The sequence below is a fragment of the Parvularcula maris genome, assembly GCF_024505085.1.
Classification (GTDB): Bacteria; Pseudomonadota; Alphaproteobacteria; order Caulobacterales; family Parvularculaceae; genus Parvularcula; species Parvularcula maris.
Window position 1 is genome coordinate 21,275 of record NZ_JANIBC010000004.1, and the last position, 56,337, is coordinate 77,611.

Annotated in this window: 51 protein-coding genes, 1 tRNA gene and 1 pseudogene (1 of these 53 running past the window's edge); 34 read left to right on the forward strand and 19 right to left on the reverse strand. The window is 65.2% G+C overall.

From position 1 onward, the window contains the following. Positions 1 to 100 precede the first annotated feature (100 nt). The gene (gene trkA / locus NOG11_RS07120) at positions 101 to 1,474 is read left to right on the forward strand and encodes a Trk system potassium transporter TrkA (protein WP_256619029.1); all 1,374 of its coding nucleotides are present in this window, start codon (positions 101 to 103) and stop codon (positions 1,472 to 1,474) included. Between the two features lie 175 nt (positions 1,475 to 1,649). On the opposite strand, the gene NOG11_RS07125 is transcribed toward trkA, so the two are convergent. Continuing rightward, entirely contained in the window at positions 1,650 to 2,903 is a 1,254-nt protein-coding gene (locus tag NOG11_RS07125) for a M24 family metallopeptidase (protein WP_256619030.1), read from the reverse strand. Between the two features lie 223 nt (positions 2,904 to 3,126). On the opposite strand from NOG11_RS07125, the gene NOG11_RS07130 reads away from it, so the two are divergent. After that, positions 3,127 to 3,573: a hypothetical protein gene (locus NOG11_RS07130; RefSeq protein ID WP_256619031.1), complete on the forward strand. Its 447-nt coding sequence runs from the start codon at positions 3,127 to 3,129 to the stop codon at positions 3,571 to 3,573. Between the two features lie 116 nt (positions 3,574 to 3,689). On the opposite strand, the gene NOG11_RS07135 is transcribed toward NOG11_RS07130, so the two are convergent. The 3 genes from NOG11_RS07135 to NOG11_RS07145 all read right to left on the reverse strand — a co-directional run bounded on the left by NOG11_RS07135 (position 3,690) and on the right by NOG11_RS07145 (position 5,757). Next, positions 3,690 to 4,364, reverse strand: coding sequence for a hypothetical protein (locus NOG11_RS07135; RefSeq protein WP_256619032.1), 675 nt, complete (start codon positions 4,362 to 4,364; stop codon positions 3,690 to 3,692). Positions 4,365 to 4,391: 27 nt separating this feature from the next. Beyond that, a complete protein-coding gene (locus tag NOG11_RS07140) occupies positions 4,392 to 4,604 on the reverse strand; it encodes a hypothetical protein (RefSeq protein ID WP_256619033.1) in 213 nt (70 codons plus the stop codon). A gap of 199 nt (positions 4,605 to 4,803) precedes the next feature. Beyond that, positions 4,804 to 5,757 (reverse strand): IS1595 family transposase, encoded by a 954-nt coding sequence (locus tag NOG11_RS07145; protein WP_256619034.1) that lies wholly within the window; start codon positions 5,755 to 5,757, stop codon positions 4,804 to 4,806. Positions 5,758 to 5,885: 128 nt separating this feature from the next. Between NOG11_RS07145 and NOG11_RS07150 the strand changes: the two genes are divergently transcribed. Together NOG11_RS07150 and NOG11_RS07155 are read left to right on the forward strand one after the other, a co-directional pair. Next, positions 5,886 to 6,110 (forward strand): DUF6471 domain-containing protein, encoded by a 225-nt coding sequence (locus NOG11_RS07150; RefSeq protein ID WP_256619035.1) that lies wholly within the window; start codon positions 5,886 to 5,888, stop codon positions 6,108 to 6,110. Next, positions 6,065 to 7,129, forward strand: a complete 1,065-nt coding sequence (locus NOG11_RS07155; protein ID WP_256619036.1) for a hypothetical protein — start codon at positions 6,065 to 6,067, stop codon at positions 7,127 to 7,129. Before NOG11_RS07150 ends, NOG11_RS07155 begins: the two co-directional genes overlap by 46 nt. A gap of 216 nt (positions 7,130 to 7,345) precedes the next feature. Here NOG11_RS07155 and NOG11_RS07160 read toward each other — a convergent pair whose 3' ends face one another. Beyond that, complete coding sequence (locus tag NOG11_RS07160; RefSeq protein ID WP_256619037.1) at positions 7,346 to 9,523, reverse strand: sensor histidine kinase; 2,178 nt, start codon at positions 9,521 to 9,523, stop codon at positions 7,346 to 7,348. A 219-nt stretch (positions 9,524 to 9,742) separates the two neighbouring features. Between NOG11_RS07160 and NOG11_RS07165 the strand changes: the two genes are divergently transcribed. From NOG11_RS07165 to hflX, 3 genes are all read left to right on the forward strand, one after another. Beyond that, on the forward strand, positions 9,743 to 11,155 hold the full coding sequence (locus NOG11_RS07165; protein WP_256619038.1) for a potassium transporter TrkG: 1,413 nt from the start codon (positions 9,743 to 9,745) through the stop codon (positions 11,153 to 11,155). Positions 11,156 to 11,292: 137 nt separating this feature from the next. After that, on the forward strand, positions 11,293 to 11,529 hold the full coding sequence (hfq, locus tag NOG11_RS07170) for an RNA chaperone Hfq (protein WP_256619039.1): 237 nt from the start codon (positions 11,293 to 11,295) through the stop codon (positions 11,527 to 11,529). 52 nt (positions 11,530 to 11,581) lie between these two features. Further along, positions 11,582 to 12,859: a GTPase HflX gene (hflX, locus tag NOG11_RS07175; protein ID WP_256619263.1), complete on the forward strand. Its 1,278-nt coding sequence runs from the start codon at positions 11,582 to 11,584 to the stop codon at positions 12,857 to 12,859. A 242-nt stretch (positions 12,860 to 13,101) separates the two neighbouring features. Here the strand turns inward: hflX and NOG11_RS07180 are convergent, their stop codons facing one another. The 4 genes from NOG11_RS07180 to tpiA all read right to left on the reverse strand — a co-directional run bounded on the left by NOG11_RS07180 (position 13,102) and on the right by tpiA (position 17,737). Further along, positions 13,102 to 15,171, reverse strand: coding sequence for a TonB-dependent receptor (locus NOG11_RS07180; protein WP_256619040.1), 2,070 nt, complete (start codon positions 15,169 to 15,171; stop codon positions 13,102 to 13,104). Between the two features lie 347 nt (positions 15,172 to 15,518). Continuing rightward, positions 15,519 to 15,944 carry a preprotein translocase subunit SecG gene (gene secG / locus NOG11_RS07185; RefSeq protein WP_256619041.1) on the reverse strand — a complete coding sequence of 142 codons (426 nt, stop codon included), beginning with the start codon at positions 15,942 to 15,944 and terminating at the stop codon, positions 15,519 to 15,521. Beyond that, positions 15,941 to 16,999 carry an alpha/beta fold hydrolase gene (locus tag NOG11_RS07190; protein ID WP_256619042.1) on the reverse strand — a complete coding sequence of 353 codons (1,059 nt, stop codon included), beginning with the start codon at positions 16,997 to 16,999 and terminating at the stop codon, positions 15,941 to 15,943. The genes secG and NOG11_RS07190 overlap by 4 nt, the downstream gene beginning before the upstream one ends. A gap of 39 nt (positions 17,000 to 17,038) precedes the next feature. After that, a complete protein-coding gene (tpiA, locus tag NOG11_RS07195) occupies positions 17,039 to 17,737 on the reverse strand; it encodes a triose-phosphate isomerase (protein WP_256619043.1) in 699 nt (232 codons plus the stop codon). Between the two features lie 133 nt (positions 17,738 to 17,870). Between tpiA and NOG11_RS07200 the strand changes: the two genes are divergently transcribed. Next, positions 17,871 to 19,727, forward strand: coding sequence for a SurA N-terminal domain-containing protein (locus NOG11_RS07200; protein WP_256619044.1), 1,857 nt, complete (start codon positions 17,871 to 17,873; stop codon positions 19,725 to 19,727). After that, a complete protein-coding gene (gene trpE, locus NOG11_RS07205; protein ID WP_256619045.1) occupies positions 19,724 to 21,226 on the forward strand; it encodes an anthranilate synthase component I in 1,503 nt (500 codons plus the stop codon). The genes NOG11_RS07200 and trpE overlap by 4 nt, the downstream gene beginning before the upstream one ends. A gap of 12 nt (positions 21,227 to 21,238) precedes the next feature. Here trpE and egtD read toward each other — a convergent pair whose 3' ends face one another. Together egtD and NOG11_RS07215 are read right to left on the reverse strand one after the other, a co-directional pair. Beyond that, a complete protein-coding gene (gene egtD, locus NOG11_RS07210; protein WP_256619046.1) occupies positions 21,239 to 22,162 on the reverse strand; it encodes an L-histidine N(alpha)-methyltransferase in 924 nt (307 codons plus the stop codon). A gap of 81 nt (positions 22,163 to 22,243) precedes the next feature. After that, positions 22,244 to 23,215 (reverse strand): NAD-dependent epimerase/dehydratase family protein, encoded by a 972-nt coding sequence (locus tag NOG11_RS07215; RefSeq protein ID WP_256619047.1) that lies wholly within the window; start codon positions 23,213 to 23,215, stop codon positions 22,244 to 22,246. Positions 23,216 to 23,251: 36 nt separating this feature from the next. Here NOG11_RS07215 and NOG11_RS07220 point away from each other — a divergent pair, with 36 nt between their 5' ends. The 14 genes from NOG11_RS07220 to NOG11_RS07285 all read left to right on the forward strand — a co-directional run bounded on the left by NOG11_RS07220 (position 23,252) and on the right by NOG11_RS07285 (position 40,395). Next, positions 23,252 to 23,854, forward strand: coding sequence for a nicotinate-nucleotide adenylyltransferase (locus tag NOG11_RS07220; RefSeq protein WP_256619048.1), 603 nt, complete (start codon positions 23,252 to 23,254; stop codon positions 23,852 to 23,854). A gap of 139 nt (positions 23,855 to 23,993) precedes the next feature. Then, positions 23,994 to 24,344: a ribosome silencing factor gene (gene rsfS / locus NOG11_RS07225; RefSeq protein WP_256619049.1), complete on the forward strand. Its 351-nt coding sequence runs from the start codon at positions 23,994 to 23,996 to the stop codon at positions 24,342 to 24,344. 7 nt (positions 24,345 to 24,351) lie between these two features. Next, a complete protein-coding gene (locus NOG11_RS07230; RefSeq protein ID WP_256619050.1) occupies positions 24,352 to 24,834 on the forward strand; it encodes a 23S rRNA (pseudouridine(1915)-N(3))-methyltransferase RlmH in 483 nt (160 codons plus the stop codon). Further along, a complete protein-coding gene (locus NOG11_RS07235) occupies positions 24,831 to 25,961 on the forward strand; it encodes a murein hydrolase activator EnvC family protein (RefSeq protein WP_256619051.1) in 1,131 nt (376 codons plus the stop codon). The genes NOG11_RS07230 and NOG11_RS07235 overlap by 4 nt, the downstream gene beginning before the upstream one ends. 422 nt (positions 25,962 to 26,383) lie before the next feature. Then, complete coding sequence (locus NOG11_RS07240; RefSeq protein ID WP_256619052.1) at positions 26,384 to 27,814, forward strand: S41 family peptidase; 1,431 nt, start codon at positions 26,384 to 26,386, stop codon at positions 27,812 to 27,814. 22 nt (positions 27,815 to 27,836) lie between these two features. Continuing rightward, on the forward strand, positions 27,837 to 28,985 hold the full coding sequence (locus tag NOG11_RS07245) for an anthranilate synthase component I family protein (protein WP_256619053.1): 1,149 nt from the start codon (positions 27,837 to 27,839) through the stop codon (positions 28,983 to 28,985). Further along, positions 28,982 to 29,542 (forward strand): anthranilate synthase component II, encoded by a 561-nt coding sequence (locus tag NOG11_RS07250; protein WP_256619054.1) that lies wholly within the window; start codon positions 28,982 to 28,984, stop codon positions 29,540 to 29,542. Before NOG11_RS07245 ends, NOG11_RS07250 begins: the two co-directional genes overlap by 4 nt. Next, the gene (locus NOG11_RS07255) at positions 29,539 to 30,294 is read left to right on the forward strand and encodes an aminotransferase class IV (protein WP_256619055.1); all 756 of its coding nucleotides are present in this window, start codon (positions 29,539 to 29,541) and stop codon (positions 30,292 to 30,294) included. Before NOG11_RS07250 ends, NOG11_RS07255 begins: the two co-directional genes overlap by 4 nt. Further along, positions 30,291 to 31,445, forward strand: a complete 1,155-nt coding sequence (locus tag NOG11_RS07260) for a class I adenylate-forming enzyme family protein (protein ID WP_256619056.1) — start codon at positions 30,291 to 30,293, stop codon at positions 31,443 to 31,445. Before NOG11_RS07255 ends, NOG11_RS07260 begins: the two co-directional genes overlap by 4 nt. A gap of 1,153 nt (positions 31,446 to 32,598) precedes the next feature. Beyond that, complete coding sequence (locus NOG11_RS07265; RefSeq protein WP_256619057.1) at positions 32,599 to 33,129, forward strand: hypothetical protein; 531 nt, start codon at positions 32,599 to 32,601, stop codon at positions 33,127 to 33,129. A 61-nt stretch (positions 33,130 to 33,190) separates the two neighbouring features. After that, entirely contained in the window at positions 33,191 to 34,540 is a 1,350-nt protein-coding gene (locus NOG11_RS07270; RefSeq protein ID WP_256619058.1) for a leucyl aminopeptidase family protein, read from the forward strand. A 164-nt stretch (positions 34,541 to 34,704) separates the two neighbouring features. Next, complete coding sequence (locus NOG11_RS07275) at positions 34,705 to 37,272, forward strand: sensor histidine kinase (RefSeq protein WP_256619059.1); 2,568 nt, start codon at positions 34,705 to 34,707, stop codon at positions 37,270 to 37,272. Between the two features lie 112 nt (positions 37,273 to 37,384). Further along, positions 37,385 to 38,236, forward strand: a complete 852-nt coding sequence (locus NOG11_RS07280; RefSeq protein ID WP_256619060.1) for a choice-of-anchor L domain-containing protein — start codon at positions 37,385 to 37,387, stop codon at positions 38,234 to 38,236. Positions 38,237 to 38,316: 80 nt separating this feature from the next. Beyond that, positions 38,317 to 40,395 carry a penicillin acylase family protein gene (locus NOG11_RS07285; protein ID WP_256619061.1) on the forward strand — a complete coding sequence of 693 codons (2,079 nt, stop codon included), beginning with the start codon at positions 38,317 to 38,319 and terminating at the stop codon, positions 40,393 to 40,395. Between the two features lie 132 nt (positions 40,396 to 40,527). Here NOG11_RS07285 and NOG11_RS07290 read toward each other — a convergent pair whose 3' ends face one another. Then, complete coding sequence (locus NOG11_RS07290; protein WP_256619062.1) at positions 40,528 to 41,025, reverse strand: GcrA family cell cycle regulator; 498 nt, start codon at positions 41,023 to 41,025, stop codon at positions 40,528 to 40,530. Between the two features lie 228 nt (positions 41,026 to 41,253). On the opposite strand from NOG11_RS07290, the gene NOG11_RS07295 reads away from it, so the two are divergent. Beyond that, positions 41,254 to 42,114 carry an ABC transporter permease gene (locus tag NOG11_RS07295; RefSeq protein WP_256619063.1) on the forward strand — a complete coding sequence of 287 codons (861 nt, stop codon included), beginning with the start codon at positions 41,254 to 41,256 and terminating at the stop codon, positions 42,112 to 42,114. Positions 42,115 to 42,117: 3 nt separating this feature from the next. Beyond that, complete coding sequence (locus NOG11_RS07300) at positions 42,118 to 43,077, forward strand: Hsp33 family molecular chaperone (protein WP_256619064.1); 960 nt, start codon at positions 42,118 to 42,120, stop codon at positions 43,075 to 43,077. Positions 43,078 to 43,127: 50 nt separating this feature from the next. On the opposite strand, the gene NOG11_RS07305 is transcribed toward NOG11_RS07300, so the two are convergent. The 6 genes from NOG11_RS07305 to rpe form a co-directional block, all read right to left on the reverse strand. Next, positions 43,128 to 43,691, reverse strand: coding sequence for a VPLPA-CTERM sorting domain-containing protein (locus tag NOG11_RS07305; protein WP_256619066.1), 564 nt, complete (start codon positions 43,689 to 43,691; stop codon positions 43,128 to 43,130). 140 nt (positions 43,692 to 43,831) lie between these two features. Next, positions 43,832 to 44,749, reverse strand: coding sequence for an AEC family transporter (locus NOG11_RS07310; RefSeq protein ID WP_256619067.1), 918 nt, complete (start codon positions 44,747 to 44,749; stop codon positions 43,832 to 43,834). Positions 44,750 to 44,848: 99 nt separating this feature from the next. Further along, complete coding sequence (locus NOG11_RS07315; protein ID WP_256619068.1) at positions 44,849 to 46,273, reverse strand: Glu/Leu/Phe/Val family dehydrogenase; 1,425 nt, start codon at positions 46,271 to 46,273, stop codon at positions 44,849 to 44,851. A 40-nt stretch (positions 46,274 to 46,313) separates the two neighbouring features. Next, complete coding sequence (gene purH, locus NOG11_RS07320; protein ID WP_256619069.1) at positions 46,314 to 47,879, reverse strand: bifunctional phosphoribosylaminoimidazolecarboxamide formyltransferase/IMP cyclohydrolase; 1,566 nt, start codon at positions 47,877 to 47,879, stop codon at positions 46,314 to 46,316. A 167-nt stretch (positions 47,880 to 48,046) separates the two neighbouring features. Next, positions 48,047 to 49,282 (reverse strand): UDP-N-acetylglucosamine 4,6-dehydratase family protein, encoded by a 1,236-nt coding sequence (locus tag NOG11_RS07325; protein WP_256619070.1) that lies wholly within the window; start codon positions 49,280 to 49,282, stop codon positions 48,047 to 48,049. 113 nt (positions 49,283 to 49,395) lie between these two features. Then, positions 49,396 to 50,061: a ribulose-phosphate 3-epimerase gene (gene rpe, locus NOG11_RS07330; RefSeq protein WP_256619071.1), complete on the reverse strand. Its 666-nt coding sequence runs from the start codon at positions 50,059 to 50,061 to the stop codon at positions 49,396 to 49,398. A gap of 94 nt (positions 50,062 to 50,155) precedes the next feature. On the opposite strand from rpe, the pseudogene NOG11_RS15145 reads away from it, so the two are divergent. The 7 genes and pseudogenes from NOG11_RS15145 to NOG11_RS07365 form a co-directional block, all read left to right on the forward strand. Beyond that, positions 50,156 to 50,497 (forward strand): annotated as a pseudogene (locus NOG11_RS15145) (arsenate reductase family protein); the annotation flags it as partial. A 37-nt stretch (positions 50,498 to 50,534) separates the two neighbouring features. Beyond that, positions 50,535 to 51,041, forward strand: coding sequence for a DsrE family protein (locus tag NOG11_RS07340; protein WP_256619073.1), 507 nt, complete (start codon positions 50,535 to 50,537; stop codon positions 51,039 to 51,041). An 81-nt stretch (positions 51,042 to 51,122) separates the two neighbouring features. Beyond that, positions 51,123 to 51,199, forward strand: a tRNA-Arg gene (locus NOG11_RS07345). A 250-nt stretch (positions 51,200 to 51,449) separates the two neighbouring features. Beyond that, entirely contained in the window at positions 51,450 to 52,088 is a 639-nt protein-coding gene (locus tag NOG11_RS15150) for a winged helix-turn-helix domain-containing protein (protein ID WP_256619074.1), read from the forward strand. Continuing rightward, positions 52,034 to 52,384, forward strand: a complete 351-nt coding sequence (locus NOG11_RS07355) for a restriction endonuclease (RefSeq protein WP_256619075.1) — start codon at positions 52,034 to 52,036, stop codon at positions 52,382 to 52,384. Before NOG11_RS15150 ends, NOG11_RS07355 begins: the two co-directional genes overlap by 55 nt. A 116-nt stretch (positions 52,385 to 52,500) precedes the next feature. Beyond that, positions 52,501 to 52,773: a DUF2312 domain-containing protein gene (locus tag NOG11_RS07360; protein ID WP_256619076.1), complete on the forward strand. Its 273-nt coding sequence runs from the start codon at positions 52,501 to 52,503 to the stop codon at positions 52,771 to 52,773. A 301-nt stretch (positions 52,774 to 53,074) separates the two neighbouring features. Next, positions 53,075 to 53,539: a hypothetical protein gene (locus tag NOG11_RS07365; RefSeq protein ID WP_256619077.1), complete on the forward strand. Its 465-nt coding sequence runs from the start codon at positions 53,075 to 53,077 to the stop codon at positions 53,537 to 53,539. 7 nt (positions 53,540 to 53,546) lie between these two features. Here the strand turns inward: NOG11_RS07365 and NOG11_RS07370 are convergent, their stop codons facing one another. Continuing rightward, positions 53,547 to 54,815: a D-alanyl-D-alanine carboxypeptidase gene (locus NOG11_RS07370; RefSeq protein ID WP_256619078.1), complete on the reverse strand. Its 1,269-nt coding sequence runs from the start codon at positions 54,813 to 54,815 to the stop codon at positions 53,547 to 53,549. A gap of 367 nt (positions 54,816 to 55,182) precedes the next feature. On the opposite strand from NOG11_RS07370, the gene NOG11_RS07375 reads away from it, so the two are divergent. Together NOG11_RS07375 and NOG11_RS07380 are read left to right on the forward strand one after the other, a co-directional pair. Next, entirely contained in the window at positions 55,183 to 55,641 is a 459-nt protein-coding gene (locus NOG11_RS07375; protein WP_256619079.1) for a phasin family protein, read from the forward strand. Between the two features lie 453 nt (positions 55,642 to 56,094). Then, positions 56,095 to 56,337 carry the start of a S9 family peptidase gene (locus NOG11_RS07380; RefSeq protein ID WP_256619080.1) on the forward strand. 1,653 nt of this gene lie beyond the right edge of the window, so only the first 243 of its 1,896 coding nucleotides appear in the window; it begins with the start codon at positions 56,095 to 56,097; the stop codon falls past the right edge of the window.

The following is a 56,337-nucleotide window of genomic DNA, read 5'->3' on the forward strand; positions in this document are numbered from 1 at the left end:
CGCCGCCTCCTCGGCGAGGCGCTATGGCCTCTCACCGCAGGTCCCCCTCACCCTCGGTCCCTCTCCCCCGTGGGGAGAGGGAGGCGGAAGGCGCTAAGCCATGCGCGTGATCGTCTGCGGCGCTGGCCGTGTCGGCATCGGGATCGCTCAGCGGCTCGCCTATGAGGACGCCGCCGTCACCGTCATCGACCGCTCCCCCGAGCTGATCCGGGGCATCACGGAGCGTCTCGACGTGCGCGGCGTGGTGGGCTCCGGCTCCTATCCCAACATCCTAGCCGAGGCGGGTGCGCGGGAGGCTGATATGCTCATCGCCGTAACCCATTCGGACGAGGTCAACATCGTCTCCTGCCAGATCGCCCACTCGATCTTCAACATCCCCACCAAGATCGCAAGGATCAGGGCACGGAGCTATCTCGAGACCCGCTACGCCGACGTCTTCAGCCGGGACAACATCCCCATCGACGTCATCATCTCGCCGGAGCGCGAGGTGGCCGATGCGGTGATGCAGCGCCTCATCACGCCTGCCGCCTTCGACGTGAAGAGCTTCGCCGACGACAAGGTCTGGGCGGTGGGGGTGCGCTTGCGCGAGGACACGCCGATCCTGGCGACGCCGCTTCGTCAGATCAGGGAGCTGTTCCCCGACCTCAAAGTGACCTTCATGGGGGTGAACCGGAACGGCGGCTTCTTCCGTGCAGGTCCCGACGACCAGCTCGAAGAGGGGGACGAGGTCTTCTTCGTTGCCGCCCGCCCCCATGTGGAGCGCGCCATCGCCATCATGGGCGACGTGCAGCACCAGGCGACCCGTGTGGTCATCGTCGGCGGCGGCAATATCGGCCTCGACGTGGCGCGGGAGCTGGAGCAGCGCGGGCGGATGAAGATCCGCCTCATTGAGGCCAACGCCCAGCGGGCCGCCCTCATCGCCGAGCGCCTTCGCCGCACCATCGTGCTGCACGGCTCGGGGCTCGACCGCAACGTTCTCGCCGAGGCGGGCATCCACCAAGCGGAGACGCTGGTGGCGCTGACCGACAGCGACCAGACGAACCTCCTCGCCGGCGTCATCGGGAAGCGCATGGGTGCCCGCCGCGCGCTGATCCTCACCAATGAGGCGGAGTACGGAACGCTTTCCCAGACGGTGGACATCGACCGCTTCATCGACCCGCGAGGCACGACGATCTCGACCATCCTCCAGCATGTGCGCCGGGGGCGGATCAAATCGGTCTACTCGATCCTGGAAGGCCAGGCGGAGCTCATTGACGCGGTCGCGCTAGAGACTTCGAGCCTGGTCGGCACACCGCTCGCCAAGGCGAGCATCCCCAGCGGCGTGGTCATTGGCGCCATCGTGCGCGGGGCGGAGGTGCTGCTGCCCGACCCCGAGACGATCGTGCGCGCCGGGGACCGCGTGGTGCTGTTGGCGGTCAGGGACAGCGTCAAGGACGTCGAGAAGATGTTCAGGGTGGGAATGAGCTACTTCTAGGAAGATCACGGCAAAACGGCGGCACCGGCGAACTTTACAAAGCCGGTGCCGGGCGCGCCCCCCAGCGCGCCGTACCGCGTTTGCCGATCCCCCCTCAATACGGAGTGCTACCGAGAAACGGTAACCTGCCGTTAACAAAATCGTGATCGTCACGCAAGCCCGTGACGCGACTTTTTCACGCAAGCGCCGTGAGTGATGCCTGAAGGCCACTAAACAGCTTCGGGCCGTCCTCGGTGACGGTGAAGCAGTCCTCCAGCCGCACCCCGAACTCGCCAAAAGTGTAGAGACCAGGCTCGTTCGAGAAGCACATGCCGGGGGCGAGCTTGGTGGTCTCGCTCTCCACGAGGTTGATGGGCTCGTGCCCCTCCATGCCGATGCCGTGGCCGAGACGGTGGGAGAGACCCGGCGTCCTGTAGGCTGGCCCCCAGCCGAGGCTCTCATAGTAGCGGCGCACGGCCCGGTCGACGGCACCCGCCTCCACACCCACCTGCGCCTCCTCCAGCGCGATCTCCTGACCGCGCTTCACGGTGGCGAAGACCTCGCGCTGCTTCTTCGTGGGCTCGCCCAGGACGAAGGTGCGCGAGACGTCGCTTTCGTAGTCGTGCACCGCGCAGCCGCAGTCCATCAGGACGATGCCGCCCTCGCGCACCTCCTGGGGGGCTGAGGTGCCGTGCGGGTAGGCGCTGGCCTCGTTGAGAAGCACCATGGAGAACTGCACATCCCCGCCGTAAGCCCTGGTGCGCTCGCTCATTAGCGCGCTCACCTCGCCGGACGTCATGCCGGGGGCGATAGCGGCGAAGACGTCGCGATAGGCGGCCATCGTCACATCGGTGGCGTGCTGCATGAGGGCGAGCTCGGCGGGCGTCTTGATCATGCGGCAGGCCCTGACCATCGGTGCGCCGGGCACGGTCTCGGCGCCTGGCAGCGCCTTGGCGATGCCGTCGGCGACGAAGAAGCGAGCGGTCTCCTCGATGCCGATCTTGCCGCCCGCCGCCTTCCAGTCCTTCGCGAAGGAGGCGGCGACGGCGAACGGGTCCTCGTTCTCGTGCCAGGTGCGCACCTCGGCGGGTACGCCCACGGTCTCCTGGATGGAAGGCTCCTCGAAATAGGGGGTGACGATGCCGGGCCGCCCCTCGGCCGGGACGAGGAGCAGGGTGGGCCTCTCCGACCGCCACCAGCGAAGGCCCGAGAAGTAGACCATGGATGCGCCGGGCTCGATCACCATCATGCCCACGCCGCGGGCCTTCATTTCGGCCTGCAGTTTGGCGAGACGGGCAAGGCGTTCCTCCCGGCTGATGGGCGGGGGAGGGGTGCCGGGACCTGTGGGTCGGGAGGCCTTCTGGTTCAGTGCGAACGACGATCCTGGGGCGGCGAGGCTCAGAGCGGCGAGACCGCCCGTACCGGCAAGGACGTTGCGTCGGCTGAACATGAGGCGGTCTCCTTCGTCGCTTGGTCGAAGGCTAGACGGAAGCGGCATAGAAAGCGAACAGGGCGCGGCTACAGGGTAGATTTTTCTGCTATCTTGATGGCGTTTGCATCGTTCACAGACGTGGGTTGCCCCCTCCGCCCTTCGGGCACCTCCCCGCCCTTATGTAGCAAAAGCACCATAGACGATGATGGTTGCCTCCGTCAAGCGTGCTTATGTGTAGGGCATGGCACATACCTACCTTATCAGCGGCTTGCTTGAGCACCGTTCCCAGATCGCAGGCGAAGTAGACTACTACCGGCACAAGGCCCGTGAGGCTTCGGACCTTCTCGCCTCTATCGACCGCACCTTGAACTCGCTCGGCTACGAAGCCGACGAAGGCAGCAAGAAGCCTGTCAGGACAGCAGGGCTGTTCAGACGGGGTGAGCTGCGCAGGCTGTTGCTAGGCGCGCTACGTGAAGCCCCTGAAGGTCTGACGGTGGAAGAGATGGCGGCCATGGTCTGCCGAGAACGCGGCTGGGAGACCGATGACGCTAGATGGATGGCTGCCCTTCGCTCCAAGATCGGCAAGTCGCTCGATAAGGCGAAGGGGGCGGGGCTAGTGAGCTGTATGGAGCGTGAGGGCTGCTGGTACTGGTTTGTTGCCGGTCAGGCGTCGCTGTTGCAGCCGTAGCGCTCCAGAAAGCGCTCAGCGAGGTGGTTGGTGATGAGGCGGGGGCGGTTCATGCAAGATTGCTAGCCCGGAGGTCGAGCATCGGGAAGGCGTCGGATTGGGCTATCTGGCGAGCGCTATTGGTCACGGACGGCTTCGCTGGAGATTTCGACCTGCCCCTCGTTCGCTGATTTGGTAGGGCCGACCTCGATTACGCCGAAAAAGTCTAGCGCGAGCGTCGCGAAGGCGATGGCGAACCCCGCCACGCTTCCCCATCGCACCAATTTAGCTTTGGTCGCGAACTCTTTCATTATTGGCTCGCATGTCCGCACCCTACCGAAACCAGCCACCAATTGCGGGAGATCGGCATTCTCAATGGATTCGTAAATGGCTTGCCGATTGGCTCGGTCGCGACGAGAGCGGGCAATCTTCTCCTGCGTGTCTCTCAGCGATGAGAAGAATTCTGGAAATTCCGGGTAGGCCTTCAAAACCGCCTCATACCCAAGCTTATTAATCATGATCTCTAAATCAGCTGCCATTTTGCCAACGGCGGCATCTACTGCATCATGACGAGCGCAATGACAGTTGAAGCGAGCGTCCTCGAGAAGGGCTGTGATTGCAGCCTCATCGCCTGTGCCGTAGGCTTCGTTGAGCGCGTCAACGAGCCGTCGACCCGCATAACGAAGCTCTTTGATAGCCGGAGTAACGATTTTGCCGCATGTCTGTTCGGCTAATTTCACATCCGCTTCAGCATAATCCCACTGAACGCGAATATCGGTGAAGATGGCTTCCGCCCTGGTACTATCGAGCACGCTGCCCCCTGTTACGCCGGGAGTAGATTATTCGGCGTGCGAAATGTGACGGTTTAGACGCTTAATAGCTTTGTCGCCATGACGGCACAAACGATCAAAAGCCTCATCGTCCATAATGAAGCCGTTCTGCGTCGAGATGTTGCCGCGAGCCAGCCTGCCGGCAATGCGCACAGATGCTTCGTCCTTGGATCGCTCATAGCGGCCAAGAATAAGTTCCTGTATGTTTGCCCAGAGTTTCATCTGACTCCAATTCCAGTCGCGCTGATCTATCGACAAATTTTGACGAGTCAACGCCTGCCCACCCCAAAAGTTCGAGGGGAACAGTGCTGCGCGCCGTAGGTGTCAGTCAATCCTACATTACGACCGATTAAAGCGGTCTTTGCAGCGACATACTAGATATAGTGGCGAATGCAATTTTTTCAACCGCATTTGGGCTGTGCTACCGCTGCCAGTACCCCTTCCACTGGCGGCTAACCGGGGCGGCAAGGCCAAGGTCTAGCACCGTGCGAGCCTGCGTGCCGTTGTCGTCGCGGCGGTGATCTTCGAGCCATGCGGCGTGCGCGGCGTACTGGTGCAGGTAGCCAGGGCTGACGTGGTGGTGCTGGCCTTGGACCATGCGGCGAAGGCGCGAGAAGAACGATTCGGCTTGGTTCGTGCAGGCACCGGCGATGCTGTAGCCTTCTTGGTGGTTGATCCTGGCCATGGGGAAGAGTGCTTCCAACTCATCCCAGTGGTTTGCTTCGTCGGCATGAAGTTCGCTCCCCCGCTGCAGGCGGTCAATTGCAAAGGTAACGCCGTGACGTTCGGCGGGGACAACTTTCGTGATGGTGCGCCCGCCCTTCTCGCGCATGGCGACCACAACGCGGCGTTTGCCGGTCTGGTTCTCTCGCAGGCGGCGGTCACGGCGGTTCGCTTTGAGGTTCGACGGGCGGATATGGCCGCCGTGGTACTGACCGTCAATCTCGACCGCGCCTTTCAGGATTAAGCCGCGCGTCTCGCTGGTCATGGCTTCGCGGAGCTTATGAGCGAGGACGAAGGCCGTCTTGTACTGCACGTCCAGATCGCGGCTGAGCTGCACGGCGGAGATGCCCTTAGCAGCGTTGGCGATCAGCAGGATCGCCGCGAGAAGGTCGGTGAAGTCCAGCTTGCGGGCGTGGAAGATCGTACCGCTCGTGACGCTGAACTGGTGGTGGCAGCTCTTGCACTTGAACTTGCGGCGGGTGGTGATGCTGTAGGCTTCGTCGTGACCGCAACGCGGGCAGACTGCTTCGCCGTTCGTCTCAGGCCAGCGGACACGGCGGAACGTCTCATACGCCTTGTCTTCGCCGCCTTTGTAGATCGCCTTGAGCGAGAGGGTGCGGGAAGCTGCGGAGAGAAGATGATGTTGCGTCATGTTTGCCACTATATCTAATGCCTATGCATCGTATATAGTGGCATGACGCACGGTAGGCAAGGGCTAATGTCATCGTTTGAGCAACATTCGCACTTGCGGACGGTGCCGAAGCGTCCTAGCTCCTACCCATGGAACAGTCTGACTGGGAAGCGAAGGTCAAGAACCTTCTGAAAGCCGAGCTGAAGCGGAAGGGGATCACCTACGCTCAGCTTGCCGAGAAGCTGGCTGACGTTGGGGTCTCGGAATCAGAACCGAACATCCGTAACAAGCTCGCTCGGGGTAAGTTTACGGCGGTATTCCTAGTTCAATGTCTGGAAGCGATCGGGACGAACAAGATCAGCCTGAGCGACTGAACGCAGACCCAACGGTTTGGATTTTCGGTGCGTTCATCTTGGCGGTCCTATGCGCCGTATTTAGCGGTTATTACTATACTGAGCAGCGCGGCCGCCAAGCCAACCGCCCCGATGAAGCCGCAAACCCCTCCTACGAAGAAGTCATCGCTACGTGCGAGGATGATCCTGCCGGTCTCTCGGTCGAATGCCTTCGGGAAGCGCAGGACGCCTATCGTGAAGAGTATCGCGCTTATGCCGATCTCCAGGCCCAGCAGGACGTAGCGCTCTGGGCGTTTGTGGCGGTCTGCTTTGGTGGCGTAGGCTTGGCTTTGACCGGCGTCGGTGTCTGGTTCATTCGCGATACCTTGGTAGCTACTCGCGAGACACTGAGCCAGGCGCGCAACACCAACGAGGCGGCTTGGAATGCCGTAGATGCTACAAAGGACGTGGGACAGAAACAAATCGCAATTGCGCTCCGCACTGCTGAAGACCAAAGGAAGACTGCTGAAATATCTCAAGCTGCAATTGTAATACCGGTCGAACTTAGAACATATCGACCCAGAGACGGTTTGTTTCTGTATGATCAGTTTAAGCTGAGATACGAAAATATTGGCCCTACAGCAGCTCTTAATGTTCGAGTTTGCATTACTGCCTTTCCTTTCGGTGAAAAAGTTCCATATAGATTCAACATCCCGGATCCTCCTAAACTGGGCCAACGGTGCAGCACAGTTCTCCCTACCGGAAGAAGTCATGTATTCGCTACAAATGAATTTGATAGCGCTCGCTCTACCTGGGATCAAATCGCTTACGCCAGGGGATTTCGCGGCTTGATCATTTGGGATGACATCTTCAGCAATACGAGAGGGTATGAATTTGTCTTCGCCCAGAAATCGGAGCCCTTCGGACCGCAAACCCCACCCTTCATCTTGGCTCGGGGATCGGGATTGATTGATGACAGGAGGGTCGCAGAATACTGCAGCGAAGAGTACAAACCCCAACGCCCCCACACCCAGAACCACCTACTCACTGACACCCCCTAGATATGGTGTCCGTTGAGCGATGGCTTTCGCCATCATACGTGGTGCGTTTGCTACATAAGACCGCACCTCCCCCATGTGTCATGGGGGAGGAAATCAGAACGAACGCCGCCCCCTGTTTCGCTCCCCCTCTGGAGGGGGAGCTGCCGGAAGGCTGAGGGGGAGTAGCCAGCCAAGCTCACTGTCTTCGTACGTTTGCAAACGAGGCAGAAGTCAGAGCTAAGCGGAATGCGCGGAGCGAAGCGGAAACGTCATTCGCCAGGTCGTGCCCGACGGACCGCTCTTCACCTTCAGCGAGCCGCCGATCTGCTTGGCGAGGTCGCGGACGAGGGTGAGCCCGACGGCGTTGGAGAGGTCGACACGATCGGGGTCGAAGCCTGAGCCGTCATCGCTCACCTCGACCAGGCCCCATCCCCGGTCGAGACCTTCCGCCCTGTCGGTGAGAACGACCTTCACGCCCGCCTCGGCATTGTGCTTCAGGCTGTTGGAGACGATCTCGGTCATGATGAGACCCAGGGGCGTGGCGAGGTTGGTGTCGATGACGAAGCTGTCAATGCCCGACACTTCCAGCCGCTCGCCAGCGTGGTAGGTCTTGCCGAGGATCGCCATCAGGTTCGTGAAGTAGTCGTCGGTGCGAATGGCCGCGGCTTCTTCCGGGGCCAGGGTCTGCACCTGCTCGTGCAGCATGGCCATGGCCGCTGCCTGGTCGCGGATGCCGCGCAGCTCCGCGGCTTCGAGGCCTTCCTGACGTCGGCGCCGCTCGGTCATGGACAGCAGGCTGAAGATGATCTGAAGGTTGTTCTTCGCCCGGTGATGGGTATCCCGGACATAGAGCGCGCGGGTATGGGCGAGCGCCCGCTCCGTCCGGTAGAACCTGTAGACGAACAGGGCCGCAAGCCCCGTGATGACCGCAAGGGCCAGGGTGAGGCCGTAGCTCATCCGTGCCCGGCGCAGCGCGGTCTCCTTGGACTGGTTCTCCAAGGATAGAGAGGCCACCTGGCGCTGCCCCTCCCTGATCTCCAAGAGCGTTGCGGCGTTGGAGATCGCCGAGAGGTTCTCCTCCTCGGTCAGGCGTTCGGCGAGCTCTGCCGTCAGGCTCGCATAGGCGAGGGCGTCCTCTAGCCGCCCGACCTCAGGCAGGACCGACGCCATGTTCCGCGCGTACTGAAAGACCAGCCTGCGCTCGTCCTTCATCTCGACGAGGTCGTCCATGCCCCTGTCGCTGGTGAGCATCACCGCTTCGGCGATGCCGGCGGCTTCCTCGGCTTGCTCCGTATGCCCCTGGTCGATGTGCAGCCGTGCCAGCCAGCTCATCACCTCCGCCTTAACGTAGGCGGACTGCTGCTGGTTCTCGATCCCTGATGCTTCGGTGGCAAGCTCGATGGCGCGCTCCGGATCGCCGAGGGCATAGGCGGTCTTCGCCTGCCTGGTCAGGATGCGCTGGGTGTAGACGCTCAGCCTCTGTCCGAAGGGCGTCCCCGCATTGCGCTCGACGACCTTCATCGCCTCGGTGAGCGCCGCGTCGGCCTCTTCGTAGTTTCCGAGGGAGTAGTGCGTGTCGCCGATCTCGTAGAGGGCGTTGATGAGGAAGTTGTCGTTGCCCTCCCCGTCGGGGTCCTTCAGCAGCTCCATGGCCGTTTCGAGATAGGCGAGGGCTTGCTCGTAGCCGCCGAGCAGCGTGAAGACCCGCGCGATGTTGATGTTCGCAGCAATGCCGCGAAGAGGATCCGTGGTCTGAGCAAGATCGAGAATGTCCGAGTAGTAGTTCACCGCATCGACGAACTCGCCGTTGTCGAGCGCGACATTGCCCAGGCCGTTGAGGTAGATGTATTCGAGACCGTGGCTGAAGCCGTTCTCCCTGATGATGGCGAGGCCCGAGCTGAGATACTCCTCCATGAGGTCGAGACGGTTGTCGCTGTTCGCCTGCTGAATGGTGGCGCTGTAGTAGAGGGAGGAGAGCGCGACGGGGTCGTCTGCCTCTTCAGCCTCCCGGATGAACCGCTGCAGGTCTTCGGCGGTCAGGCCCAGCTCGGGATTGGCGTACTCCTTCGCCCGGTAGGCATTGGCGCGGACGAGCGTGGCCTGGTTCATCTCGGGCAGAAGGGGGTCGAGGTCCTTGGCCTTGACGTAGCGCGCCCGGTTGTCGTTCTCGTTGACCAGGAACGAGCCGATGACCCTGAACTGCTCCTCGGGCGCGGCCGTGGCGATGTAGTCGATGCATATCTCCTGAACGCGGGGCAGCTCCTCTTTCGGCACCCGCTCCATGGCGACGGCGCCGGGGCAGCTTGATGGCGCCTGAGCCAGCGCGGCCACCGGCAGCGGGATAAGGAAGCCAGCCAGAACGCAGCAGTATCTTCGGGCATCGCGAGCGGTACGAAACAGGGTGGAGAAAGTCATGGCGCTTTTCCGACGACGTACCGCCAGCCTCTATTTGTTTCCAATACTGCGCAGCGCGACGTTGTGTTCTTTCATCACTACTGTCGGAGCTGTAGACCTATGAGCATGCTTTCTGCCCAGAAAAGCAAAACGCGAACAAGGCGTTAGTAATGAGTTTGCGAATTCTAAGGGGCCAGGCCCCCCGCGACAAGGACAAAGAACGCCGCTAGGGCCGCCGTCATGTCTTACGTCCCCCTCCTGCGCTTCTTCGGCTTTGCGCTTCTGGCGATTGCCGCCGCCTCGGCGGCGCCGATCCTGGCTGCGTGGATCACGGGCGAGGATCCGAGCGCCTATATCGCCTCGCTCTGCCTGTCGGGGTTCATCTCGGCGCTCCTCTTCGTGCTCTCCCAGGGCCTCAAGCAGGGCAAGTCCGTTCGCTCTGGCTTTCGCGAGCTGATCCTGGCGCTGAGCGTTTTCTGGCTGATCGGCCCGTTCGCCGCCTGTGTGCCCTTTGTGGGGCAGAGCCTCTCCCTGCCGAGCGCCTGGTTCGAGGCGGTCTCGGCGCTGACCACGACGGGGGCTTGGCTCTCCGAACCTCTCGCGAGAGCCACGGCCAGCGGCATGATCTACAGGGCATCGCTCGAGTGGCTCGGCGGCATCGCCAGCCTCGCCACCGCGGCGGCGGTCTTCGTGCGTCCCGAGTTCATCGGCATCGCCCCGCCCGTGCCGCCCTTCGCCCGCGGGCAGGGGGACACCTATCTGAGGGCCTTCACGGCGGCCTTCGAGACCTTCGCTCCCGTCTACGCGGCGCTGACCGGGGTGAGCTTCTTCGGCTTCATCTTCACCGGGGTCCCGGTCGAGCAGGCGATCACCCTGGCGCTCTCCCTCATCGCCTCGGGCGGCTTCGCGCCGACGCCGGGGGGCATCGCCAGCTACGGCATCCCGGCCATGGTGGTGGCCTACAGCACGCTGGTGGTCAGTGCGGTGAACTTCATCGTCATCGCGAGGCTCGCCCTTCGCGGAGGAGGGCGGCTGGAGACCGGGCCGGACGCCGAGACCAGGGCCTTCCTTCTCCTGATCATCCCGGTGGCGCTTCTCTTCTGGTTCAGCCTCGAGGGTTGGAACCCGCGCCAGTTGCCGCCGCAGATCGGCAACGCCATCTCGCTCCTCTCCACCAACGGGACGATCATCGGCAGCACGCCGCAGCTCACCCCGCTTCTGGTCACCGCCACCATCGGCGGCGCGGCGGTCTCGACGGCCGGAGGCATCAAGCTGCTTCGCTGGCTCATCACCTTCCAGCGGGCGGGCCAGGAGCTCTGGCAGCTCACCCATCCGGCGGGGGTTCTCTACCGCAAGAGACCGGCGCTTCACGAGTTCGGCGTGTGGATCCACACCATCGCCTTCACCATCGTGCTGGCGGCCCTGACCCTGACCGTGGGGTTCTTCGGCTACGATCTGGAGCTGGCCGTGGCCACGGCGGTGGCGGTGGTCACCAATGCAGGTCCGCTGATCGCCGCGGCCCCCTCGAGCACGTCGGACTTCATCCAGTTCACCGAGCCGCTGCGCATTCTTCTGGCGTTAGGAATGATCGCAGGCCGGTTAGAACTAATCGTGCTCTTGCTTCTGGTCGCCCCCACCTTCTGGAGAGCGTGAGTTCAAGCCGTTCTCGGCGATAGGATGGGCCGATCATGCTCCATTCGTCGCAGGTTTCGCCCGGACCGAACCTTGCGCCGGCTTCACAACCTATCTTATCTTGCTGCAGCGCAATACGGCAGCCGAGCGAGAAGCCCATGGATAAGCCACGCCCCCTTCAGGACATCTTCCTCAACGAGATCCGTCGTCAGAAAACCCCGGTGACCATCTTCCTCGTCAACGGCGTGAAGCTTCAGGGCATCGTGACCTGGTTCGACAGCTTCTGCGTCCTGCTGCGCCGTGACGATCAGACCCAACTGGTCTACAAGCACGCGATCAGCACCGTCATGCCGCAGGGGCCGCTGGACCTGCACGAGGAACAGACCGACGCCTAAATCGCCACGTCAGCCCGAAGACACCGCCCGCCCCGCCGACAAGGCCCTCGTCATCCACTGCGAGCTGTCCGGCACCGGACGGTCCCTGCGCACCGCAGAGGGGGCGCTGGAAGAGGCGATGAGCCTCACCCGCGCCATCGGCATCGTCGCCGTGCGCGGCGAGGTGGTGAATTTGCACGAGGCTCGGCCCGCCACGTTCTTGGGGCAGGGCAAGGTGGCCGAGTTCGGTCAGTGGCTGGAAGCGGAAGACGACGTCAAACTCGTCATCGTCAACACTCAGCTTTCTCCCGTCCAGCACAGGAACCTTGAGCGGGCCTGGAAGGCGAAGGTGCTCGATCGTACCCAGCTCATCCTCGAGATTTTCGGCGAGCGCGCCTCCACCAAGGAAGGCACGCTGCAGGTGGCGCTCGCCCACCTGACCTTCCAGCGCTCGCGGCTCGTGCGCTCCTGGACCCACCTCGAACGCCAGCGCGGCGGCGCGGGCTTTCTCGGCGGCCCCGGCGAACGGCAGATCGAAAGCGACCGGCGCATCCTGGCCGAGAAGATCGACCGGCTGAAAAAAGAGCTCGAAGAGGTCCGCCGCACACGGACGCTGCAGCGGCGCAAGAGAAAGCGCGCGCCGAGCCCCGTCATCGCGCTGGTCGGCTACACCAACGCCGGCAAGTCCACACTGTTCAAACGGCTCACGGGCGAAGAGACGTTTGCGGAGGACCTGCTCTTCGCCACCTTGGACCCCCTCATGCGGCAGATCGAGCTGCCCTCGGGGGCGGACGCCATTCTGTCTGACACGGTCGGCTTCATCTCGGACCTGCCCACCACCCTCGTCGCTGCCTTCCGCGCCACGTTGGAGGAGGTACTGGAGGCGGACATTGTCGTCCATGTCCGCGACATCAGCCACCCTGAGACCGATGCGCAGCGTAAGGACGTTCTCGACGTGCTGGCGGAGCTCGGGCTGACCGAGGAGAGCGACGCGGTCTTCATCGAGGCCTGGAACAAGATCGACGCGGTGGAAGGGTCTACGGACCTTCGTGCTTCGGCCAAGGCTAGGGCCGAGATCGCCGAGGGCACGCCGAAGGACCCGCTGCCCGTCGCCATCAGCGCCGTCTCTGGGGAAGGCGTCGAGGAGCTCGCCCAGCTCATCGACCAGGAGCTCACGGCGCTACGCGAAGAACACACCTTCACCCTCCGCCCCGAAGCGGGCGAGGCCGCCGCCTGGCTCTACCGCCACGGCGACGTCATCGCCGACGAAAGCGGGGAGGGCGGCGCCAGGACCATCCGCGTACGCCTCGAAGCGCGTGACGTAGGACGCTTCGAGAAGGAGTTCGCTTAAGCGCTTCTTCCTCCCCCTTCCGGGGGAAGGTCGTGTCTCATCCGCTTCGGTCGTCATCCCGGCCGTAGCGAAGCGGAGGTTGAGCCGTGAAGCGGATCGACGGACCCATGGACCGCACGGTCGAGTTCATGACAGCGGTTCGGTCCATGGGTCCCAGATAAGCCTTTCGGCTTTCCCGGATGACGGAAAGAGCTGGTCTTCTACTCTCCAAAGCCTCCCCCCCAAGGGGGAGAAACTCGCTTCTAGAACCGCGTCCTTAGCGTCAGCCGCGCGTTGAGCGGCTCGCCGGTGGTGATGTTGTTGTCGTTATGGGCGGCGGGGAAGTACTCTTCGTCGAGAAGGTTCTCGACATTGAGCTGAAGCCGCAGGCGGTCCGTCACGTCATAGGTCGCCGCCGCATCGACGCGGGTATAGCTCGGCAGCTCGACATTGCCGCTCAGGCTTGCAAACTGCGCCGCCTGATAGGAGGCGCCGATGCCGAGGCTGAAGCGCTCGGTGACATCGAAGCGGTTCCACAGGCTGAGCATGTGCTCGGGCACCTGGGCGAGGGGGCGGTTGGCGCCGAGGCCGTCCACCACCCGGCCGTCTTCCTCCGCATCGAGATAGCTGTAGCCGCCATTGATCGCCCAGAAGGGGGTGAGGCTGCCGGTGAGCTGGATCTCCGCGCCGCGGGTGATGGCGGAGAAGAGAATGGTGCGCTCGGGATCGTTCGGATCGACGGTGGTGCCGCTCTCCCTCTCGATACGGAAGATTGCGCCGGTAAGCGCAAGGCGTTCCGAGACGTCCCATTTGAAGCCCACCTCGATGTTCTCGAACTCCTCGGGGTCGAGGGCTTCGGTGGTGGGGGAGAGGGTCAGGAACTGATCGCCTGAGCGGGGCAGGAAGGATTTGGCATAGCTCGCATAAAGGGAGGCTTGAGGCAGGGGCTTGTAGATGAGCCCCGCGCGCGGCGAGACCATATCGTCCGTACGCTCGAGCGCTCCGTCGCCGCCACCTGCTGCCGCGATCCGGTCCTCCACCTCGATCTCGAAACGGTCGTAGCGGAGCCCGCCGATCAGCTTGAACCCGGCGCCGAGGTCGATCTCGTCCTGAACGAAGGCCGAGGCCACGCGGACTTCGGATGCACGGGAGCGGGTGAACTCGGGGAAGCTAAAGGTGGGGACACTCAAGGGATCGGTGAAGGGCGTCTCGATCTGATCGTCGTCGCTGTCGGCGAAGAGGATGTCGCGGCGCGCATTGTCCGTGTCTTGAGCGATCAGCTCGCCGCCGAAGAGGACGGTGTGCTCGATGCCGCCGGTGGCGAACTCGGCCACCAGGTTCGACTGCAGGATGAAGTTCTCGCGCTTGGTGCTGTCGCGGTAGCCGTCGAGGCCGACGGTGCCCGCTTCGAGGTCGATACCGGTGGGATAGACGTTCTGGTAGAGCTTGTCGTAGTTCGCGTACTGAAGGGTGACATCGCCGCGAAGATTGTTCGAGAACCGATGATCCACCTTTCCGCGAACGATATGGGCGCGCAGATCGGTGAAGTTGCCTTCGGCCGAGCCGAAGAACGTGTCCGAAAATCCCCTCAGCGGCTCGCCGTCCAGGGACGGAACGCCCCGGTCGACCACGCGGTCGTCCTGGACGTACTCGTAGGACAGGAGCAGGTCCGTAGCAGGAGAGACGTCGAACAGCAGCGTCGGGTTGATGGCGAACCGGTCGCCATCGAAGACGTCGCGGTGGTTCTCGAGGTGCTCGGCGAAGGCGTTGAGGCGGAAGCCTACATTGTCAGTGACCGCCGCATTGCTGTCGATGGCTGCCAGCGCCGAGCCGAAAGTGTCGCCGCTGAGATCGACTTCGGTGAAGCTTTCGTCCAGCGCCGGGGCCTTGGTCACGCGGTTGATGACCCCGCCGCCACCGCCGCGCCCGAAGAGGAGGGCGTTCGGACCCTTCAGCACTTCCACGCGCTCGAGATTGTAGAGCGGGCGGAAGTACTGAACGTCGTCGCGCAGCCCGTCGATGAAGAAGTCGGCGGTGGTGTTCTGTCCGCGGATGGTAAGCTGGTCACGGTGCCCCTCGCCTTGTCCGATGGAGGCGCCGGGCACGAAGCGCAGCACGTCGTCGACGCTGGTGAAGGCCTGGTCCTTGATCTGCTCTTCGGTCAGCACAAAGATCGACTGCGGCGTATCGACGAGGGGCATGCCCGTCTTCGTCCCGGCGGCAGCCTGGATCGGCTGGTAGTTGCCGCGCACGACGAGGACGTCCGCAGGGGCGGCGGGCTCGGCTGCGGCAGTCGCGGCGAGACTGGCGGTGAGAAGGAGGAGGCTGTTCATCGGCGGACTTCCATTGAGAACGATTATCAACTGGAGCCGCGCTACGATGAATGAAAATCAATCGCAACAAGAATCTGCGACTAATTCGCAGAAACATGGTTGGTGCGATTTGCTTTGGATGTCTCAGCAAGCATCGACGAACACACGAAGTTGCGACCGCCATTCAAAACCCGCCGTCATCTCGGCTGCAGCGAAGCGGAAAGCCGGGATCCATGGCCTTTAGTCGGCAAATGAAGGCTACGGTTCGGTCCATGGGTCCCGGATAAGCCTTCGGCTTTCCGGGATGACGGGGAAGGGCGGCCTCGCCCATTCGTTTCTCTCTCTGCCGAAGAGGAGAAAAGCAGCTACTAGCGCTGCGGCTCGCCCTCGTCGGTCTCCTCCGCCGGTGCTTCCTCGTCGGAGGCGCCCAGGTCGTCAGGCAGCTCGAAGGCGTCGGGCGCGGCTTCTTCCCCTTCGTCCTCGCTCGGCAGGATGAAGTCGGAGAAGTCGTCCTCGGTGGGCTCGCCGCGCTCGTTCACCGGCAGGAAGGCGCCGGTGTCGTCGGACTGGTCGACCACCAGCGAGAAGATGAGCGAGTTGGCGAAGAACAGCCCCGCCAGCACCGTGGTGGTGCGGGTGAGGGCCGTGGCCGCGCCTCGGCTCGACATGAGGCCGCCGCCTCCGCCGCCCCCGCCCATGCCGAGGCCGCCCGCGCCGTCCGAGCGCTGCAGCAGCACGACGCCGATCAGCGCCAGCACGATCATGGCTTGGATGGTGAGGATGATGGCGGTCATGTCGGGTCCTGCTCGGCGTTCTGTTTCGGCGCGATGCGCTGCGGGAAGACCGCGGTGATCGCTTTGAAGGCGCTCTCTAGAGGCGAGCGCGCCTCTATTTCAAGCCGTGCATCGACCCTAGCCACGGCGTCCAGACATCTTTCCGGGTGGGAGTGGTGGAGGGCATGGCCCCCGCCCTCCACGGCATCGAGGTTCCCCTTGGGCAGATCCTCGGCCAGCTTCCTCCCGTGGATCGGCAGCAGGACCGTCAGATCGTGGGTCCCGGCGACCACTTCGGCGGGCACGTTCAACTGGGAATAGCGGGCGGCGAGGGGCACGAGCTGCTCGTAGAGGCGGCAGATGTCTTGGGCATTATAGAGGAACTCGCCCGCCCTGAAGCCCAGCGCCGTGCGGGTGCGCTCGAAATAGGTAGGCGCCGCGCGGCAGCCCCTCAGTGCGCGCGCCACCCCGCGCCGAAGGCCGTAGCGGGCGTAGAGGGCGATGAAGGTGCGCCTGAAGAGCCAGCCATAGCGCGGGTTGTTGGCGACCCTCACATACCACCTGACCCCGTAGGGCCAAGGGTGGCTGACCGGCGCGACCAGGACGATCCCCGCCACGTCCTCCGGGTAGGCCATGGCCCAGACGAGCGAGGTCGCAGCGCCGTAGCTCTGACCCATCACCACGTAACGCTCGGCACCTGTCGTCCGAACCGCTTCGCGAAGGGCGGCCACCTGAACGTCCATCCTGAAGCCGTCCTCAGGCCGGTCGGAGAAGCCGTGGCCTGGCCGGTCGGGGATGATGACCTTCCTGTCCGCCGCCAGGGCAGGGCCGAGGTCGAGGTCCATGTCGAGCCCGTTGGCGAAGCTGCCGTGGAGGAGCACGATGGGCAGCTTCTGTGCCTTGGGGTCGGTCTCGCGTGCCTCGCGGGTGATGAGGTGGATGCGCCCCTCCCGCGTCGGCACGAACCGGCCCGCGGGCGGCGCGGCCCTCCGCACCCGGCTGTCCTGCCAGTAGGACAGCGCGATCACGGCCAGCACCAAAAGGGCGGTCGTGGTGACGAAGAACTGAGGGGTCATAGCCTGTCGGTTCCGCCCTAGCTGCGCCTTTGTTCCCGCCTAGCTTGCGTGGGCGATACCAAGAAAGTCTTCCGCCTTGAGGCTCGCTCCGCCGACCAGGGCGCCGTCTACATGGGGAAGGCTCAGGATCTCCGCCGCGTTGGCCGGTTTGACCGAGCCGCCATAAAGGAGCTCCGTGCCGTCGCCCAAGACAGCGTGCATGGCCTCGTGCATGGCGGCGATGTCGTCCGCGGAAGGGGTCTTGCCCGTGCCGATGGCCCAGATGGGCTCATAGGCGACGATGGCGCGCCCCGCCTCGCCCTCCACCACCTCGAGCTGACGCTTCACATGGTCGATCGCGCCGCCCGCCTCGCGGGTCTCGAGGCTCTCACCGACGCAGAAGACGGGCTTCAGCCCGGCCCGCAGGACGGCGGCTAGCTTCTCGCCCAAGAGCCCATCGGTGTCGCCGCACTCATCGCGGCACTCCGAATGGCCGATGATGCAATAGGTGGCGCCCGCATCCTTCAGCATCTCCGCCGAGACCCGGCCCGTATGGGCGCCGGATGCGCTCATATGGCAGTCCTGTGCGCCGACCTCGACGCCTGTCCCGTCCAGCGCCTCGGCCATGGCCATGAGGAGGGTGGAGGGTGGGCAGATCACCAGGCGGTCGCCCTCGCGCTTGCCCTCGGCAACCTTTCCCGCCTCATCGAGGCCGCTGCGCAGCCCGTTCATCTTCCAGTTGCCGATAATTAGCGCCATGTTCTGCGATCTCCCGATAGTCCCGGCGCCTTTGCGCCAACCCGGTAAGGCTTGCCAACCCTCAAGGCCCTGCTAGGCATCTCCGCTAGACGAGAGATACACGCCCCATGGGGCAGAAGAAGGGCAGAACGAGATGCTGAAGAGTTTCCGCGGTGTGATGGCAGGGGGCGGGCGCTACGTCCTGGCGGTGGTCATCATCCTGGCCTTCGGCCTCGTCGGTGTACCGGCGCTGGAGAATTTCGGCGGAAGCTCGGCCATCCAGGTGGGCTCGCAGAGCGTCTCCTCCCGTGATCTGGAGCTCGAACTGCGCAGCCAGATCGCCCGCGTGCAGCAGGAGAACCCCAACGTCACCCGCGAGCAGGCTTTGGCAGGCGGCATCGGCCAGAACGCCATCCAGACCCTGGTGGTTCGTGCCCTGATCGAGGATGAGGCGGAGCGGCTTGGCCTCACCGCCCCCCCTTCGGTGCTGCAGGACTATATCCGCCAGCTCGACGCGCTGAAGGACCCCGAGACCGGCGAGTTCGACGAGCGCAGGCTTGGCCTCGTGCTGCAATCGCAGGGTCTTTCGGTCCAAGGCTTCCGCGACCTTCTGCAGGCGGAGCTCCTGCGCCAGCAGATCGTCGAGGCGCTGACCGGTACGCCTCCTTCCTCGGAAGACCTCACCCGCTACCTCCTGCTGCGCCAGATCGAGGAGCGCGATGTCGCCTACGCCCTCATCCCCGCCGAGGCCGCCTCCCGCGAGCCCACGGAGGAAGAGATCGAAGCCGCCTATCAGGAGAACATTGACCGCTATCAGAGCCCTGAGTACCGCACGCTGACGGTTCTCGAGATCACCGAAGAAGACGCCAATGAGGGCATCGAGCTCTCCGAGGACGAGCTGCAGCAGCTCTACAATGCCCGCCAGGGACAGCTCTCCGCCGCCGAGACCCGCACCGTGCGCCAGGTGGTCGTGCCGCGCGCACGGGTGGATCGGCTCGAAGGGGTAGCCGAGGATGCGAGCCTCGAAGAGATCGCCGAGGCGGCGGGCGTGGAAGTGAGCCGCCTGGCCGACCAGACCCGCGGCGACTTCATCAACTCGGATGTCGCCGAAGCGATATTCAGTGCCGAGACTGACACGAGGATCGGCCCCGTCGAGAACGGTTTCGGCGTTACATACGCAGAGGTCACTGCCATCAACACCCGGGAAGCGCCGAGCTTCGAGGATTTGCGCGAGGAGCTCGAAGCCGACCTCCGCTCCGAGATCGCCGAAGAGCGCCTGATCGAGCTGGTCGAGGCGGTGGAGTCGGCTCGCGACGAGGGCGCCGCCCTTGCCGAAGCCGCCGAAGCGGTCGGTCTCGAGGCGCGCACCGTAGGACCGCTCGACCGCCAGCTCTTCACCCAGTTCGGCGCCATTGCCGACGTGCCCTCCGCCCTCGGACAGACGGCTTTCACCCTCGAGGAAGGCGAGGAGAGTTCCTCCGTCCGCCTGGAGAACGGCTACGGCTTCGTCACCGTGGAGGCGGTGACCCCGCCCGCGCCGCTGCCCCTCACCGAGGTGCGAGACCAGGTCGTCTCCGGCGTCAAGGCCGACGCGGCGAGCGGAGCCGCGGCGGAGATCAAGGCCCAGCTCCAGGCAGCGCTCGGCAGCGGTGAGGATTTTGCCGCGGCTGTTACGGGGCTCGGCGGCGAGGTGACCACCGCGACCCTCACACCGGCCGCCGCCGACGCCGCGCCGCGCGAGGTGGCGCAGTCCGGCTTCTCCCTCAATATCGGCGAGGTCGAGACGGTGACCCCTCAGTCGGCGGACGGCATCTACGCCCTGACGGTTTCCTCCGTGCGCTTCCCAGGTAGCCAGGCGATCCAGCAGGCCGCCCCCGTGGTGGCCCAGCAGTTCGGCCAGCAGGTCGGCGGCGAGCTCAACGAGGCCTTCCTCCAGGCCCTGGAAGAGCAGACCCAGATCAAGCAGAACCCGCGCCAGATCAGCCGCGCTTTGGGCCAGGACGAGGGGTGAGCCGCCAGGGCTACGACCGCCTCGCGCCTTCCCTGGGCGATCTGACCGAGGGCTATGAGGCAGGCCGTCCCCAGCTCGTCTACCGGCGGGTGCTCGGCGATCTGGAGACGCCTCTCTCGGCCTATCTCAAGCTGACCGGGGACGAGGAGGGGTCCTTCCTGCTCGAATCCGTCGAGGGCGGCGAGCAGCTCGGGCGCTACTCCACCATCGGCCTCGCGCCCGACCTTATCTGGTCGTGCAAGGACGGTGAGGCGGTCACCTGCGACGGGTCGGGCAAAGTTCTGCGCACGGAAGGCGACGCACCCGCTGCCCTGCGCAGGCTGATTGCGGAGAACGAGGCCGACCGCCCTGAGGAGGGCGAGCTTCCGCCCATGGCGTCGGGCCTCTTCGGTTTCTTCTCCTACGACTTCGTTCGCTATGCGGAGCACCTGCCGAACAAGCCGGAAGACCTGCTGGGACTGCCCGACGCCTATCTCATCCGCCCTGCGGTGGTGGCGACCTTCGACAGCGTGCGGCGGGAGCTGGTGCTGGTCGCCACCTTACGCCCCGACGGAGGAAAGCCCCTCGCCGATGCCTATGCCGAGGCGGACATACGCCTGAACGATCTGCTGGAAAAGCTCCGCGCACCGCTCGATCTGGCCGAGCCTTCACCGGAAGAGGATGTATCCTTCCGCGCCATGACGAAGCCTGAGGACTACCTATCCGTCGTCGAGAGGGGCAAGGAGTACATCGTCGCCGGCGATGTCTTCCAGGTGGTGCTGAGCCAGCGGTATGAAGCCGAGTTCTCCGGCAGGCCGCTGGACGCCTACCGCCAGCTTCGGCGCATCAACCCCTCGCCCTTTCTCTTCTATCTCAATTTCGGTCCCGCGACCTTACTCGGCGCGAGCCCGGAGATCCTCGTCCGTGTGCGGGAGGGGGAGGTGACCATCCGCCCCATTGCCGGGACCAGGCCTCGCGGCAAGACCCCGGCGGAGGATAAAGCACTTGAGGCGGAACTTCTCGCCGACGAGAAGGAGAGGGCGGAGCACCTCATGCTGCTCGACCTTGGCCGCAACGATGTGGGACGCTCCTCCAAGCTCGGCACGGTGAAGCCGACCGAAACCTTCGTCATCGAGCGCTTCAGCCATGTCATGCACATCACCTCCAACGTCACAGGCGAGCTGAGGGACGACCTGACCCCGCTCGACGCGATGATGAACGGCTTTCCAGCCGGCACCCTCACCGGCGCGCCGAAAATTCGCGCCATGGAGATTATCGACGAGCTCGAACCCTCCGCCCGCGGACCTTACGCAGGCGCGATCGGCTATTTCGGCGCCGACGGCGAGTTCGATAGCTGCATCGGCCTGCGCATGGCGGTGGTGAAGGACAGCCGCGTCTATGTCCAGGCGGGCGCAGGCATCGTCCACGACAGCGATCCGCAGGCGGAACTCGCTGAGTGCGAGGCGAAGAGCGCCGCGATCAAGGAGGCGTTCGTGCTGGCCGGGAAGGGGCTGGGGTAGGGGGCTGCCCTTCTACCCGGCCCGGAGCAGAAACACCCCGAACCAGTCCTTCTCGTCCGTCCACAGCCTATCGAGCTTCCAACCAGCTTTCTCTGCCAGCTTCTCGAAGGAGGAGGGCGTGTATTTATGCGAGTTCTCCGTGTGGATGGTCTCGCCAGCCTCGAGAGCAAATCGCCGTCCGTCAACGGTGATCACCGTATCCCGCAACGCCGCTACGCCCAGCTCCATCCGGGCGTCCTGCGGGTTCCAGAGGGAAAGAGCGTCGAAGTCCGCAATATCGAGCTCCGCCCCGATCTCGCGCTTCATCCGTTCCAGGAGGTTCAGGGTGAACTGCCGCGTGACACCCTCGCTGTCGTCATAGGCGTCGAGCAGCACAGCTTCGTCCTTGACGAGGTCCGCGCCGATTAGGAACCGGCTTCCGGGGCCGAAGCTCTCCCGGCTGCGCTCCAAGAAGCGCTGCGCCCCGCCGCTCTCGAAATTGCCGATGGTGGAGCCCGGAAAGAAGCCCATCCGGTGCTCCGCCGTCTGAAAGCTCGCCGGAAGCTCGACCGAGCCGGAGAAATCGCCGACGACCCCTTGAACGTCCACATGAGGAAAGCGCTCGCACAGCACGTCTTCGGAGCGGCGCAGGAACTCTTCGGCCACGTCGATCATCACGTAGGCGGAGGGGTTGAGGGCCTCGATCAGGCGCTGCGACTTGATGCCCGCGCCGCTGCCGAACTCCGCCACCGCCGGTCTTCCGCCCAAGGCCTCGGGAAGCTCCTGATACACCTCTTCCATGACCGCCGCTTCGGTCCTGGTGAGGTAGTAGTCCTCGGTCCTGGTGATGGCTTCGAAAAGCTCTGAGCCGCGCTCGTCATAGAGCCATTTGGCGGAGAGGCTCTTCTGAGGCTTCGCGAGCCCTTCGAGGACTTCGCTGAGGAACTGCTGGTTCACGTCGTGGGCTACCCGGTCGCTGCGCCTTCTCCGGCGCCCTACCGCCTAACGGGAGCCCGCTACCTAGATCAACCTCGCATCTCAGCACCAAGCCGTCTTGCGGTACTCCTTGTACCACGCGGCAAAGGCGGCCAGCCCCTCGCGCAGGCCGGTCTTGGGGGCGTAGCCGAGCTCCTCGCGGGCACGGTCGATGGAGGCCCAGGTTCGCCGGACGTCGCCCTGCTGCATCGGCAGGTGCTGCCGCTCGGCCTTGCGTCCTAGAACCTCCTCCAGCAGCTCGATCAGCTCACTGAGCTCTTCGGGGCGGTCATTGCCGAGATTGTAGACCCGGTGGGGCGGGGCGCCCTTGGGAGGATGGTCGAGGGCGGCGATCACCCCCTCGGCGATGTCGTCGATATAGGTGAAGTCACGCGCCATCTGCCCCTCGCCGAACACTTTGATGGGCTCCCCCGCCATCATCGCGTCGGCGAACAGCATATAGGCCATGTCGGGGCGGCCCATCGGTCCGTAGACGGTAAAGAACCTGAGCCCCGTTAGCGGAATGGAGTAGAGCGAGGCGTAGCTCTCACTCATCAGCTCGTTGGCTTTCTTGGTGGCGCCGTAGAAGCTCACCGGCGTGTCCGTCACCTGGTCCTCGCGGAAGGGCTGGTCCGTATTGCGGCCGTAGACCGAGGAGGAGGAAGCGTAGACCATGTGCTTCACGCCGAAGCGCCTGGCCATCTCCAGCATCTCGGTATGGCCGGTGAGGTTGCTGGCGGCATAGGCCCTAGGCGCCTCGATCGAGTACCTGACCCCCGCTTGCGCGGCGAGGTGGATGATACGGTCGATGCCGAGCTCGCTGACCCTCTCCGCAAGGCCAGGGTCGGCAATATCGGCGCGGAGGAATGTGAAGCCAGCTTCACCCTTCAACCTGTCCAGCCGGGCTTGCTTGAGGCCGGGGTCGTAGTAATCGTTGAGATTGTCGACACCGACCACCGTCTCACCCCTGGCCAGCAGCAGCGCCGCCGTCCTGGCGCCGATGAAGCCCGCCGCACCGGTGAGAAGGATGGTCATAAAGGTCGCTGCCTTCGCGTGGGAGAGAACAAAGCCATGAAGAAAGCCGCCATAGGGGTCCTGGGAGGCTCGTTCAATCCGCCTCATCAGGGCCACCGCGCCCTGGTCCGTCACGCGGCAAGGCGCCTCGACCTGCAAGGTATGCGGGTGCTGGTGACGCCCCAGAACCCGCTCAAGGAGGCGGGTGACTACGCGCCGCTCGACAAGCGCATCGAGGCCACGAAGAAGATGATGCGCGGCCTGCCCAACGTGCAGGTGGCGCCGGAGGCCGAGCTCGGTCCCGTCTACGCGGTCGATTCGATCAAGCGCCTCATCATGCGCGAGCGGGGCACGCCCTTCGTCTACATCCTCGGCGCGGACAGCTTTGCAAATCTTCACAAATGGCACCGCTGGCGCGAGCTGATGCACATGCTGCCCATCGCCGTCGTCTCCCGGCCCGGCTACAAGGGGGAGGCGCTGCACTCGGCGGCGGGCCGGGCGTTCAGCCGCTGCCAGCTTCCCGAGCGGCATGCCACGGCGCTGGCCCACCAGAAGGCCCCCGCCTGGTGCTATATCGGCGGGCTTTCCCAGCCCGAGAGCTCCTCCATGATCCGCGAGGAAGCCGACCCCTCCAAAAGCTACTTCGAAAGTGCTACATGAGGCGGGCTCTCGCAGTGGAAGAGCGCCGTAAGGAGAACAGAGGCTGATACCTCATCATGACCAGGGGACGTCCGCGTCCCACGCTAGAAACGCTTCGGCCCCGCAGGGCAGCAGGGAAGAAGCGCTCACCGCCGCCTCGATGACCGAGGCGGTCCTCCATCGCCTCGACGAGGAGAAGGCGGAGGAGATCGTCACCATCGACCTCAAGGGCAAGTCTGATGTCGCCGACACGCTCGTCATCGCCTCGGGCCGGTCCCAGCGCCATGTGGGCGCCCTGGCCGACAAGCTTCAGCGCGAGCTGAAGGATGCCGGCGTCCAGGGCATCAAGACCGAGGGGCTTCCCGCCTGCGACTGGGTCCTGATCGATGCGGGCGACGTGATCGTCCACCTCTTCAGGCCCGAGGTCCGGGGCTTCTACAATCTGGAGCGGATCTGGGCGCCTGAGCGGTTCCCGCCTGCTTCCCCGGACACCCCTTCGGCAGAAGCCTAGCTTCCCTGTGCGTCTGGTGCTGGCCGCCATCGCGCGGGAGGCGAAGCGCGAGCCGCTGGCCGAGGCCGCCTCGGACTACCTCAAGCGGGCAGGGGGCATCGCCCCCCAGCTCGGCCTCAAGGGTCCGGAAAGCCGCTTCATCCAGCCCGGCAAGGGCAGCGACCCCGCGCGCGAGGCCGAAGCCCTTCGCGTCAGCCTCAAAGGCAAGGCGGTGCTTCTCGACGAGCGCGGCGAAGCGATGAGCTCGCCCGAGATCGCGGCGCTGATCGAGCGGGAGCGCGACCAAGGCACGCCGGAGCTCGCCTTCTGCATCGGCGGGGCGGACGGCTTCGACAAAGCGTTCCGCGCGGAGGTCCAGGCCAGCGGCGGCAGGCTGCTCTCCTTCGGACGCGCCGTCTGGCCCCACGCCCTCTGCCGCACCATGCTGGCCGAGCAGCTCTACAGAAGCCTCGCCATCTTAACCAACCACCCTTATCACCGAGGCGGATGACCAGCCTACTCGCCCTCCTTACCGCTTTGAGCCTCGCCCAGCAGCCTCCCACCGAGGCGGAGCGCCTGCGCGAACTCGAGCGGCAGATCGAGGAGCAGGAGCGCTCCGCCGCCGAGATCAGGAGCCGCACGCAGGAGCTGGAGGGGGTCCTCGAGACCCTTCAGGACCAGCTCGTCTCCACCGCCTCGGCCCTCCAGGCCGCCGAGGCGCGGGCGACGGAGCTGGAGCAGGACCTCCAGGACATCGAGGCGCGGGAGGCCGTGGCGCTCGAAGACCTCGACAAGAAGGCGCTTGAGCTCTCCTCCGTCCTCGCCGCGCTGCAGAACCTCGAACGCTCACGCCCGCCCGCGCTGGTGGTTTCGCCGGGAGACGCGCAGTCGGCGGCGCTGGCGGCCATCAGCCTGTCCTCGCTGACCCCCCGCCTCGCCGACATCGTCGAGGCCAGGAAGGCGGAGATCGAGGAGCTGGCCCGCCTGCGCGAGCGCAAGAGAGGCGCCCGTGCCCAGCTCGAAGAGACCAACGAGGCCCTTGGTGAGCGCAGGCGTCTGCTCGAGGACCTCATGAAGCAGCGTCGCGACGCGTTCGAAGAGGACCAGGCCGCCCTTCGGCGGGCAGAGCGGGAGACGAGACGCCTCGCCGCCGAAGCCTCCTCCCTGCGCGAGCTTCTCAACCGTCTGGCCGAGCTGCCCTCCACCGAGGAGATCATCGAACGCTACCGCCAGAGCCGCCGTGACCGCGATCTTCCCGCACGCTTCGCGGATGCGAAGGGACGTCTCGATCCCCCCGTGGCAGGCACCCCCGCCCGCACCTTCGCAAGGGACGGGGAGCGGGACGCCGTGGAGCTAGTGACGAGGCCGGGAGCCGTCGTCACCGCCCCCTTCGGCGGGGTGGTGCAGTGGGCCTCCCAGTTCGGCTCGCTCGGCAACGTGCTGATCGTCGATGTGGGCGGCGGCTTCACCCATATCTATGTCGGCCTCGACCAGTTCATCGTGAGCAAGGGCCAGCGTGTCGGCGCGGGCGAGCCGGTCGGCGTCATGTCGCCCCAGGCGCAGAACCCTAGGCTGAGGTTTCAGGTCCGCGACCAGGGCCGCCCGGTGGATCCCACGCCTTGGTTCAGCGAGGGGTGAGAGCGCCTACGCTACTGCCTCAGCCTCCGGCATCGCAGGGCTATCGCATGTAGAACATTCCGTCGTCATTCCGGGGCGCTCGCAGAGCGAGCCCGGAATCAAGAATCGGCCAGGGTCGACGTTTTCGATGCCCAGCCAACAATAAGGCCGCTTCGATTCTGGATCTCGGGCTCCGCTACGCGGCCCCGAGATGACGATGCTACATCGTATGCGATCGCCTTACTACCAGGGGGAGCTGCCGGCAGGCTGAGGGGGAGAAGCCAACCGCACCCACCATGGAACCTTGAGACTTTGTCCACATTGTTAGAGCATCAAATCTTGGCCTTGGACATCGGCGCAACAAAATGACAGGCTCGGGCGAAGAACTAGCAGGCAGCGGCGATCACCATCCTCGGCGCACCCAAAGGAAGAGAACGGCATCTATGACGAAGAAGGCGACCGACATCCGCCGCAAGGCTCACCGCGCGTCCTCCCTGGCCCTCGGAGCCGTTCTCGGCGGCGCGGTCACGGCGGGCTTTCTCACCACCGGCTTCGCCAAATCAGGTTTCGGCGCAGAGACCTTCCGCCAGCTCGACCTTTTCGGCGAGGCCTTCGAGACGGTGCACCGCAACTATGTCGAGGAGCCTGACGACAGGAACCTGATGGAGGGCGCGATCGAGGGGATGCTCGGCTCGCTCGACCCCCACTCCGACTACCTCCCCCCCGCCGACCTCCAGACCATGCAGGAGACTACCCGCGGCGAGTTCGGCGGGCTGGGCATCCAGGTCACCCAGGAGCGCGAGGGGCTGGGCCGCGGCCTCGTCAAGGTGATCTCACCCATCGACGGCACCCCCGCCGCGAAAGCCGGTCTTGAGCCCAACGACCTCATCTTCGAGATCGACGGCGAGAGCGTCTTCGGCAAGTCGCTGACCGAATCCATCGACCTGATGAAGGGCGAGCCCGGCACCAGCATCACCCTCCGCGTGGCCCGTGAAGGCGTCAACGAGCCCCTCGATTTCGAGCTCACCCGCGACATCATCGAGGTCAGCCCCGTCACCGCGCGTCTCGAACAGGACCGCTTCGCCTTCGTCCGCATCGCGAGCTTCACGGCCAAGACCGAAGACAAGATGCTCGAGGCCATCCGCGACCTGAAGAAGGAAGCAGGCGGCAGGCTCGACGGCCTCGTCCTCGATCTACGCTCCAACCCCGGCGGTCTCCTCGACCAGGCGGTGGCCGTCTCCGACGCCTTCCTCGACGGGGGCGAGATCGTCTCCACCCGCGGGCGCCGTCCCAAGGACTCCATGCGTGAGCTCGGCAAGCGCGGCGACGTGCTGGACGGTCTGCCGATCATCGTGCTGGTCAATGGCGGCTCGGCCTCGGCCTCCGAGATCGTCGCCGGTGCGCTTCAGGATAGAAACCGCGGGCTTCTCCTCGGTACCAAGACCTTCGGCAAGGGATCGGTTCAGACCATCCTGCCGCTGGGTCAGGGCCAGTCCGGCGCGCTGCGTCTGACCACGGCGCGCTACTACACCCCCTCGGGCCGCTCCATCCAGGCCATGGGCATCGTCCCCGACATCGTCATGCCGATCACCCGTCCGGGTCAGGAAGGCCCCGCCGAGCGCCGCTCCGAAGCCGACCTCGAAGGCGCTCTCGACGTCAGCGAGGAGACGAGTTCGGTCCAGGAAATCCTGATGGAAGGTCAGGAAGCCGTGGCCGAGCAGGAGCGCGAGAAGGAGAACGCCACCGCCCTCTTCATCGAGCCGGTGGAGTGCGAGCTGGAGAAGGACTGCCAGCTCGAACGCGCGCTGGAGATCCTCGCCGATCAGAGCCGCTTCGGCCAGCTTCTCGCCGATGCCGGCGCGGTGCAGCGCTAGCTCCTTCCACAGGAGTGAGGCAGTGAGCGAACGAAATGTGCCGCGGGCCCATCTCGCGGCAGGTTTCCTGGGAAGGCCGGTCCGACTGACCGGCCTTTCGTCGTCATGGCAGGCGTCCACGGAGGAGCTGGCTGGGTCGGACCCCTTCGGCCAGCTTGCCGAGATGAGCTTGAAGCTCCGTCCGGGCGAGGTGGTCGCCGGTTATCTCAGCTACGAGTGCGGCTTGGCGGCTGGGCATGACCTCGACATGCCTCCGCCGCCGCTCGATGCTCCGGCGGCGTGGATCGGCAGGTTCGAGGGGGCCGAAACCCTCCCTGCGGACGAAGGGTCTGCATCGGCCGTTCCTCTACGTACGGTTAGCGAGCCAGGCAGGCAGGCGTTCGAGGAGAAGGTGGAGAAGGTCCGGCGGAGCATTGCGAGGGGCGACTACTTCCAGGCCAATATCTCCCGCCGCGACAGCGCATGGTTCGAACACTACTCCGGGCTGCCGCGACAAGCCGTCAGCTTCGCTCTCCAGCAGCGATTCGGTGCCCATATCGAGGTGCCCGGTTTCTCCGTGCTCAGCGCTTCCCCCGAGCTCTTTCTTTCGCTTGAAGAAGGCACGCTCCGGGCCGAGCCGATCAAGGGGACGAGGCCCAGGGGAGCGACGCCCGAAGAGGACCAGGCCCTTCTCGAAGCGCTTCAGGCCGATCCGAAAGACCGTGCCGAGAACATCATGATCGCCGACCTCATGCGAAATGACCTGGCCAAGGTCTGCGAGGACGGCACGATGGACGAGCCTGTGATCTGCGGCGTGCGAACCCTGCCCCACGTCCACCACCTGTACTCCCGCATCGAAGGGCGCCTACGCGTGGGCCTCCCCTTTGCCGAAGCCCTGCGCGCGGCCTTCCCCTGCGGCTCGGTCACCGGCGCACCCAAGCTCGCCGCCATGCGCGCCATCGCTGAACTCGAAGGCGAGGGGAGGGGGCCCTACTGCGGAACTGTCTTCGCCGTGACGAAGGAGAGGGCCGTCGCCAGCGTCGCCATCCGCACTGCCGTGGCCGACCACCGCCGGGGGAGGATCGACGCCCGCTCCGGCGGCGGCATCACCTGGCGCTCGGAACCCGCTGCCGAGTATGCCGAGACCGAGGCCAAGGCGTACCTCTTCCGCCTGCTGACAGGTGCGCGATGATCCTCGTCATCGACAACCAGGACAGCTTCGTCGAGACCCTGGCCCGCTATGTCCGCGAGGCGGGATATGAGACGAGGGTTGTCCGCTACGATGCGTTGTCTACAGACGAAGCGGCGGGTTTGCACCCCAGCGGCGTCATCCTTTCCCCCGGCCCCTACACCCCTGCCGAGACCCCGCTGTCGGTAGAGCTTCCCCTCGCACTCCCCGATACCCCCATGCTGGGCGTCTGCCTCGGCCACCTCGCCATCGCCGAGAGCTATGGCGGCAAGACGATTGCCGCCAAAACGCCCGTCCACGGAGAAGCGTCAGCGATCCGCTACGAGGACGACCTCCTCTTCCAAGGCCTGCCTGACCCTTTTTCCGCCGGACGCTATCACGCCCTGGTCTCGCAGATCAGAGGAACACCCCTCATCCCCACCGCCTGGTCCGAGGACGGAGAGCTGATGGCGTTCCGTCACGAGAGCCTCCCCCACCGCGGCGTCCAGTTCCACCCGGAATCGGTTCTGACCCCCGAAGGACGGGACCTGCTGGGCAACTTCCTGGAGACGACCCGGTGATCGCCGAGGACGACAGAGGCTTTCTCCTCGCCGACGGCGTCTTCGACACGCTGCGCGTGGAAGATGGTCGCCCCCTGCTTCTCGAACGCCACCGGCAGCGGCTCAGGCGTGCACTGACCTTCTTCGGCATGGAAGAAGCGTGCGAGCCCGCTTCTGCCGCCATGGAGAAAGCTCTCTCGGAACTAGAAGGCCAGACCGGTTCGTTGCGTACTACGATCAGCCGGGGTTCGGGGCCAAGGGGGCTCAGGCCGCCAAGCCCGTGCGCCCCTGTCGTCCTGACACGGTTCGCACCGTCAGGACCGAGGCCGACCACGCCTGCTACCGCAGCGCTCTCCAACTGGCGGCGGAGCACCGACGCGCCCAGCTCACGCTACAAAACCCTCGCCTATACGGACAATGTCCTGGCGCTGGCGAAAGCACCGGAGGCGGACGATGTCGTCATGCTCAACAGCGAGGGCAGGCCCGCATGCACCGCCATGGCCAATTTCTACGCCCTGACGGGAGAAGGCTGGATTACGCCTCCCACCTCTGAGGGCTGCCTCGACGGCATCGTCCGCGAGGTGCTGCTGGAGAGAGGCGCCGTCCGTGAGGCGCCCATTGAGCCGGACGACCTCCGCCGCTACCCCCTCGCGCGCAGCAACAGCCTCGTCGGCGTCCAGCGCCTTCGTCTCGAGGGCGGCGCCGAGCCCGACCTTGCTGCAGCCGCGCGCTTGACGGCTATCCTCGAAGAGGCCGAAACCGAAGGAACATGAAAAGCTTCACCTTCGAGCAGGGGACCATCGTCCGCATCCTCGCCGCCCTCATCGCGGATGAGCTCGCACGTCGGCACAAGCGCTACACGGAGAGCCTCGTCCATTCCGGCTGGGGCGCGGAGACCTCCTTGGGCGTGAGCGGCCTCGCTCTCACCCCCGAGCAGGTGAAGGACTGCTCGGCACGGGCGGCGGAGTTCTTCGGCCACGGCGAGGTGGACCTGCCCACCGACGGCTCCTGCACCATCGGCGATTGGGCGGGCCTCGTGGCGGAGAAGGCGCTGGAGAAGCTCACCGAGTTCAGCTTCTACCCCACTACCCAGACCGGCGAGGCGGCGACCACCCACCCCGCCGACGACATGTTCCAGGACGGCGCCGCCGTCGCCTCGCTCCTGTCCGGGCGCAAGCGGACGATCGCCATGGTGCCGCCGCACTCGCTTCTGGGCCTCAACAGCTCGGTCATCGCGCCGAACCTGCAGCGGATCGAGGTGCTGGACGCCCGCCGCTTCACCCCTGACGAGCTCTCCGAGACCCTGCGCTTCGGCGATCTGGTGGTGGCGACGCCGACCCTCTGGCGCTACCTCGCTGCGACCCTGCCGGAGATACCCGGCAATGTGGTCGGCCTCTCCTTCGGCGAGGCGCTGACCATGGACGTGGCCCAGAAGCTTCGCCAGCGCGGCATCGGCGCCATCCGCGAGCTCTACGGCTCCACCGAAACCGGCGTGGTGGGCTGGCGCGACAGCCAGTCCGAGCCCTTCGTCCTCCTCGATCACTGGAGCCGCGACGGTGAGGCCATCGTCCGCCACCGGGCCAACGGCCGCACGGCGCGCCTCATCCCCATGGACGAGATCGAGTGGGAGAGCGATCGCAGCTTCCGCCTCGGCCCTAGGCGCGACGGCGCCGTGCAGATCGGCGCGGTCAATGTCTTCCCCCAGCAGATCAGCGAGATCATCGCTGGCGGGCCGGGGGTCGTCTCCTGCGAGGTGCGCCTCTCCCGAAGGCCCGGCACCCTTGACCGTCTCATCGCCGACGTCACCCTCTCGCCGGGCCTCGAGATCGACCAGGACCTCGCCTGGGAGATCGACGAGTGGTGCCGAGAGAGGCTGCGTCCTGCGGAGCGGCCGCGCATCTACCATTTCTACTCGGCGCAATAGGGCGGATTGCGGGAAGCGTGCCGCCGCTCGGCGCTCTCCCCCTTCTCTCCAAGACCCACGGCTCCTCTTTACGCCTTCCCATGGTCGCGCAGCGATCCATGGGACCCACCACCGGGCGGACCAAGCCGTACGCAGGCGGCAGGAGCTGGGTCCCACGGTCTTCCGCTTCGCTACGCCGTGGGAAAGCGGATGGAGAGGCGGAGCCCGTAGGGCGGCTCGCGCAGCGTGCCGCCTTGCAGCGGTAGCATCTGGGAACGGCGGCACGCTTCGCGAGCCGCCCTACGCCCCAGCACCCAACTTATCCCCGCCCTCGCCGCACCTTGTATGTTCCCCCCATCGCAGCAGACGTCGGGGCGGGGGGCGCCATCCTACCTGGTCTGCTGCCTTGGTGAGGCTTCGGGGCGGGTGGTCCTGGGGGCGGTGTGTCCGCTTACCGTCTGCCCGCAAGCTGGACCCGAGCAGGGCGAGCTAAGGATTGGCCCCTGTTCAGAGCCTTACCAAGCTGGCGCGCGGCGTAGGGGAATGGGCTCCCCTCATGCCAAAGCACCTTTCACAGTTTCACACCCAAGCTGCGGCAGCGCCGCGCGCCGGGTCCCCGTTCGTCTCTTATGTCCGCGCTAAGCGGATGATCGTGCTGCGTGCCCCTCCGCCCGCCGTCATCCCGGACTTGATCCGGGACCCATGGACCGAGTGCTTCTCACGAGTGAACCGGATCGAACGGTGAATACCGTCAGGCCATGGGTCCCGGATCAGCTTCGCTGTCCGGGATGACAGGGGAAGGAGTTATGCGTTGTACCCAAGAAAGGTGGCTGCCTGCCGGCGTCCACCCTACGGGCCATCGGCCCCGCCCGCGAAGCGGAACCCCTACTGCCAGACAAAAGCGCAGCATTCACACCAACCCGGCAACCCATCCCTAACCCTTCTTCTTCGCGCTTCCTCAACCCCCTTCGGTGAGACTTTATCGCGCCGTTTGAGGGAGGAAGGGATGCGCAAACAAGCTGCGCCGAGCCAGCACTGGCTCTCCGCTGCCGACTGGGCTCTGATGGGCGTGCTGGTCATGGTGGCCGCCTCTGTGCTGGCCTTTCAGGGTTAACCGGTCCTTGGCGCTTTTTAGGTAAGGCTCTCCTGGCTTTGAAGAGCGGAGACCTTGCCGATGCGCCGACGTCTGACCATCCTGTTCGTCGATGCCATGGTTTTTTCGATGATCGCCGCCGCCGCGCTCTGGCTGTTCGGCTTCGAGAGCCCCGTCTCCGAGGCCGCCGAGCCCTTTGCCGGGCCTGAGCTCACCGCCTCCGCCGCGGCCCTCGCCGCCGAGATCCCCGACGGCCTCGTGCCCGTGGGCGCAAGGGTGATCCCTGAGCGCTCGCCCCATCTCATCATGCCCGGCGACAAGGTCGATCTCTCCCGCGGTGCTGGCGAGACGCCGCTCCTGCGCGGGGTGCAGATCGTCTCCATCGCCCCGCCCCTGATGGAGGGCGACGACCGCGTCCACGTGACCTTCGCGCTGGAGCCCTACGAGGCCTCCCGCCTCAAGGACCTTCGCGACAGCAACCTTCTGAGCATGCGCCTTGCCGGTATCGGCCCCACGGCGGCAACGGAGGGTTTCCCCTCCGCAGGCCCTGCCGAGATCATCACATTGCGCTTCGAAGAGGCAAGCTGGGAACGCCGGATCACGGCAGAGTAGGTTGAGCTGCGTCGCGAGCGCAGCCTAAGGGTCTTCTCCGCGCCTGGCGAAGGAAGACCCGATGACCAAAGCCCCCATCTCAGCAGACCGCTCCCTTCTGGAAGGCAGCACGCCGCTCCACTTCCTCTCGCCCTCCTGTGCGCTACCGGAGGGAAGCGAGGCTGCCGCCAGGCTGCAGGGTTTCACCGGGGAGCGGGAGCAGATCGCCTTTACGGAAAAATCGGTCCTGGTGGGCGTGGGCGGCGAGGGCCGTGACCCCCTGGCCGCTGGGGCGGCATCGCTGAAGCTGCCTTCCGGGACCTACAGCGTCGCCGCGCATCCGCAGAGCCTGCCTCTCGAAGACATCGCCCGCGGCTTCGCCCTCGGCGCCTACCGTTTCCACCGCTACGCAGGAGACGGCGAGGGGCCGCGGCTCGTTATCCCCCAGGAAGAGATCGCTGGTAAGATCGCCCGCGAGGCCGCCTCCATCTTCTTCGGCCGCGACCTCATCAACACCCCCGCCGAGGACATGGGCCCCGACGCCCTGGAGGATGCGGCCCGCCGCCTCGCAGGCAGCTTTGGTGCCGACATCAAGGTCTATCAGGGTGATGGCTTTGCCGAAGCCTTCCCCCTCATCCACGCGGTGGGCCGGGCGGCGGGGCCGGGCAAGGAGCCGCGCCTCATCGAGCTCAACTGGGCGGGCGGCGGCGACAAGCGCCTGGCGCTGATCGGCAAGGGCGTCTGCTTCGACAGCGGCGGCCTCAACATCAAGGGCGGCAAGTCCATGGGCCTGATGAAGAAGGATATGGGCGGCGCCGCCACGTCCTTGGCGCTGGCCAGGCGCCTCATGGAGGAGGGGGCGGAGATCAACCTCAGGCTCCTCATCCCCGCCGTGGAGAACGCCGTCTCCGGCAACAGCTTCCGGCCCGGCGACGTGTTCCGCAGCCGTTTGGGCAAGTCCGTGGAGATCTCCAACACCGATGCGGAGGGCCGGCTGATCCTCGCCGACGCCATGGCGCTCGCGCTCGAGGGCTCACCGGATCGGATGATCACCCTCGCCACCCTCACCGGCGCGGCCAGGGTGGCCCTCGGCCCGGACCTGCCGCCGATCTACTCCACCGAGCCGCAGTTCCAGGAGAAGGTGCTGAAGGCCGGAAGGCGCCTGGGCGACCCCATGTGGCCCATGCCCTTTTGGGAGCGCTATGAGAGCTTCCTCGCCTCGGACATCGCCGACATCAACCACGCTGCCTCGACGCCCTTCGCTGGCTCGATCACCGCGGCGCTGTTCCTCAAGGGCTTCGCCGGTCAGGTGCCCTACACCCATATCGACACCTTCGCCTGGGTGCCGAGCCCGCTGCCCGGCAGGCCGAAGGGGGGCGAGGTTCTCTGTCTGCGCGCACTCACCGCCGTGCTGATGGGGGAGGAGGGGTAGCCTCCTCCGAACGAGCGATCGTCAACACAACCTGAAAGGGTCTTCTGGTTCCCTCCGGGACGCTCTAAGACTCTCTTCACGAAGTTTAACGCCCTGTTAGTGATTCCAGGCTGTTCTGGGGAGCAGCCCGAGAAGCGGGCCATGTCGTCAGGGGACAAGCGCGCATGAACGCCGCCATCAAAGGAAGCGCCGTAGCCGTCATCGCGGCGCTGCTGGTCAGTCTTTCCGTGTTCTTCATGCAGGACGACCATGCCGGTCTCCTGGGCAGTTTCGAGCTGGGGCTGGAGCCGACCCTGGCGGTGACGCTTGGCGCGGTGGCTTTCGCCCTGGCCGTGCTTTTCTGGGCGATGCGCGTGGCGTCCGCGTCGAACAACATCACTTCGGACTGGTCCAAGAACCTCGCCCGGATGGAAGCGCAGCTCGAGAAGTCCGAGTCGATCCTCGCCAGCCATCCCGGCCTGGTGCTGGTCTGGGAGGAGAGCGACGACGAGGTCTCCGACGGCTGGGGCGCTCCCCGCGTCCTCGGCGGCCCGGCGGCGCTGGCGAGCCTCATCACCTTCGCGTCCAAAGACCCCGAAGCCTTCCTTCGCCCCGCCGAGAGCCTTCTCGATGCGTTCGCGGACCTTCCGCTGACGGAGGACCGCCGCGGCGACAAACCTTCCAACCTGCGCGAGAAGGTGCATCTTCTGCGCTCGGAGGGCCTCTCCTTCTCCGGCACGCTGGTCACCGAAGAGGGCCGCTCCATCGAGTGCGACGGCCGCGTGGCTGGCGACCAGGTCACCCTATGGCTCACCGACCCTGCCGTTCGCCTCGCCGAGGAAGCCGGTGTGGTAGGCCAAGCGAGGGACCGCGCCTCAGACCTTCACGGCGCCTTCAACCATCTCGACCGTGCGCCGATCGCTGCATGGCGCCGCTCCCCCGACCTCAAGCTCGAATGGGTCAACAAGACCTATGTGGAGATGGTCGAGGCCATCAACATGGAAGAAGTGATCGGCGAGCAGCGCGAGATCGACCCCACTTGCGTGCGCGTGGCCGAGAAAGCCAAGCAGGAGCACCAGCGCTCGGGCCGCAAGGCCGCCGACGACCTCATCCGCGTCAACATCAAAGGTCAGCGGCGTGTGCTGAGAATCATCGAGCAGCCCATGCATGGCTCGGGCGGCAATGTGGCGCTCGCCGGGCTCGCCATCGACGTCACCCGCCAGGACAAAGCGCAAGAAGAGCTGCGTCGCCACCAGGAGGCGCACCGCCAGACGATCGACCAGCTCGGCACCGCCGTGGCCGTCTTCGGCGCCAATCAGGGGCTCGAATACTACAACCAGAGCTTCGTCGAGCTTTGGGGCATGGAGGAGGCGGAGCTGCTTCATAAGCCTAGCCACGCCGAGGTGCTGGACCGGTTGCGCCATCTCGACAAGCTGCCTGCCCAGTCCGATTTCGGGCGCTGGAAGCAGGAACAGCTCTCCGTCTACGGAGAGGATGACAGCCAGATCCCCGACGAGACCTGGCACCTGCCTTCGGGCCGTACGCTGAGGGTCGCCAAGGGCCGACATGCGCTTGGCGGTGTCGCGGTGGTGTTCGAGGACATCACCCAGACGGTCGAGCTCCAGACCCTCTACCAGACCCAGATCAAGGTCCAGGCCGCTACCCTCAACAACTTGACCGAGGGGGTTGCCGTCTTCGGCGCCGATGGCCGCCTGGCGCTCTTCAACCAGAGCTTCGAGGAGATGTGGACGCTCACCGGCGATCAGCTTGCGGACGCTCCCCATTTCGACGCGCTGCAGGCCGAGTTTACCGGCATGGCGCCGAGTGCGGAGGAGGACTTCGCCTCGATGAAGCGCCGTATCGTGAGCTTCTCGCCCCAGGACCGCCAGACCCAGGCGGGGGGTCCGTTCAAGCTCACCGATGGCCGCTGGATGGCCTACGCCACCTCGCCTCTGCCGGACGGTGCGACCCTGGTCAGCTTCATCGACGTGACCGACAGCCAGGAGCGCCAGAAGGAGCTCGAGGTTCGCAACCAGATCCTCGAGGATGCCGACCGCATCAAGACGCGCTTCACCAACCACATCTCCTACCAGCTCCGTGACCCCCTCAACGTAATCAAGGGCTTTGCCGAGGTGCTGGAGAACGAGTTCGCAGGTCCGCTGTCCGACCGGCAGAAGGACTATACCGCCGCCATCGTGGCAAGCTCCCTCAAGCTTCTCGATCTCGTCAACGACATCATCGACCTCGCCGCTGTCGATGCGGGCCAGCTCAACCTCGAGCTCGACTGGGTGGACGTCCGTAAGCTGATGGAGAACGCCAAGACCTACGCCGCGCTCAAGGCCGAGGACAGCCAGATTCGCCTGACCATCGACTGCGACAGCCATATCGGCCAGATTCGCGGCGACGAGCGACGCCTCAAGCAGGTCATCTTCAACCTGCTGCAAAACGCCTTCCAGTTCACCGAGCCGGGCGGCGAGGTCACCTTGGGCGCCGAGCGCGAAGGCGAGATGGTCAAGCTCTGGGTTGCCGATACGGGCCGCGGCGTCACCCCCGCGGACCAGGCCAAGGTCTTCGAGCGCTACGAGGCGGCAGGCCCCGGCGCAGGCGCGGGCGTCGGCCTCGCCCTCGTGGACAGCTTCGTCAGCCTGCATGGCGGCTTCGTCAAGCTGGCCAGCCGCGAGGACGAGGGCACCATGGTGACCTGCCACCTCCCGGCGGACGGGCTGGCCAACCCGGCACTCGCTGCAGAGTAGTGTCACCGTTCCTTCGCGGTACTCACAAGCAAGTGAGTACTACATAAACAGCTAGATGAATCTGGCTGCCTCAGCTTTGAAGCACTCATCGTTCACATGAGAAGGGGAAACGATGAGAAATCTGCTCGCCACCATTGCGAGCGGGGCGGTGTTGTGTTTTGCTTCTGCTCAAGCCATTACTGTAACTCAGACAGACGACGCTACTGCACTGGTCAATGCTATCCTAGGTGAGGGGATCACCTTGGTCGGCACGCCTACCCTCACCGGTGCATCTATCCAGTTCGGCACCTTCACCGACGGCACCGACACCGTTGGTTTCGCAACGGGAATCGTGCTCTCCACTGGGGATGTCAGCGACATCGGCGATGGTCCGTCCTCGACTTTTCTGGGAGGAACACTCGGCGGTGCGGGGACTGATCTGATCGAAGACAGCAACGACGCGGCCACCTTGACGTTCTCGTTCTCCTTCGACGACCCGAGCGCAGGTTCGGACATCGCCTTCAACTACGTCTTCGCATCGGAAGAGTATCCGGAGTTCGTCGACAGCGAGTTCATCGACGCCTTCCGGCTGATCGTCGGTGAAGAGGACCTGGCGCTCGTGAGCGGCGATGTGGTCAACATCAACAACGTCAATATCGAAGACAACAGCGAGTTCTTCGTGCCTAACGGGGAAGTCGACGACGAGATAGGAGAGATCGATGGCCCGATCGCCTTCGTCTTCGACGGCTTCACCGTGCCTTTGGTCGCCCAGACCTCCGATCTCGGTACCGGTGTCTTCACGGCCACCATCGTTATTGCCGATGTCGGCGACGAAGACTTCGATTCTGCAGTCTTCATCCAGGGCGGCACCTTCGACAGCGGCGTCGACGACCCGACGGGGCCGGTGGTGCCGATCCCCGCCGGCCTTCCGCTGATGCTCGGAGGCCTCGCGGCGCTTCGCGCGGTCCGCGGCAGACGCGGCTGATGTAAGAGCCTTCTTGGCCAAGGGTCCGGGTGTGCTAGTTAAAGGCAAGCCCGGATCACTTGGGCGGGGAGGCACCAAGAATGGCAAGACTGGCCGCTGGCCTGGCGACGTTCGTCGCCGTGCTGCTTTTACTCATCATCGGCAAGAACCTGCTGGTCTGGCAGCGTATCAAGGGGGAGCTGGCGGAAGCCTCTCCGCCTGCACCTTATCTCATCGAGCGGGACGAGTACGGTGTGCCCTCCGTCTACGGCAAGACCGATCCGGCGGTGGCCTTCGGTCTGGCCTACGCCCATGCCGAGGACGATTTCGCCACCATCCAGCAGCGCATCGCGCCTATTAAGGGTCAGTCGGCGGCCATCAACGGCCCTGACGGCGCCATCGTCGACGTGGTCGGGCGCATGGTCCAGGCGCAGCGCGTTACCGCGCGGAACATAGGCCTCCTCACCCCGAGAGCCCGCGCCATGGCCGATGGCTACGCGGCGGGCATCAACGCCTACGCCTCGGATCATCTGGATGAGATCCTCCGCAAGGAGCTCTTCCCGGTGACCGGCGAGGACGTGATCGCCGGTTTCGTCCTGGTGGCCCCCTTCTTCTACGGTCTCGACGGCGTGCTCGAGGCGGTGATCGACGGCTCCATCGAGGGCGAGCCGGCATCGTCCCCAGCCGAGGCGCGAGGCTCCAACGCCTTCGCCATCGCGCCCTCCCGGCGGGCCGACGGCTCGACCGTGCTCATCTCCAACTCGCACCAGCCCTGGGAGGGGATCGCCGCCTGGTACGAGGCGCGCATCGCCTCGGGCGAGGGATGGTCCATGGCGGGACCGCTCTTCCCCGGCGTGCCCTTCATCCTCATGGGGTACAATGATCACCTCTCCTGGACCAACACGGTCAACGTGCCCGACCTCACCGACGTCTACCGGCTGGAGATGGATGAGAGCGGGAACCGCTACCGCTTTGGCGATGAGTGGCGGGAACTCGAGAAGGAACGGGTCTGGCTGAAAGTGAAGATGGGTCCGCTCATCGTGCCGGTGCCCAGGACCATCCACTTCTCCGTCCACGGACCGGCGGTGAAGACCGATCAGGGCGTCTACGCCGTCCGCTATGCCGGCATGGGCGAGGTGCGCAGCTTCGAGCAGTACTACCGCCTCAACCGCGCCAAATCCTTCGCCGATTGGGAGGATGCGATGCGGATGCAGTACATCGTCTCCACCAACTTCATCTACGGCGACGCCGAGGGCAACATCGCCTATCTCTACAACGCTCAGTTCCCGGAGCGCTCGACCGAACTCGACTGGTCGGGTGTGCTGCCCGGCGACGATCCGGCACTTGTCTGGACCTCTTACGAGCCGTTCGAGAACCTGCCCTACTATGTGAACCCGGAAAGCGGCTGGCTCGTCAACGCCAACAACACGCCCTTCCTAGCGACAGCCGAGCGCAACACGCTCGACCCAGCCGATTTCGAAGACCTCGTGGGCCTCGAGCCCAACGTGACCAACCGCATCACCCGAGCCCTCGCGCTGATGCGCGCCCATGCCGGTCCGTTCACGGACGAGGTGCTGGACGAGATCAAGTACGACAAAGGCTACGACCGGGGCTCACCCCTGGGGCAGGCTTTCGGCGCCCTCGTCAGGGACGCTTCTCTCGAAGAGGTCGATGCCGAGGCCTTCGCGCTGCTTCGCCGCTTCGACGACGTCCTCGACGGGGAAGGGGAGGCGGACGCCATCGGCGCGCTGGTGATCTACAACCTCTATCTCGGCCTTCGCGGCTGGCACGACATGCCCACCCACGAAGCCGCGCTGACCGAGGCCGCCGAGCATCTGCGCACCCATTTCGGCCGCCTCGATCCGCCGCTGGGCGAGCTGTCCCGGCTTCGCCGCGGCGAGGCCGATCTCCCGCTCTTCGGCGGACCCGATGCGCTGAGGGCCATCTACTGGGGTTTTGACGAGGACGGAAGGATGCACGGCCTCAACGGCGACGGCTATATCGCCTATGTGAAGTGGTCCGCGGACGGAGAGCTCGACGCGAGGACCATCTACCCCTTCGGCGCGGCCATGGGCCGCCCCGCTTCGCCGCACTACGCCGATCAGGCGGAGCTGTTCGCTACCGAGCGGCTGAAGCCTGCGCCGCTGCCCGACTGGCGCAAGGCGGCGGCGCTGGAGTAACGTACCAAGTCACGCCTTCCTATGGCCACTGAGCGGTCCATAGGGCCCAGCTCCAAACGATGGCTCGCTACTTAAACCTTCAGGAGTTGGGTCCCACGGACAAGCCGTGGGAGAGCGTCCCGAGAAGGGGATCTACCCCACCGCCCTGATCGGCCGAGGCAGGGCGGGCGCTGCGCTCTTCTTGCGCTCTTTCCTGGCGGTGGAGGGCTGGAAGGCGAGCTGAGCGTGGTAGGCGCAGTAGGGTTTGCCCCCCGACGCCGCCTGGCCGCAGAAGTGGAAGTCCTCCGACGCCGGATCGCCGATCGGCCATTTGCACTCGTCGGTGCCGATGGTCGAGACCGTCAGCCGGTCCGTGCCGAGATCGGTGATCGGCGGCAGGTTGCGCAGCACGCTGGAGGCGCGGGGACGCGCTGCGCGCTCCTCGCTCTTGGGCGCCTCTGCCTTCGGTTCCGGCGCTGCGACCGCCTTGGGCTTGGCGGGTGCGGCCCTGCCGGAGAGGCCCAGGCGGTGAACCTTGCCGATCACCGCGTTGCGGGTCACGCCGCCCATCCTGGCCGCGATCTGGCTGGCGGAGTGGCCCTCACCCCAGAGCGTCTTCAGCTCCTCTACGCGTTCTTCGGTCCATGCCATCGGCTTCACTCCCGCTCGTCTGCGCTTCTTCCAAGCTAACCCCAAATCTGGGATGAGGTTCGCTCTATCTCCCAGATGTTGTGACCGTTCGGCGCCTAATGCACAAGATGGATGGTTACCGAGTTATGAACGTCTAGATGTGGGAAGCGGCGTTTTTGTCCACACCCGAAGCTTGTTCTTGCTCCCGGCACTGGTAAGCCCGGCCCTCCGAGGAAGGAACCAAACCCCATGGCTCTCGATACCCATACTGCCGGAGAGGTCGACGCTCCCGCCTTCGGCGAGCGGCGCTTCGGCGCGGTGAACTGGCTCGGCCTCTGGACCCTCTACAAGAAAGAGGTGATGCGCTTCATCAAGGTGGCGGCGCAGACGGTCTTCGCCCCGATCATCACCACCATGCTGTACCTGACCGTGTTCCTCGTCGCCTTCGGCACGGGCCGGGATGTCACGATGGAGGGGGAGATCGTCCCCTTCGCCGCCTTCCTGCCGCCGGGCCTCATCATGATGGCGGTCCTGTCCAACGCGTTTCAGAACGCCTCCAGCTCGCTCATCATCGGCAAGGTGCAGGGCTCGCTGGTGGATATCCTCATGCCCCCGCTCTCGGCCGCTGAGCTGACGGCAGCCTTCGTGCTGGGGGCGGCGACGCGGGGGCTTCTTGTAGGCGGCGTGACGGCGGTGACCATCGCCGCCTTCATGATCGTGAGCGGAGGTCCCTTCGGCATTCACAACATCCTGGCGATCCTTTACTTCTCGGTCGCCGCCAGCCTGTTCCTCGGTGCGCTCGGCGCCATGGCCGGGATGTGGGCGGAGAAGTTCGACCAGCTCGCCCTCATCTCCAACTTCGTCATCACGCCGCTGACCTTCCTCTCGGGCACCTTCTACAGCGTCAGGAAGGAGGGGCTGCCCGAATGGGTGGCGGACGTGTCGGGCTTCAACCCGCTCTTCTACCTCATCGACGGGTTCCGATGGGGCTTCATCGGCGTCTCTGACGCTTCGGTCATTCTAGGGGTGCTGACCACGGCGGCCTTGTCCGCCCTTGCCATCGTCGCCACCTACCTCCTCTTCAAGAGCGGTTATAAGATTAAGGCCTAGCCTATGTTCGACGAGACCCCCCAGTCCGGCGGTCCGCAAGACGATGTCGTCATCCCCTTTCAGGTGGGGGACTTTCCCGTGCGCGGGCGCGTGGTGCGCCTCGGCCCGGCTATCGACGAGCTTCTGTCGCGGCACGACTTTCCCCGCCCCCTCAAGCAGCTCATCGGCGAGACGGCGGCGCTCGTCGCCATGCTCGGTGCGAGCCTGAAGTTTGACGGCAAGCTGATCCTTCAGGCGCAAGGGGACGGCCCGGTCTCGATGATCGTCGCCGACTACACGGCGGGCGGTGCGCTGAGGGCCACGGCCAAGATCCAGGAGGGTCATGAGGAGATTGCAGGCCGCGCCGAGGGGCCGGAGCTCCACTTTCTCCTGCGCAAGGGCCACATGGTCATGACCATCGACCAGGGCGCGGATATGGAGCGCTACCAGGGCGTGGTTCCCCTGGAGGGTCCGACGGTCGGCAAGGCGGCGGTGGCCTATTTCGCCCAGTCCGAGCAGATCCCCACCGCCATCGAGCTCGCCGTCGGTCAGGTCACCGACGAGAACGGCCGCGAGACCTGGCGCGCGGGCGGTGCCATGGTGCAGTTCATGGCGGCTGAAGGCGGCACGCGGGAGCGCGGCGAAGAGGTCATCATGGCCGATGATGACCGCGAGGCATGGAACCGCGCGGCGATCCTCTTGGAGACCGTGAAGGCGGACGAGCTTCTGGACCCCACGGTGAGCCCGGAGCAGCTCCTCTACCGCCTCTACCACGAGGACGGCGTGAGGGTCTTCGAGCCGAGCACGGCGCATTTCGAATGCACCTGCAGCCGCGAGAAGATCGCCAACGTTCTCGCTCAGTACACGAAGGCGGACATCGAGGACATGATCGAGGACGGCGCCATCGAGGTGTCCTGCGACTTCTGCCGCGAGAAGTACCGATTCGAACTCGACGAGACCGGCGAGCGGTTCAAGGACGATTAGAGGCCGAGCGGGCGGGGCTGAGCCCGCCGCCCGCTCGTTATGCGGTGCGCCTACGCCTTGCGCTTGCGGCGGGCGAGGGCTGCGAGGCCGAGGGGCATTAGCAGCGCCGCTGCCGGAACCGGCACGGCCTGGACCGAAAACGCGTCGATGTCGAAGCCGTCCCCGTTCGGAATGCCCGTCGTCTCATCGGTGAACCGGATGAAGGAGAAGGGGCCGCCCGGCACGTTGAAACTGAAACTGGTCAGGCCCTGGCTGTTGTCGAACGTACCAATGTCGGTGAAGGTGATGTTGTCTGCCGAGACCGCGATGGTCACCGTCTCCACATAGTTCGACCGGCTGCCATTCGTGACCTCGATCATTACGCCGCCATTGTTGAAAGCCGGATCGACTTCGAAGGTGGCGGAACCGCCCAGACCCAGCGAGAAGAAGTCACCGTCGCCGGTGCTGCTGAACTCCACGTTCGAAAGGTCGCGGCGGTCATTGGTGCCGCACTGAATGCCGTTCGGGTTGGTGCCAGTAATGTCGCAGTCGGCTTCAGCCGAGACGATAGCCGCACCGGCATTCGCGCCTAACAGGGTGGCGAGCGCCGCGGCGGACGCAAGAAGATGCTTCATGATGTTCCCCCATCATTGAGATCAAGGCGCCCCCTCCCCACGAAGGAGCATCCGATCACGTTAGTGTGAGTAGTTTTTACCTTTGCGCAACTCTTTTCTGCAGGCGCACCACCAAAAGAGCGGAAGAGTCCTCACCAGGATCAGCTCACTGCACCAATCCAGAGGGGGAAGCTGAGGAAGGCGAGGACAGTCGTGACGGTGACATGTCCCGCCGTCAGCTCGGCATCGCCTCCGAGTTCCTTCGCCAGCACGTAGCTCGACGCCGCGCCCGGTGCGGCGCCGACGGCAGCGAGGACAGGGATGATGTCGGCGGGAAGGCCGAAGGCCATGCCGAGGCCGATGAAGACGGCGGGGGCCACGAGGAGCTTGAGCGCCGTAGCCGCAGCGAGCATGGCGGGCTTCGCACTGATGGCGGAGAAGTCGAGGCTGGCTCCCACCGTCAAGAGGATCAGCGGTAGGGCGCCGCGTCCGACCAGCTCGGCCGTATCGAGAAGAAGCGGCTCGCGTAGAAGAGGGGTGAAGCTCGCCAGGGCGCCGAGCCCGCATCCCAGGATCAGGGGGTTGGTGGCGATGCGGAAGGCGACGCGGCTGGGACTGACCCGGCCCTCATGCGCTCCCCATACGGAGAGAACGGCGACGCAGAGGACATTGATGAGCGGCACGGTGGGCGCGAAGACGAGGGCGAGGAGGGCAGCCTGATCGGCGGAGAAGGCCTGCTGTCCAAGAGCCAGCACCACGAAGCCGTTCCAGCGAAGCCCGCCCTGGAAGACACTGGTGAAGCTGGGGCCATCCGTATGCAGCACCGGCTTCAGGAGAAGCGCGATCACCGCCATGGCCACGAACGCCCCGGTAGCGATCACCAGAAAAGGCGCTGCCTCGCCCCCCAACGACCCGGCACTGGCGATGGTGACGAAGAGGAGGGCGGGAAGAAGGACGAGATAGGCGAGCTTGTTCACCCCGCCCCAAAGCTCGGCGGGGATGAGGCCGGTCTTCCGTGCACCCCAGCCGATGAAGATCGCCGCCGCGATGGGGACGAGGCCCTGAACGATGTCACCCATGGCCCTGTCCTCAGTCCGTAGGGCGGATTGCGAAGCCATCCGCCGCGCGGTGTCTCAAACCTCGGAAGGCGGAAAGCTTCGCGTTCCGCCCTACGGGGATTACAGTCCCAAACTGCGGTAGCTGTTGGCGATGTCGCGCAGCGAGACGTAGTACGCCGCCGTGCGCATATCCTCGATGCCGTCAATGCCGTGCCAGACCTCGCGCATGCTCTGATAGGCGCCGCGCATGGTGTCGTCGAGGCCGGAGCGGACGAGGTCGATCTCGTCGGCGCCGCGCCCGAACTTGGCCACGAACTCGTCGGAGAATTTCTGTCCCGTGACCTTCTCGAGCTCGTGCAGCAGCATGGTCTTCTGTTTCTCGTCCTCGCGCCGCTGCATGCGGCCGAAGCGGATATGGTTGAGGTTCTTCACCCACTCGAAATAGGAGACGGTCACGCCGCCCGCATTGGCGTACATGTCGGGGATGATCACCGTGCCCTTCTCGCGAAGGATGGTGTCAGCATTAGCCGTGACCGGACCATTGGCGGCTTCGATGATCAGGTTCGCCTTGATGTTGGCCGCATTGCCGCGCCAGATCGAGCCCTCGATGGCCGCCGGGATGAGGATGTCGCAGTCGTTTTCGAGCGCCTTTGCTCCGTCCTCGACATACTGGCCGTGGTGGTAGCCCTTCACCTTGCCGGCGCGGTTGATGTAGTTCTTGAGCTCGTCGATGTCGATGCCGTTCTCGTCGACGATGGCGCCGTCGCGCTCGATCACGGCGGTCACCTTGCAGCCGTCCTCCTGGGACAGGAACTTGGCGGCGTGGTAGCCCACATTGCCGAGCCCTTGGACGATGACGCGCTTACCGTCGAGGGTGCCGGTCAGACTTGCCTTGGCCATATCCTCGGGGTGGCGGAAGAACTCCTGCAGCGCGTACTGAACACCGCGGCCCGTGGCCTCGACCCGGCCTGCGATACCGCCCGAGCCGAGGGGTTTGCCGGTGACGCAGGCCGCCGCGTCGATGTCTGTCGGGTTCATGCGCTTGTACTGGTCCGCCATCCACGCCATCTCGCGCTCGCCGGTTCCCATGTCAGGGGCCGGAACGTTCTGGGACGGATGAATGAGGTCGCGCTTGGCGAGCTCGTAGGTGAAGCGGCGGGTGATGCGCTCCAGCTCGTCCTCGTCCCAGTCGCGCGGGTTGATGGCAAGGCCGCCCTTGGAGCCGCCGAAGGGCACCTGCACGATGGCGCATTTATAGGTCATCAGTGCCGCGAGCGCCTCGACCTCGTCCTGGTTGACGGAGGTGGCGTAGCGGATACCGCCCTTGACGGGCTCCAAATGCTCCGAGTGCACCGCTCTGTAGCCGGTGAAGGTGTGGATGTCGCCGCGTAGGCGCACGCCGAAGCGCACGGCGTAGACGGAGTTGCAGACCTTGATCTTGTGCTTGAGGCCTTCGGACACGTCGAGATGCGACGCGGCCCGGTCGAACATGATGTCGACGCTCTCGCGGAAGGTGGTCTCGCGCTCCATATGCTCTTGAGCCATTCTCGTTTCCTCGCTCGTTCTCTTGTCGTTGTTCTCTTACTCAGTGCCGGAAGTGGCGCATGCCGGTGAAGACCATGGCCAGCCCCGCTTCGTCGGCGGCCTGGATCACCTCGTCGTCGCGCATCGAGCCGCCTGGCTGGATCACCGCCGTAGCTCCCGCATCCGCCGCCGCCAGAAGCCCATCGGCGAAGGGGAAGAAGGCATCGGACGCTACCACGGATCCCTTGACTAAGGGTTCCTTGGCGCCTGCAACCTCCGCGGCGTCTTGGGATTTCCTGACCGCGATGCGTGCACTGTCGAGGCGGCTCATCTGGCCCGCGCCGACGCCGACGGTGGCGCCGTCCTTGGCATAGACGATGGCGTTCGACTTGACGTGCTTGGCCACGGTGAAGGCGAAGCGGAGGTCCGCCAGCTCACCCTCCGTGGGCGCCCGTTTGGTGACCACTTTGAGGTCATCCTCGGTGACGCGTGTGTCCTGGTCCTGGAAGAGGAAGCCGCCCCCGATCTGCTTCAGCGCCATGCGCGCCTGATCCGGGGAGGGCAGGGAGGGCAGCGTCAGCAGGCGGAGGTTCTTCTTCTTGGCGAAGAGCTCCCGCGCGTCCTCGTCGATACCGGGGGCGATGACCACTTCGGTGAAGATCTTGGTGATCTCCTCGGCAGCCGCGCGGTCGATGCGCTTGTTCGAGGCGATGATACCGCCAAAGGCCGAGACAGGGTCGCAGGCGAGTGCCCGCTTGTAGGCCTCTGCAACCGAGCTGCCGAGCGCCACGCCGCAAGGGTTCGCGTGCTTGACGATGACCACGGCGGGCTCGCTGCCGGTGAACTCGGCGGCAAGCTCCACGGCGGCGTCGGTGTCGTTGAGGTTGTTGTAGGAGAGCTCCTTGCCCTGAAGCTGCTCGGCGGACAGCGCGCCCTCGCGCAGCTCCGCGGTCCTGTAGACCGCGCTCGCCTGGTGCGGGTTCTCGCCGTAGCGGAGGGGGGAGACGAGGCGTCCCACCATCCCCGTCCGCCGCGCCGGAAGATGGCCGTGGTCGAGGGTCTGGCTGATGAGGAGGTCGTACTCGGCCGTCCGTCCGTAGGCGATGGAGCTCTGCTGGCGGCGGAAGTCCTTCGTCGTGCCGCCTGCGGCCAGCTCGGCCAGCACTGCCGAGTAGTCCTCGGGATCGGTGACCACGGTGACCCGCTCGAAGTTCTTCGCTGCGGCTCGGATCATGGCCGGGCCGCCAATGTCGATGGTCTCGACCAGGCCCTCTTCACCTGCGCCTTTGCGCACGCTCTCCTCGAAGGGGTAGAGGTTCACCACGAGAAGGTCGATCGGCGCGATGCCGTGCTCACTCATCGCCGCGTCGTCCGTGCCCTCACGGCCCAGAAGCCCGCCATGAACGCCGGGATGAAGCGTCTTCACCCGCCCGTCCATGATCTCGGGAAAGCCGGTGACCTCAGACACATCGGTGACGATAAGGCCCGCCTCGCGCAGCGCCTTCGCCGTGCCGCCGGTGGAGAGAAGCTCGACGCCGTGCCCCGCCAACGCCTCGGCGAACGCGATCAGACCTCCCTTGTCGGAGACCGAAAGAAGGGCGCGGCGCGGCATGAAGCGGTCGGTCATGGGGGGCAGGGGGCTCCTGGAGCAAAGGGCGGATCGGTTGCTCCGCCTCTATCGCCCGCCCCGTGCCCACTGCAAGAGCACCGCAGCGTTATGCCCGGATCGTGCGCCGCAGCCTCGCCCTTTGAGAGAGGCTGCTCTCTATCCGTGCCGGGCCGTGATGCGGCTGCTCAGGAAGCGCGCTGCTGCCTAACCGGCGGGACTTCTTCCTGCGGCGTGGGAGCCTGCTCGGCGCTGGGTCTGAACTCCGGCACCAGATGATGGACCGCCTCGCGCAGCGCCTCGGTCTCGCCAGACTTGGCGTAGCGGATCACATCGGAGAAGCGCGGCAGAAGAAGCGGTAGGTCGATCATGGTCGGCGAGGCCAGAAGCACACCGTCCGTCCCGGTCTTCAAGAGCTTCTCCAGGGAGTGGAAGATCTCCTCGAACAGCTTCTCGCCGGGGCGCAGGCCCGTATAGACGATGGGGATGTCCTCGTGGGGCTTGAGGCCCGCCGCCTCGATCATCCGCTCAGCCAGCGCGGTGATGCGCACCGGCTCGCCCATATCGAGGACGAAGATGCGCCCGTCATGGCTGAGAACGCCGTTCTCCTCCTCGAGGCTCGCCGCCGTCAGCACCAGGGTCGCCGCCTCGCTCACGGTCATGAAGAAGCGCTGCACGTCAGGATGGGTGACCGTGACCGGACCGCCTGCCTTGATCTGCTCCTTGAACAGGGGAACCACCGAGCCGGTGGAGCCGAGGACGTTGCCGAAGCGCACGGTGACGAAGCGCGTATCGGTCTGCGCCACGTCGAGGGCCTGGGCGTAGAGCTCGGCCAGGCGCTTGGTCGCACCGTAGAAGGAGGTCGGGTTCACCGCTTTGTCGGTGGAGATCAGCACCACCTTGTTGCAGCGGAACTCGATCGCCGCATCGAGGACGTTCTTGGTGCCCGCGGCGTTGGTCAGGGCCGCCGCGCAGGGGTTCACCTCGACGATGGGCACGTGCTTGATGGCGGCGGCGTGGATCACCAGCGAGGGGCGGCGCTCCTTGAAGACCTGCATGACGTGGTCGCGCTGGCAGACGCTGACGAGCTGCGGCGTCAGCCGGTCGCCATGGCCTTGGCCGCGCAGCTCGCGGTCGATCTGGTAGAGGTTGTGCTCCCCATTATCGGCAAGGATCAGGCAGGCCGGGTTCAGCTTGATGATCTGGCGGCAGAGCTCGCTGCCGATGGTGCCGCCCGCGCCCGTCACCATGACGGACTCGCCCTCGATCAGGTGACGGATGTTCTCCGAGTCCACACCCTTGGGCTTACGCCCCAGAAGCTCTTCGAGACAGAAGTCGATGTCGCCGACAACACACGGGTCCGGCTTTTCAGCGATGCTCTTATCCTGTTGAGTTTTACTGGTCTTCCGCTTGCTGAAAAACATCCCTGATGCCCTACTCGCCTTTGTCCTGCCCACGAACTTCTTACCACGAGACATGACGTTTCACGAAGACCTTATTGATGTCCAGACTGTCGGTTCAGTCAGTAACACCGAGGTTAAACGGCTGTTCCCAGGCGTAGCCGCTCGACTGCTTTTGCGTAACTGTTCTCTTTCGATCGGAAGATGGCCGTCCCGGCTACCAGGGCGTGGGCGCCGGCACCGATGATTTTCGGCGCGGTTTCAGGGTTCACGCCGCCGTCGACCTCCAGGATCGTGTCGAGGCCCAGCTCGTCGATCCTGCGGCGAATGTGTCTTATCCGCTCAACCGAGGCTGGCATAAAGCTTTGTCCACCAAAGCCGGGGTTCACCGACATCACCAGAATTACGTCGCAAAGTTCGTAGAGGGGCTCGAGAATCTCCACCGGCGTGCCGGGGTTGATGGCCGCGCCGGCCTTCTTTCCCATGGCCCTGATCGCCTGGAGCGTCCGGTGAATATGGGGGTCGGGCTCGGGGTGGACCGAGATGAGGTCGGCCCCCGCCTCGGCGAAGCTCTCCACGATGGCGGGGTTCGGCGTGATCATCAGATGCACGTCGAAGGGCTTGTCCGAGTAGGGCCTCAGCGCCTTCACCACGTCAGGCCCGACGGTCAGGTTCGGCACGAAATGCCCGTCCATGATGTCGAGGTGGATCATATCGGCGCCCGCTTCATCGACGGCGCGCACCTCCTCTCCCAGGCGGGCGAAGTCGGCGGCGAGAACGGAGGGGCTGATCAGAACGCTCATAGGATGCCCGATAGCGCGCAGCGAGGTGCTGGCCAAGCCGCACCGGTGGCGGCAAACCGGACCCTCCATACCCTACCATCGGAGCAGCGAAGCCGTGATCGTCATCCACCACAACAAGAACTGCGGCACCTCCCGCCGCGTGCTCGCCGCCATCGAGGAAGCGGGTCACGAGCCCCTCGTCGTCGACTACCTGGCGGAGGGCTGGACGAGGCCGCAGCTTATGGCACTCTTCGCCGCCGCCGGGCTTACCCCGAGCGAGGCCATGCGGAAGAAGCGCTCGCCAGCGGAAGAGCTGGGCCTTCTCGAGGAAGGCGTCACCGACGAGCAGATCCTGGACGCCATGCTGGAGCACCCCTCGCTGGTCGAGCGCCCCCTCGTCGCGAGCCCGAAGGGCGTGCGCCTGTGCCGCCCCGCCGAAACCGTCGACGAGCTTCTCTAAGTCGTAACAAAGCCCTCACCGAAAGAGCCCGATCATGCCCCTCCTGCCGTTGACTTTCATCCTCGCCACCATCGCCGCCCAGGACCTACCGGACAGCTTCAAGCCCGGCGATGTCCTTCCTGAGCACGGCCTGATCGCCGATATGGAGACGAGCTTCACCCCGCCCGATGGGCAGGCTTTCCGCGTCGTCTTCGACGTCGCGCGGGCCGGTAAGGAGGGCGAGGAGAGCCCCCATATCGGCAAAGTCGCCCGCCTCCTCAACATGCACGGGGAGGGCGGCCTCGACCCTCGGCCGCTGGACATGGTGGTGGTCATCCACGGCTCGGCAGTCGGCGACGTCACGGCGGAGAAGCGCAACGGCCAGCGCGCCATGGTCGAGGCTCTTCTAGGGAAGGGTGTCCGCTTCATCGTCTGCGGCCAGAGCCTCGCCGGTCTCGAAGTGCCGCCGGAGGCTCTGATCCCCGGCGTCGAAATCGCCCTCTCCGCCATGACCGCCCATGCCAGCCTGATGGAGGACGGCTACCACTCCATGCCGTTCTGAACAGGAGAGGGGAGGCGCCAACTTTTTTCACCCTTCACCGCTTGCAAGCCGCCCCGCCATAGGCCATACGCCCCTCTCCGCGCACCGGTAGCTCAGCTGGATAGAGCACCAGACTACGAATCTGGGGGTCGGGGGTTCGAATCCTCCCCGGTGCGCCATCTTTTCGCTCACGGTGCGTGACACCTCCGCGGGGGCGGCCTGACCGGCCGGGACACGGTCGTGTCCTTCGCACCCGTTCTGACTCCGCCCGAATAGGGGCGACGTTCTTTGTCTAGCGTGCCAGATGTTCTTCGACGGGCGGGCTTGCCCGTTGTGAAAGGGCGTCAGCCCCCGAGACTCATCAGCCTGCTGGGTTCGTTAAGCGCTTCCGCTTAAATCATCGGCCACCGGATAGAGGGAGCGTGGTTCATGGAGCGGAAAGACGAGCGGCTGTTCGCGGTGGGGCGTGAGGGCCTGCCGAGCCTGCCGGGGATGATGCTCGCGACCCTCAACGCTCTTCGCGCCATCGGCGGCTCGGGCTCGATCCAGGAGATCGCGGATGAGGTGGTGGAGCTTGAGAGCATCTCGGAGGAAGAGCAGGCCTTTCCGCACAAGGACGGCCGTAGCACGCGGCTCGACTACTATCTCGCCTGGGCACGGACCTATCTCAAACGCGGCGGGGCAGTGGACAACTCCGCCCGAGGCGTATGGACCCTGACCGACAAGGGGGAGAAGATCACTGGCCTGGATGAGACCAAGGCGATCTACGAGCAGGTTCAGTCGGAGGAGCGCGAGCGTGCCCGCCGCAAGCGCCAGGCCCGCAAGGATGCTGGAGCCCCCGAGCCGAAGGGCAACGAGGCTTTTGCCTTCGACGACGATGACCCAGTGCCAGATGTAGAGCTGTCGGACGACTGGCGCAGCGAGCTCCTGACGGCGCTTCGTTCCATGGACCCCTCGGCGTTCGAACGGCTGGCTCAGCGCCTTTTGCGCGAGGCGGGTTCGTCAGGGTCGAGGTGCGCGGCAAGACCGGCGACGGCGGCATCGATGGCGTCGGCGTCCTGCGCGTGAACCTCGTTACCTTTCAGGTCTACTTCCAGTGCAAGCGCTACACCGGCAGCGTCGGCTCGAAGGAGATCCGGGACTTCCGCGGCGCTCTTCAGGGGCGGGCGGATAAGGGGCTGTTCGTCACCACGGGCACCTTCACCAAGCAGGCCTCCGAGGAGGCGGCCCGCGACGGCGCCATCGCGATCGACCTGATCGACGGCGAACGGCTCTGCTCCTTGCTGAAGGAGTACAGCCTGGGCGTCGAGACCGAGCTGGTGGAGCGGGTGACAGTGAAGCCGGAGTGGTTCGGCAGCCTCTAGCTCAGCCCTCTTCAAGAGACTGCAATCCCCCCTTTGGGGGAAACTGCCGCTGGACCGGGGAGGGGAGGGGGGCGATGCTTCTCGCCGGTTGATCACAGCATCCTAGGAGACCCTCCATGGCCGACGGCAGCGCCGCATTTGAACCCTCCGCTACCTCCACCGTCGCCGGCGAGCGGCTGCGTCTGTTCCTTGAGCGCGTCGAGCGGCTCGAGGAGGAGAAGAAGGAGATCGCCGACCAGGTGAAGGAGGTCTATGCCGAGGCGAAAGGCGAGGGCTACGACACCAAGGTGATGCGCCAGATCGTGCGCCTGCGGAAGATGGACAGCGCCGACCGCCAGGAGCAGGAGGCGCTTTTGGAGCTCTACCTTTCGGCCATCGGCGAAGGCTGAACCATTGGCCTCTGCATCGGGGCAGCGACCACCGATAGAACCGGCAGAGCAGGCCCTGCAGCTCTTGTGCTGAAGCGCGAGGAGGCGGACAACTCGCTCCACGTTCGCGCTTCTTCTCTCATCGTCGCTCGCCCTCCAACCCTTGGCCGGGGAGGGGGATAGCGTAGAGTGGGCCTGTCCGCCCTAGCGGCATGCCGAAGCGGCGGCGGAGCTTCAGGCCCTGCGCGATGCCGACCAAGCCGACCGGCAGGGACCCATCGGTCCCTCGATCATCCCGCGGGACCTCAAGCGGCGCCAAGCGGTGGCGGCGATCTTCGCGGAGGGCTGCCTTATCACCGGCGAGGACTACGCCAACGCGGCTCAGATCTTCCAGCACGGTACGGTGCCCGCCCATTTCTACCAGGTCTATCTTTGGGCCGAGCGGGGCAGGGCACTCGGCAGCGAAGAGGCTGCCTCCTTCATCCCCAAATCCATCGACCGCTTCCTGCTCTATTCAGGCTACAAGCAGCTCTTCGCCTCCAACGCTTCGGGGCAGGGCGGGTATGATGACAACGGGGAGCCGGACGGCAGCGATCCGTTCTGGTGCCTCGATCCCGTGGCCGAAGGGGTGACGGACGCGATGCGCGAGGCGGCGGGGGCGCCGCCCCTCGAGGAGAGAATCGCCTGGGTGCAAAGCTTGAACGAGGGCGATGAGAGCCTGCCGGTTTTCTGCGACGCCCCCGAACGAAAAGAGCCCCCGAAGTGGCTCTTTCCAGGCATTTGGTAGGGAGGGATCAGCGCCCCGGCGGCAGGGCGAGGCAGTCCTCGCCGCGTGGGCGGAGGACGTCGCAGACGGCTTCGGCCTCGGCGGCGGTGACCTGGGCGAAGCGGGCGCGGTAGAGCGTGCCCCGGCGGCCCCTATTGGGCAGCACCAGACGGTCGGCCTTGGGCGCCACGCCCTCGATGGTGGGCAGCATGGCGGTCAGCCGGTCGAGCGCCTGGTTCTCGCGGCGATAGGCGCCGACCTGGACGGACCAGTTGCGCGGCTCGTCCATATCGGTGTCGCCCTGACCCATGTCGAAGCTCGCCGGAAGAGAGGAGACCGCCTGGGCGAGCTGCTGGAAGTTGAGGTCGTCGGCAGTGACGTCGCTCTCGGGCAGATCGGCGGAGGCCAGCATGACCGGGGCGGAGGCGCCGGGCTTCAGGTTCGGGGTCGGCGGGCGAAGGAAGGCCGTCTTGATGCGCGAGGGGCGCTGGCGGATTTTGGCGAAGCTCTGATCCATGATCTGCATCATGTGGCGGTTGCGGGTGGAGCCCGAACGGCCGCCGAGGACGATGCCGACCAGGGGGTGGCCCTGACGCTGCGCCGAGGTCGCCAGGTTGTAGCCCGATGCGCGGGTGTAGCCGGTCTTGAGGCCCGTGGCGCCGCTATAGCTCAGCATGACCTTGTTGTGGGTGCGGTAGGTGTTGCCGCCCCAGGAGAAGCTCGTCTTGGCGAAGAAGGGCTGATGGCGGGGGAAGTCCTGGCGCAGCCTGACGGCGAGCTTGGCCATGTCGCGGGCGGTGGTGACCTGGCGGCTGTTGGGCAGGCCGGACGCGTTGCGGAAGGTGGTGGAGCGCATGCCGATATCGCGGGCGGTGCGGGTCATGCGGCGGGCGAAGGCCTGCTCGGACCCGGCCACGTGCTCGGCCACGGCGGTGGCGACGTCGTTGGCGGACTTGATCACCAGGGCTTCGATGGCGGTCTCAACCTTGATGGTGGAGCCTGCGCGGATGCCGAGCTTGGAGGCGGGCTGGCGCGCGGCGTTGGCGGAGACCTTGATCTTGTCGTCGAGGGAGATGCGGCCCGCCTCGATGTCCTCGAAGAGAACGTAGAGGGTCATCATCTTGGTGAGGGAGGCGGGATAGCGCCGCTCGTCGGCGTAGCGGGAGAAGAGAACGTCCCCCGTTCCCTCATGCATGACGAAGGCCGCGTATTTGGGATTGGCGGCAGCCTGACCGGTCGCTGAGAGCACCAGAACCGCAAGAAGCGTTCCTAACAAACCGATCAGTTGTCTTTTCATGCTAAATCTCGCCCTGTGACCCGTAGCTTCATCTAAGCTCACTGTTTCGTGATAGCACCTTAGCGATGCGACACGATCACGCCAGGACTTTAATCCTGTTGCAGTGATCAAACCCTTAACGGGGGCTGCACAAAGCGAGCCAACAGCTCGCGAGTGCTAGGTGGGACAAAGCACGCGGACCGTGTTGCTGCAGCGCACAATAACCCTTGACGAACCCGCCGAGCCTTCGTATATTGCACTGCAGCATAGGGATGGAGCGTAGATTTCCCGTCGCTATGCACGTGCCCTGCGGTGGGCCTTGGGCAGGCCGCGGTACGGACCAAGCGAACAACACGCGGCCTATAAGGCTGCAGGAAAGGGAACAACCATGAGCGCCACCCGCAAGACCACCGAGAAAACCGCCGAAACCGTCAAAGAGAACGTCTCGGCCTTCACCGGCTCCGCCAACGCATCCGTTAACGAAGGCGTCGAGCGCATGACCCGCGGCATGACCCAGATGGGCTCCTTCGCCCAGGACAACACCGAGGCCGTCATGCAGGCCGCCTCCACCATGGCCAAAGGCTTCGAACGCGTCACGCAAGAGAACGTCGACTACGCCAAGAGCCAGTTCGAGACCGCTTCCGAGCGCGTCCAGTCGCTCTCCAAAGCGAAGACGCCCCAGGAGTTCTTCGAAGCCCAGTCCGAGCTGTTCCGCTCCACCATGGAAGCGCAGATCAACCAGGTGAACAAAGTCTCCGACATGATGATCGCGACGGCCAAAGATGCTGCCCAGCCGCTCTCCAAGCGCTACAGCGCCATGGTCGAGCTGATGCAGAAGCAGAACTAAGCTTCCTCCCAAGGCCCGCGTTCAGGGCCGCCAGTAGAGTAGCGTAGTACCGAACCCCGCCGGGCACCCCGGCGGGGTTTTTCATTGGGCGTTCGTATCACCGGCGGCTAAGGGAGACGTAGGCGCTGTTGCTTCCTCCCCCTCAGCCTACCGGCAGCCCACCCTCTAGAAGGTGAGCGAAGTTGAGGACGGGTTTCCGTTCTGCTTCCTCCCCTACGGAGTGGGGGAGGTGCCCGAACGGGCTTTGGAGGCAGTTTGCCAAAGGCAAAACGAAAGGTCCGGGGGACCTTTCGTAGGCGGAAAAGGCTATGGCAGTGGCGTGGAGGGGGCCAGCTTCGTTGCTGAAAGAAACCACGTCCCTTCGCCTAGATGGCTGACTGTCTAACGAACTTGCCTACCTACCCAAGCGGAAGGCAAGCCTTCGGAACCAGACTGCATACGGGGTATCGAGCGATGCGCACTGTCCTTCTCACTGCTTTGGCCGCGACGGTCGCAACCGCATCCTCCGCGAACGGGCAGGACGTTCCGGTCTATCCCACCGAAGCCTTCTTCGAGACCACCAGCTTCAGCTTGGCCGGCTCACCGGGAGCGTGGAGCGCCGATGGCGGCTCGCTTCTTCTGAGCTCAGACGAAAGCGGCGTGTTCAACGTCTACCGCGTCGATGCGAAGAGCGGCGAGCGTACGGCGCTGACCTCT

Excerpts from the sequence above, each read along its gene's own strand:
- NOG11_RS07295 (WP_256619063.1), top strand. The coding sequence starts at position 41,254 with ATGGCTCTCGATACCCATACTGCCGGAGAGGTCGACGCTCCCGCCTTC.
- NOG11_RS07250 (WP_256619054.1), top strand. The coding sequence starts at position 28,982 with ATGATCCTCGTCATCGACAACCAGGACAGCTTCGTCGAGACCCTGGCC.
- NOG11_RS07275 (WP_256619059.1), top strand. The coding sequence starts at position 34,705 with ATGAACGCCGCCATCAAAGGAAGCGCCGTAGCCGTCATCGCGGCGCTG.
- NOG11_RS07220 (WP_256619048.1), top strand. The coding sequence starts at position 23,252 with ATGAAGAAAGCCGCCATAGGGGTCCTGGGAGGCTCGTTCAATCCGCCT.
- NOG11_RS07190 (WP_256619042.1), bottom strand. The coding sequence starts at position 16,999 with ATGACCCCTCAGTTCTTCGTCACCACGACCGCCCTTTTGGTGCTGGCC.
- NOG11_RS07280 (WP_256619060.1), top strand. The coding sequence starts at position 37,385 with ATGAGAAATCTGCTCGCCACCATTGCGAGCGGGGCGGTGTTGTGTTTT.
- NOG11_RS07145 (WP_256619034.1), bottom strand. The coding sequence starts at position 5,757 with ATGACGCAACATCATCTTCTCTCCGCAGCTTCCCGCACCCTCTCGCTC.
- NOG11_RS07305 (WP_256619066.1), bottom strand. The coding sequence starts at position 43,691 with ATGAAGCATCTTCTTGCGTCCGCCGCGGCGCTCGCCACCCTGTTAGGC.
- NOG11_RS07270 (WP_256619058.1), top strand. The coding sequence starts at position 33,191 with ATGACCAAAGCCCCCATCTCAGCAGACCGCTCCCTTCTGGAAGGCAGC.
- rsfS (WP_256619049.1), top strand. The coding sequence starts at position 23,994 with ATGACCGAGGCGGTCCTCCATCGCCTCGACGAGGAGAAGGCGGAGGAG.
- NOG11_RS07340 (WP_256619073.1), top strand. The coding sequence starts at position 50,535 with ATGCCCCTCCTGCCGTTGACTTTCATCCTCGCCACCATCGCCGCCCAG.
- purH (WP_256619069.1), bottom strand. The coding sequence starts at position 47,879 with ATGACCGACCGCTTCATGCCGCGCCGCGCCCTTCTTTCGGTCTCCGAC.
- NOG11_RS07310 (WP_256619067.1), bottom strand. The coding sequence starts at position 44,749 with ATGGGTGACATCGTTCAGGGCCTCGTCCCCATCGCGGCGGCGATCTTC.
- NOG11_RS07290 (WP_256619062.1), bottom strand. The coding sequence starts at position 41,025 with ATGGCATGGACCGAAGAACGCGTAGAGGAGCTGAAGACGCTCTGGGGT.
- NOG11_RS07155 (WP_256619036.1), top strand. The coding sequence starts at position 6,065 with ATGTCTGGAAGCGATCGGGACGAACAAGATCAGCCTGAGCGACTGAAC.
- NOG11_RS07140 (WP_256619033.1), bottom strand. The coding sequence starts at position 4,604 with ATGAAACTCTGGGCAAACATACAGGAACTTATTCTTGGCCGCTATGAG.
- NOG11_RS07160 (WP_256619037.1), bottom strand. The coding sequence starts at position 9,523 with ATGACTTTCTCCACCCTGTTTCGTACCGCTCGCGATGCCCGAAGATAC.
- NOG11_RS07260 (WP_256619056.1), top strand. The coding sequence starts at position 30,291 with ATGAAAAGCTTCACCTTCGAGCAGGGGACCATCGTCCGCATCCTCGCC.
- NOG11_RS07215 (WP_256619047.1), bottom strand. The coding sequence starts at position 23,215 with ATGACCATCCTTCTCACCGGTGCGGCGGGCTTCATCGGCGCCAGGACG.
- NOG11_RS07315 (WP_256619068.1), bottom strand. The coding sequence starts at position 46,273 with ATGGCTCAAGAGCATATGGAGCGCGAGACCACCTTCCGCGAGAGCGTC.
- NOG11_RS07375 (WP_256619079.1), top strand. The coding sequence starts at position 55,183 with ATGAGCGCCACCCGCAAGACCACCGAGAAAACCGCCGAAACCGTCAAA.
- NOG11_RS07285 (WP_256619061.1), top strand. The coding sequence starts at position 38,317 with ATGGCAAGACTGGCCGCTGGCCTGGCGACGTTCGTCGCCGTGCTGCTT.
- NOG11_RS07265 (WP_256619057.1), top strand. The coding sequence starts at position 32,599 with ATGCGCCGACGTCTGACCATCCTGTTCGTCGATGCCATGGTTTTTTCG.
- NOG11_RS07325 (WP_256619070.1), bottom strand. The coding sequence starts at position 49,282 with ATGTTTTTCAGCAAGCGGAAGACCAGTAAAACTCAACAGGATAAGAGC.
- NOG11_RS07370 (WP_256619078.1), bottom strand. The coding sequence starts at position 54,815 with ATGAAAAGACAACTGATCGGTTTGTTAGGAACGCTTCTTGCGGTTCTG.
- NOG11_RS07200 (WP_256619044.1), top strand. The coding sequence starts at position 17,871 with ATGCTGAAGAGTTTCCGCGGTGTGATGGCAGGGGGCGGGCGCTACGTC.
- hfq (WP_256619039.1), top strand. The coding sequence starts at position 11,293 with ATGGATAAGCCACGCCCCCTTCAGGACATCTTCCTCAACGAGATCCGT.
- NOG11_RS07165 (WP_256619038.1), top strand. The coding sequence starts at position 9,743 with ATGTCTTACGTCCCCCTCCTGCGCTTCTTCGGCTTTGCGCTTCTGGCG.
- NOG11_RS07235 (WP_256619051.1), top strand. The coding sequence starts at position 24,831 with ATGACCAGCCTACTCGCCCTCCTTACCGCTTTGAGCCTCGCCCAGCAG.
- NOG11_RS07150 (WP_256619035.1), top strand. The coding sequence starts at position 5,886 with ATGGAACAGTCTGACTGGGAAGCGAAGGTCAAGAACCTTCTGAAAGCC.
- NOG11_RS07300 (WP_256619064.1), top strand. The coding sequence starts at position 42,118 with ATGTTCGACGAGACCCCCCAGTCCGGCGGTCCGCAAGACGATGTCGTC.
- NOG11_RS07180 (WP_256619040.1), bottom strand. The coding sequence starts at position 15,171 with ATGAACAGCCTCCTCCTTCTCACCGCCAGTCTCGCCGCGACTGCCGCA.
- NOG11_RS07240 (WP_256619052.1), top strand. The coding sequence starts at position 26,384 with ATGACGAAGAAGGCGACCGACATCCGCCGCAAGGCTCACCGCGCGTCC.
- tpiA (WP_256619043.1), bottom strand. The coding sequence starts at position 17,737 with ATGGCGCTAATTATCGGCAACTGGAAGATGAACGGGCTGCGCAGCGGC.
- trkA (WP_256619029.1), top strand. The coding sequence starts at position 101 with ATGCGCGTGATCGTCTGCGGCGCTGGCCGTGTCGGCATCGGGATCGCT.
- secG (WP_256619041.1), bottom strand. The coding sequence starts at position 15,944 with ATGACCGCCATCATCCTCACCATCCAAGCCATGATCGTGCTGGCGCTG.
- NOG11_RS07125 (WP_256619030.1), bottom strand. The coding sequence starts at position 2,903 with ATGTTCAGCCGACGCAACGTCCTTGCCGGTACGGGCGGTCTCGCCGCT.
- rpe (WP_256619071.1), bottom strand. The coding sequence starts at position 50,061 with ATGAGCGTTCTGATCAGCCCCTCCGTTCTCGCCGCCGACTTCGCCCGC.
- NOG11_RS15150 (WP_256619074.1), top strand. The coding sequence starts at position 51,450 with ATGGAGCGGAAAGACGAGCGGCTGTTCGCGGTGGGGCGTGAGGGCCTG.
- NOG11_RS07360 (WP_256619076.1), top strand. The coding sequence starts at position 52,501 with ATGGCCGACGGCAGCGCCGCATTTGAACCCTCCGCTACCTCCACCGTC.
- NOG11_RS07130 (WP_256619031.1), top strand. The coding sequence starts at position 3,127 with ATGGCACATACCTACCTTATCAGCGGCTTGCTTGAGCACCGTTCCCAG.